The sequence below is a fragment of the uncultured Roseobacter sp. genome (genome assembly GCF_947499265.1).
Lineage (GTDB): Bacteria > Pseudomonadota > Alphaproteobacteria > Rhodobacterales > Rhodobacteraceae > Roseobacter.
In genome coordinates, this window is sequence record NZ_CANMNK010000001.1 from 648,535 (window position 1) to 704,780 (window position 56,246).

General features: G+C 57.4%; 55 protein-coding genes and 1 tRNA gene (2 of these 56 only partly in view). 30 read left to right on the plus strand and 26 right to left on the minus strand.

What is annotated here, in order from left to right; translation table 11 throughout:
• Positions 1–668, plus strand: partial view of a DMT family transporter gene (locus tag Q1A63_RS03145; protein WP_298969201.1) — the 3' portion only. The gene continues 202 nt to the left of window position 1, outside the view; the window shows 668 of its 870 coding nt (coding positions 203–870); its start codon lies beyond the left edge, outside the window; the stop codon is at positions 666–668.
• Positions 669–747: 79 nt separating this feature from the next.
• The gene (locus Q1A63_RS03150) at positions 748–1,731 is read left to right on the plus strand and encodes a GlxA family transcriptional regulator (protein ID WP_298969202.1); all 984 of its coding nucleotides are present in this window, start codon (positions 748–750) and stop codon (positions 1,729–1,731) included.
• 25 nt (positions 1,732–1,756) lie between these two features.
• Here the strand turns inward: Q1A63_RS03150 and Q1A63_RS03155 are convergent, their stop codons facing one another.
• Positions 1,757–2,278 (minus strand): glutathione peroxidase, encoded by a 522-nt coding sequence (locus Q1A63_RS03155; protein ID WP_298969203.1) that lies wholly within the window; start codon positions 2,276–2,278, stop codon positions 1,757–1,759.
• A gap of 136 nt (positions 2,279–2,414) precedes the next feature.
• On the opposite strand from Q1A63_RS03155, the gene msrB reads away from it, so the two are divergent.
• From msrB to Q1A63_RS03170, 3 genes are all read left to right on the plus strand, one after another.
• Complete coding sequence (gene msrB / locus Q1A63_RS03160) at positions 2,415–2,864, plus strand: peptide-methionine (R)-S-oxide reductase MsrB (RefSeq protein ID WP_298969204.1); 450 nt, start codon at positions 2,415–2,417, stop codon at positions 2,862–2,864.
• Positions 2,861–3,382 carry a peptide-methionine (S)-S-oxide reductase MsrA gene (gene msrA / locus Q1A63_RS03165; RefSeq protein ID WP_298969206.1) on the plus strand — a complete coding sequence of 174 codons (522 nt, stop codon included), beginning with the start codon at positions 2,861–2,863 and terminating at the stop codon, positions 3,380–3,382. Before msrB ends, msrA begins: the two co-directional genes overlap by 4 nt.
• Positions 3,383–3,543: 161 nt before the next feature.
• Positions 3,544–5,565: a methyl-accepting chemotaxis protein gene (locus Q1A63_RS03170; RefSeq protein ID WP_298969580.1), complete on the plus strand. Its 2,022-nt coding sequence runs from the start codon at positions 3,544–3,546 to the stop codon at positions 5,563–5,565.
• An 18-nt stretch (positions 5,566–5,583) separates the two neighbouring features.
• Here Q1A63_RS03170 and Q1A63_RS03175 read toward each other — a convergent pair whose 3' ends face one another.
• The 9 genes from Q1A63_RS03175 to Q1A63_RS03215 all read right to left on the minus strand — a co-directional run bounded on the left by Q1A63_RS03175 (position 5,584) and on the right by Q1A63_RS03215 (position 17,398).
• A complete protein-coding gene (locus tag Q1A63_RS03175) occupies positions 5,584–7,590 on the minus strand; it encodes a hydantoinase/oxoprolinase family protein (RefSeq protein WP_298969207.1) in 2,007 nt (668 codons plus the stop codon).
• A 64-nt stretch (positions 7,591–7,654) separates the two neighbouring features.
• Positions 7,655–8,695 carry a tRNA epoxyqueuosine(34) reductase QueG gene (gene queG / locus Q1A63_RS03180; protein ID WP_298969581.1) on the minus strand — a complete coding sequence of 347 codons (1,041 nt, stop codon included), beginning with the start codon at positions 8,693–8,695 and terminating at the stop codon, positions 7,655–7,657.
• 60 nt (positions 8,696–8,755) lie between these two features.
• Complete coding sequence (locus Q1A63_RS03185) at positions 8,756–9,421, minus strand: glutathione S-transferase family protein (RefSeq protein WP_298969209.1); 666 nt, start codon at positions 9,419–9,421, stop codon at positions 8,756–8,758.
• Between the two features lie 55 nt (positions 9,422–9,476).
• Positions 9,477–10,157 (minus strand): monofunctional biosynthetic peptidoglycan transglycosylase, encoded by a 681-nt coding sequence (gene mtgA / locus Q1A63_RS03190; RefSeq protein WP_298969211.1) that lies wholly within the window; start codon positions 10,155–10,157, stop codon positions 9,477–9,479.
• Between the two features lie 133 nt (positions 10,158–10,290).
• The gene (gene gltB / locus Q1A63_RS03195; RefSeq protein WP_299630622.1) at positions 10,291–14,823 is read right to left on the minus strand and encodes a glutamate synthase large subunit; all 4,533 of its coding nucleotides are present in this window, start codon (positions 14,821–14,823) and stop codon (positions 10,291–10,293) included.
• Entirely contained in the window at positions 14,823–15,302 is a 480-nt protein-coding gene (locus Q1A63_RS03200; protein WP_298969214.1) for a GFA family protein, read from the minus strand. Before Q1A63_RS03200 ends, gltB begins: the two co-directional genes overlap by 1 nt.
• Positions 15,299–15,724: a GFA family protein gene (locus Q1A63_RS03205; protein WP_298969215.1), complete on the minus strand. Its 426-nt coding sequence runs from the start codon at positions 15,722–15,724 to the stop codon at positions 15,299–15,301. The genes Q1A63_RS03200 and Q1A63_RS03205 overlap by 4 nt, the downstream gene beginning before the upstream one ends.
• On the minus strand, positions 15,717–15,872 hold the full coding sequence (locus Q1A63_RS03210; RefSeq protein WP_298969217.1) for a hypothetical protein: 156 nt from the start codon (positions 15,870–15,872) through the stop codon (positions 15,717–15,719). Before Q1A63_RS03210 ends, Q1A63_RS03205 begins: the two co-directional genes overlap by 8 nt.
• Positions 15,873–15,964: 92 nt before the next feature.
• Complete coding sequence (locus Q1A63_RS03215; protein WP_298969218.1) at positions 15,965–17,398, minus strand: NAD(P)-dependent oxidoreductase; 1,434 nt, start codon at positions 17,396–17,398, stop codon at positions 15,965–15,967.
• 220 nt (positions 17,399–17,618) lie between these two features.
• On the opposite strand from Q1A63_RS03215, the gene Q1A63_RS03220 reads away from it, so the two are divergent.
• Positions 17,619–18,422: an undecaprenyl-diphosphate phosphatase gene (locus Q1A63_RS03220; RefSeq protein WP_298969220.1), complete on the plus strand. Its 804-nt coding sequence runs from the start codon at positions 17,619–17,621 to the stop codon at positions 18,420–18,422.
• Here Q1A63_RS03220 and Q1A63_RS03225 read toward each other — a convergent pair.
• Complete coding sequence (locus Q1A63_RS03225) at positions 18,419–19,402, minus strand: complex I NDUFA9 subunit family protein (protein ID WP_299630626.1); 984 nt, start codon at positions 19,400–19,402, stop codon at positions 18,419–18,421. The two genes, Q1A63_RS03220 and Q1A63_RS03225, sit on opposite strands and share 4 nt — an antisense overlap.
• 218 nt (positions 19,403–19,620) lie before the next feature.
• On the opposite strand from Q1A63_RS03225, the gene Q1A63_RS03230 reads away from it, so the two are divergent.
• Positions 19,621–19,706 (plus strand) — tRNA-Leu (locus Q1A63_RS03230).
• 492 nt (positions 19,707–20,198) lie between these two features.
• On the opposite strand, the gene Q1A63_RS03235 is transcribed toward Q1A63_RS03230, so the two are convergent.
• Positions 20,199–20,636 (minus strand): response regulator, encoded by a 438-nt coding sequence (locus tag Q1A63_RS03235; RefSeq protein WP_298969223.1) that lies wholly within the window; start codon positions 20,634–20,636, stop codon positions 20,199–20,201.
• A gap of 10 nt (positions 20,637–20,646) precedes the next feature.
• Positions 20,647–22,449 (minus strand): CHASE domain-containing protein, encoded by a 1,803-nt coding sequence (locus Q1A63_RS03240; RefSeq protein ID WP_298969225.1) that lies wholly within the window; start codon positions 22,447–22,449, stop codon positions 20,647–20,649.
• A gap of 590 nt (positions 22,450–23,039) precedes the next feature.
• Between Q1A63_RS03240 and Q1A63_RS03245 the strand changes: the two genes are divergently transcribed.
• Positions 23,040–23,366 carry a hypothetical protein gene (locus Q1A63_RS03245; protein WP_298969226.1) on the plus strand — a complete coding sequence of 109 codons (327 nt, stop codon included), beginning with the start codon at positions 23,040–23,042 and terminating at the stop codon, positions 23,364–23,366.
• Between the two features lie 60 nt (positions 23,367–23,426).
• Here the strand turns inward: Q1A63_RS03245 and Q1A63_RS03250 are convergent, their stop codons facing one another.
• Complete coding sequence (locus tag Q1A63_RS03250) at positions 23,427–24,014, minus strand: TetR/AcrR family transcriptional regulator (protein WP_298969228.1); 588 nt, start codon at positions 24,012–24,014, stop codon at positions 23,427–23,429.
• A 68-nt stretch (positions 24,015–24,082) separates the two neighbouring features.
• Between Q1A63_RS03250 and Q1A63_RS03255 the strand changes: the two genes are divergently transcribed.
• Both Q1A63_RS03255 and Q1A63_RS03260 read left to right on the plus strand, forming a co-directional pair.
• On the plus strand, positions 24,083–24,592 hold the full coding sequence (locus Q1A63_RS03255; RefSeq protein WP_298969229.1) for an ester cyclase: 510 nt from the start codon (positions 24,083–24,085) through the stop codon (positions 24,590–24,592).
• Between the two features lie 451 nt (positions 24,593–25,043).
• Positions 25,044–25,751 (plus strand): hypothetical protein, encoded by a 708-nt coding sequence (locus Q1A63_RS03260; protein WP_298969231.1) that lies wholly within the window; start codon positions 25,044–25,046, stop codon positions 25,749–25,751.
• A gap of 517 nt (positions 25,752–26,268) precedes the next feature.
• Here Q1A63_RS03260 and nagA read toward each other — a convergent pair.
• Genes nagA through Q1A63_RS03280 form a run of 4 tightly spaced genes read right to left on the minus strand, consistent with a single transcriptional unit; the run spans position 26,269 to position 30,109 of the window.
• Entirely contained in the window at positions 26,269–27,420 is a 1,152-nt protein-coding gene (nagA, locus tag Q1A63_RS03265; protein WP_298969233.1) for an N-acetylglucosamine-6-phosphate deacetylase, read from the minus strand.
• Entirely contained in the window at positions 27,417–28,448 is a 1,032-nt protein-coding gene (locus tag Q1A63_RS03270) for an SIS domain-containing protein (RefSeq protein ID WP_298969234.1), read from the minus strand. Before Q1A63_RS03270 ends, nagA begins: the two co-directional genes overlap by 4 nt.
• Before the next feature lie 9 nt (positions 28,449–28,457).
• Complete coding sequence (locus tag Q1A63_RS03275) at positions 28,458–29,216, minus strand: GntR family transcriptional regulator (RefSeq protein ID WP_298969236.1); 759 nt, start codon at positions 29,214–29,216, stop codon at positions 28,458–28,460.
• Positions 29,213–30,109, minus strand: a complete 897-nt coding sequence (locus Q1A63_RS03280) for a BadF/BadG/BcrA/BcrD ATPase family protein (protein ID WP_298969237.1) — start codon at positions 30,107–30,109, stop codon at positions 29,213–29,215. Before Q1A63_RS03280 ends, Q1A63_RS03275 begins: the two co-directional genes overlap by 4 nt.
• 152 nt (positions 30,110–30,261) lie before the next feature.
• On the opposite strand from Q1A63_RS03280, the gene Q1A63_RS03285 reads away from it, so the two are divergent.
• The 8 genes from Q1A63_RS03285 (at position 30,262) to Q1A63_RS03320 (ending at position 38,865) form a co-directional block, all read left to right on the plus strand.
• Positions 30,262–31,158: an N-acetylmuramic acid 6-phosphate etherase gene (locus tag Q1A63_RS03285; RefSeq protein WP_299630630.1), complete on the plus strand. Its 897-nt coding sequence runs from the start codon at positions 30,262–30,264 to the stop codon at positions 31,156–31,158.
• 14 nt (positions 31,159–31,172) lie between these two features.
• Positions 31,173–32,426, plus strand: a complete 1,254-nt coding sequence (locus Q1A63_RS03290) for an ABC transporter substrate-binding protein (RefSeq protein WP_299630631.1) — start codon at positions 31,173–31,175, stop codon at positions 32,424–32,426.
• A gap of 196 nt (positions 32,427–32,622) precedes the next feature.
• Positions 32,623–33,549, plus strand: a complete 927-nt coding sequence (locus Q1A63_RS03295; RefSeq protein WP_298969243.1) for a sugar ABC transporter permease — start codon at positions 32,623–32,625, stop codon at positions 33,547–33,549.
• Positions 33,550–33,559: 10 nt separating this feature from the next.
• The gene (locus Q1A63_RS03300) at positions 33,560–34,399 is read left to right on the plus strand and encodes a carbohydrate ABC transporter permease (protein WP_298969246.1); all 840 of its coding nucleotides are present in this window, start codon (positions 33,560–33,562) and stop codon (positions 34,397–34,399) included.
• A complete protein-coding gene (locus Q1A63_RS03305; RefSeq protein ID WP_298969248.1) occupies positions 34,396–35,421 on the plus strand; it encodes a Gfo/Idh/MocA family oxidoreductase in 1,026 nt (341 codons plus the stop codon). The genes Q1A63_RS03300 and Q1A63_RS03305 overlap by 4 nt, the downstream gene beginning before the upstream one ends.
• Complete coding sequence (locus tag Q1A63_RS03310; protein ID WP_298969249.1) at positions 35,418–36,419, plus strand: ABC transporter ATP-binding protein; 1,002 nt, start codon at positions 35,418–35,420, stop codon at positions 36,417–36,419. Before Q1A63_RS03305 ends, Q1A63_RS03310 begins: the two co-directional genes overlap by 4 nt.
• A 597-nt stretch (positions 36,420–37,016) precedes the next feature.
• Positions 37,017–37,406 carry a c-type cytochrome gene (locus Q1A63_RS03315; protein ID WP_299630632.1) on the plus strand — a complete coding sequence of 130 codons (390 nt, stop codon included), beginning with the start codon at positions 37,017–37,019 and terminating at the stop codon, positions 37,404–37,406.
• A gap of 262 nt (positions 37,407–37,668) precedes the next feature.
• Positions 37,669–38,865: a PQQ-dependent sugar dehydrogenase gene (locus Q1A63_RS03320; protein WP_299630634.1), complete on the plus strand. Its 1,197-nt coding sequence runs from the start codon at positions 37,669–37,671 to the stop codon at positions 38,863–38,865.
• Positions 38,866–38,899: 34 nt separating this feature from the next.
• Here the strand turns inward: Q1A63_RS03320 and Q1A63_RS03325 are convergent, their stop codons facing one another.
• A complete protein-coding gene (locus tag Q1A63_RS03325) occupies positions 38,900–39,286 on the minus strand; it encodes a hypothetical protein (protein WP_299630636.1) in 387 nt (128 codons plus the stop codon).
• Between the two features lie 565 nt (positions 39,287–39,851).
• The gene (locus tag Q1A63_RS03330) at positions 39,852–40,763 is read right to left on the minus strand and encodes an AraC family transcriptional regulator (protein WP_298969256.1); all 912 of its coding nucleotides are present in this window, start codon (positions 40,761–40,763) and stop codon (positions 39,852–39,854) included.
• A gap of 202 nt (positions 40,764–40,965) precedes the next feature.
• Here Q1A63_RS03330 and Q1A63_RS03335 point away from each other — a divergent pair, with 202 nt between their 5' ends.
• The 4 genes from Q1A63_RS03335 (at position 40,966) to Q1A63_RS03350 (ending at position 43,330) form a co-directional block, all read left to right on the plus strand.
• Complete coding sequence (locus Q1A63_RS03335; RefSeq protein WP_298969257.1) at positions 40,966–41,820, plus strand: SDR family NAD(P)-dependent oxidoreductase; 855 nt, start codon at positions 40,966–40,968, stop codon at positions 41,818–41,820.
• Between the two features lie 73 nt (positions 41,821–41,893).
• On the plus strand, positions 41,894–42,391 hold the full coding sequence (locus tag Q1A63_RS03340) for a carboxymuconolactone decarboxylase family protein (protein ID WP_299630639.1): 498 nt from the start codon (positions 41,894–41,896) through the stop codon (positions 42,389–42,391).
• Between the two features lie 53 nt (positions 42,392–42,444).
• The gene (locus Q1A63_RS03345) at positions 42,445–42,762 is read left to right on the plus strand and encodes an Atu4866 domain-containing protein (protein ID WP_298969260.1); all 318 of its coding nucleotides are present in this window, start codon (positions 42,445–42,447) and stop codon (positions 42,760–42,762) included.
• Positions 42,763–42,811: 49 nt separating this feature from the next.
• Positions 42,812–43,330, plus strand: a complete 519-nt coding sequence (locus Q1A63_RS03350; RefSeq protein WP_298969261.1) for a nuclear transport factor 2 family protein — start codon at positions 42,812–42,814, stop codon at positions 43,328–43,330.
• Positions 43,331–43,357: 27 nt separating this feature from the next.
• Here Q1A63_RS03350 and Q1A63_RS03355 read toward each other — a convergent pair whose 3' ends face one another.
• Positions 43,358–43,795 carry an Rrf2 family transcriptional regulator gene (locus tag Q1A63_RS03355; protein WP_298969263.1) on the minus strand — a complete coding sequence of 146 codons (438 nt, stop codon included), beginning with the start codon at positions 43,793–43,795 and terminating at the stop codon, positions 43,358–43,360.
• An 80-nt stretch (positions 43,796–43,875) separates the two neighbouring features.
• Here Q1A63_RS03355 and Q1A63_RS03360 point away from each other — a divergent pair, with 80 nt between their 5' ends.
• Positions 43,876–45,339: an MFS transporter gene (locus Q1A63_RS03360; RefSeq protein WP_299630642.1), complete on the plus strand. Its 1,464-nt coding sequence runs from the start codon at positions 43,876–43,878 to the stop codon at positions 45,337–45,339.
• The gene (locus Q1A63_RS03365; RefSeq protein ID WP_298969267.1) at positions 45,336–45,968 is read left to right on the plus strand and encodes a class I SAM-dependent methyltransferase; all 633 of its coding nucleotides are present in this window, start codon (positions 45,336–45,338) and stop codon (positions 45,966–45,968) included. The genes Q1A63_RS03360 and Q1A63_RS03365 overlap by 4 nt, the downstream gene beginning before the upstream one ends.
• Before the next feature lie 336 nt (positions 45,969–46,304).
• Here the strand turns inward: Q1A63_RS03365 and Q1A63_RS03370 are convergent, their stop codons facing one another.
• On the minus strand, positions 46,305–47,222 hold the full coding sequence (locus Q1A63_RS03370; protein ID WP_298969269.1) for a LysR family transcriptional regulator: 918 nt from the start codon (positions 47,220–47,222) through the stop codon (positions 46,305–46,307).
• Between the two features lie 98 nt (positions 47,223–47,320).
• Between Q1A63_RS03370 and Q1A63_RS03375 the strand changes: the two genes are divergently transcribed.
• The 5 genes from Q1A63_RS03375 (at position 47,321) to Q1A63_RS03395 (ending at position 51,248) form a co-directional block, all read left to right on the plus strand.
• Positions 47,321–47,728, plus strand: a complete 408-nt coding sequence (locus tag Q1A63_RS03375) for a RidA family protein (RefSeq protein ID WP_298969271.1) — start codon at positions 47,321–47,323, stop codon at positions 47,726–47,728.
• A 153-nt stretch (positions 47,729–47,881) separates the two neighbouring features.
• Complete coding sequence (locus Q1A63_RS03380) at positions 47,882–48,712, plus strand: alpha/beta hydrolase (RefSeq protein ID WP_366524280.1); 831 nt, start codon at positions 47,882–47,884, stop codon at positions 48,710–48,712.
• A gap of 374 nt (positions 48,713–49,086) precedes the next feature.
• Positions 49,087–49,566, plus strand: coding sequence for a hypothetical protein (locus Q1A63_RS03385; protein ID WP_299630645.1), 480 nt, complete (start codon positions 49,087–49,089; stop codon positions 49,564–49,566).
• Positions 49,567–49,783: 217 nt separating this feature from the next.
• Positions 49,784–50,107: a hypothetical protein gene (locus Q1A63_RS03390; protein ID WP_298969276.1), complete on the plus strand. Its 324-nt coding sequence runs from the start codon at positions 49,784–49,786 to the stop codon at positions 50,105–50,107.
• A 370-nt stretch (positions 50,108–50,477) separates the two neighbouring features.
• The gene (locus Q1A63_RS03395) at positions 50,478–51,248 is read left to right on the plus strand and encodes a class I SAM-dependent methyltransferase (RefSeq protein ID WP_298969277.1); all 771 of its coding nucleotides are present in this window, start codon (positions 50,478–50,480) and stop codon (positions 51,246–51,248) included.
• Between the two features lie 587 nt (positions 51,249–51,835).
• Here the strand turns inward: Q1A63_RS03395 and Q1A63_RS03400 are convergent.
• From Q1A63_RS03400 to Q1A63_RS03415, 4 genes are all read right to left on the minus strand, one after another.
• The gene (locus tag Q1A63_RS03400) at positions 51,836–52,981 is read right to left on the minus strand and encodes an aldo/keto reductase (protein WP_298969278.1); all 1,146 of its coding nucleotides are present in this window, start codon (positions 52,979–52,981) and stop codon (positions 51,836–51,838) included.
• A 154-nt stretch (positions 52,982–53,135) separates the two neighbouring features.
• Positions 53,136–53,654 carry a nuclear transport factor 2 family protein gene (locus Q1A63_RS03405; protein ID WP_298969280.1) on the minus strand — a complete coding sequence of 173 codons (519 nt, stop codon included), beginning with the start codon at positions 53,652–53,654 and terminating at the stop codon, positions 53,136–53,138.
• A gap of 258 nt (positions 53,655–53,912) precedes the next feature.
• The gene (locus tag Q1A63_RS03410; protein WP_298969281.1) at positions 53,913–54,812 is read right to left on the minus strand and encodes a helix-turn-helix transcriptional regulator; all 900 of its coding nucleotides are present in this window, start codon (positions 54,810–54,812) and stop codon (positions 53,913–53,915) included.
• A gap of 249 nt (positions 54,813–55,061) precedes the next feature.
• Complete coding sequence (locus tag Q1A63_RS03415) at positions 55,062–55,967, minus strand: LysR family transcriptional regulator (protein ID WP_298969283.1); 906 nt, start codon at positions 55,965–55,967, stop codon at positions 55,062–55,064.
• A 124-nt stretch (positions 55,968–56,091) separates the two neighbouring features.
• Between Q1A63_RS03415 and Q1A63_RS03420 the strand changes: the two genes are divergently transcribed.
• Positions 56,092–56,246 carry the start of a tripartite tricarboxylate transporter substrate binding protein gene (locus tag Q1A63_RS03420; RefSeq protein ID WP_298969284.1) on the plus strand. 808 nt of this gene lie beyond the right edge of the window, so the window shows 155 of its 963 coding nt (coding positions 1–155); its start codon is at positions 56,092–56,094; the stop codon falls past the right edge of the window.

Consider the following 56,246-nt stretch of genomic DNA (forward strand, 5'->3'; position numbering starts at 1 on the left):
CCATCATTTTCGGCGTGCTGCAAAATGCGGTCTACCTGGGCCTGAATTTTGTGGCGATGCAGACAATCGAAGCCTCCGTCGCTGCCATCATCGCCTCCACCATGCCGCTGCTTGTCGCGCTCGCGGGCTGGGTTTTTCTGCAAGAGGGCCTGAAGCCGCTCAGCATCGCAGGCCTGGTTGCCGGTGTGATCGGCGTGGGGCTGATCATGGGCGCGCGGATCACCGGGGGTGTCGATCTCTTTGGTCTGATGCTTTGCGGCATTGGTGTCATTGCGCTGACGATTGCGACACTATCGGTCCGGGGTGCCACTTCCGGCGGTAACTATCTGATGATTGTCGGATTGCAGATGCTGGTGGGCTGCATCGCGCTGGCCATCGCCACAGCACTCTTTGAAACCCCCGCATTTACGCCAAGCTGGCCTCTGGCTGCGGCCTTTGCCTATACCACCCTTGTGCCGGGGCTGGCGGCAACCTTTGTTTGGTTCTGGCTGGTTAACCGCATCGGCGCCACCCGCGCCGCCACCTTTCATTTTCTCAACCCCTTCTTCGGGGTGGCCATTGCCGCTTTGCTTCTGGGCGAGAGCCTTGGGGCGCGCGACGTTTTGGGTGTTGCCATCATCACGCTTGGCATTCTGGCCGTCCAGCTCTCCCGGCAGTCCAAGGGCTGATTTCTTCTCTTCACGCGCAAGAGAATTTGGGTAGTGTATTTTTCAGCCCGCCCGGCGGCCAGTCTCGGACCCATGAAACATGACCCTTCAGGACGCTCCAAAACCATACGCATTTGTGCTGGTGCCGGGATATTCGCAACTGGGGTTCGCCTGCGCGCTGGAAGCCCTTAGCCTCGCCAACCGGCATCCCTCCGGCAAAACCTACTATCGCTGGCGGTTGTTGAGCGAGACCGGAGAGCCCGTGGCTGCCTATAACGGCATGACCACAAATGTCGATGGGCCGTTGGATGAGCTTGACCGCCATGAAACCATCGTGATTTGCGCGGGCGAAGACGTCAGCAACGGGGTCAGCAAGGCATTGCTGAACTGGCTGCGCCGCGAGGTGCGCCGTGGGATGGATTTCGGGGCGCTGTCCTCGGGCACCTATATTCTGGCGCTGGCTGGGTTGTTATCCGGCAAACGGGTGACAACCCATTGGGAATACCGCGCGGCACTCACCGAAGTGCTGCCCGACGTCATCATGGAAGATGCGATTTTCACCATCGACGGGCGGGTCTTCACAACTGCGGGCGGGGCGGCATCCATGGACATGATGCTGGAGCGGATCAGGGCGGACTATGGCGCTGATCTTGCGAAATGGGTGGCCGATCAGATGGTCTACACCGATCCGCGCCTGCCGGATCACGCGCAGCGCATGACACTGCAGGCGCGGACGCAGGTGCGCAACGGTAAGCTCGCCATGGCCATGCAGATCATGGACAACAACATCGAGGACCCGCTGACCCCGGATGAGATATCGCAGGTGATCGGTCTGTCGACGCGGCAGTTGGAGCGTCTGTTTGCCAAATATGTCGGCATATCGCCGAAGCGTCATTACCTGCGCCTGCGGCTGGAAAAGGCGCGCGATCTTTTACGGCAAACGGATTTTTCCGTCACAGACGTCTGTATCGCCTGCGGCTTTAAATCGCTTTCGCATTTTTCCAAAAGCTACCGCGCCGCCTATGGGATCAGCCCCGGTCTTGAGGGCGGTAGCAGCAAACTGGTGTGGCGCGGCGGGATCTAAAGCGGGCTGGATGGCCCAGATGCGCCTAGTTCAGCAGGCCCTCAATTGCGCTGGTGATCTTTGGCGATTGCGGCTTTGTGGCCGATCCCCAGGTCGCGACAATCACGCCATCCGGTCCGACCAGCACCTTGTTGAAATTCCAGCGCGGCGTAAATCCGGTTTCATCCGCCACCTCGCGGTAAAACGGGTGGGCATCAGACCCTTTGACCCGCGTGACATCCGTCATGGGCAGGTCCAGGCCAAAGGTCATCTCGCAGAACTCTTTCACTTCTGCGGCGCTGCCAAGTTCCTGGTTGAAATCGTCAGATGGGACCGCCAGCACCACCAACCCCTGATCGCGGTAGGTATCATAGAGCGCCTGCAATCCTTCGTATTGGCCGGTAAAGCCGCATTGCGACGCGGTATTGACCACCAGCACAGGCTGGCCCGTCCAGTCGGACGTGTTCAGCGTGCCGCCGTCAATCGATGCAAAGCTGTGCGCCGAGATGCCAGCCACCGCAGTTGTGCCGAATATCAGGCCTATGAGTAGTGCAAAAAGACGTGTCATCGAATGCTCCTCATCCTTACGTTTACACATATAGGGCGTCTGTCGGCCAAGACACGTCTGTGTGCACGAATGAGTTTCCCCTTTAATTCAGCCGCTTTTGACCCATTTACTAGGCAAAGGACAAAAGGAGTGTCTCATGCCCAAATATGAGAAAACCGACGCGGCGATATCGAAGCTGTCGCTGGAGGAATATCGCGTCACCCAGCAAAACGGGACAGAACGCCCCGGCACCGGCCCGTTGCTGAACAATAAGGAGCCAGGCATCTATGTGGATATCGTATCGGGCGAGCCGCTCTTCGCCTCTGCGGATAAATACGAAAGTGGCTGTGGCTGGCCCAGTTTTACCAAACCCATTGAGCCCGCCCATGTCACAGAATTGCGCGATGCGACCATGGGCATGATCCGCACCGAGGTCCGCTCAACCCATGGCGACAGCCATTTGGGCCACGTGTTTCCCGATGGCCCGCGTGACCGTGGGGGGCTGCGCTACTGCATCAACTCCGCCTCTTTGCGGTTCGTACATCGTGACGACATGGCGGCCGAAGGATACGGCGATTACATCGATCAAGTGGAGGACGTGGCATGAGCCATCAACGTGCAGTTCTGGCAGGGGGATGTTTCTGGGGCATGCAGGATCTGATCCGCAAGCGCGCAGGCGTGATTTCGACGCGGGTCGGCTACACCGGTGGCGATGTGCCGAATGCGACCTATCGCAACCACGGCACCCATGCCGAGGGGATCGAGATCATCTTCGACCCGGAGGTTGTCAGCTATCGTGACCTTCTGGCGCTCTTTTTTCAGATCCATGATCCGACGACACCGAACCGTCAGGGCAATGACATCGGCCTCAGCTATCGGTCTGCCATCTATTATGTCGACGAGGCGCAGCATCAGATGGCGCTGGAAACCATTGCGGATGTGGAGGCTTCCGGGCTTTGGCCGGGTAAGGTTGTCACCGAGGTTGAGCCTGTAGGAGCCTTCTGGGAGGCAGAGCCGGAACATCAGGACTACCTTGAGCGCATTCCAAACGGTTATACCTGCCACTTCCCGCGCGCCGATTGGGTGCTGCCCAAACGTGAACAGGGCACCCAGGCGGCCGAATAGTCCGGGCGATTACTCGGTCAAAAAAGGGCGGGCAGCGGGACCTGTAAAGAGGTTCTTAAGCCTACTTGTCCTACACCTTCTGACACGTGAATCAGGAGGCTCCCATGGCATCATTCTTCGGACTCAAAACCCGCAAACAAGAAGAAACCAACGAATCAAGGATGCTCTTGAGTGCACTGGAGACAAGCCACGCAATGCTGTGGCTTGACCCAGACGGCTTGATCAACGATGCCAACCCGGTTTTCTGTGATCTCATGGGATATGCGAAAGACGAGGTCATCGGCCAACGTGAGGCGATGTTTCTCGACCAGGATGACCCGTCACATCAGGATCACACGACGATTGCGGCGAGCCTGGCACGGGGAGAAGTGCATGCAGAAGCGGTGCGACATACTGCCAAAAGCGGCAAAGAAGTCTGGCTGGCGGCCACCTACCTGCCGATCGCGGACGCGCAGGGTGATCTCGTAAAAATCGTTAAAATCGCGAGAGACGTAACGGACAGCAGGGCGACCTCGTCACCGGAAACCGAACGAATGGTCAGCCAGATGGAGGCATTCACCCGCGTTCAAGGGAAGGTCGTCTACGATCTTGACGGCACAATTGTCGAAGCGAACCAGCAGTTTCTGGACACACTGGGGTATTCCGAGGCCGAACTGGTGGGGCAAAAACATCAGATCTTGCTGAATCCTATCCATGCAAAAACGGATGAGAGTGCGGAATTCTGGGCTGATGTCTCCGGCGGTAAGTTCGTCTCCGGTCGGTTCGAACGTCACACCAAAGATGGCCAGCAAAAATGGCTGCAATGCGGCTATGCGCCGATCCTTGACGCCGACGGGATACAAACCGGCATTGTCGAACTTGCCTTTGACGTTTCTGATCGTCGTCGGTCGAACGAAATGGTGGATGCAATCAGCCGGGTGCAGGCCTGTATCGAATTCACGCCAAGTGGCGAAATCATGACCGCGAACGAACTGTTTCTGAATACGGTCGGTTACACATTGGATGAAATCAAGGGCAAACATCACAACATTTTTATGCCGGATGATCAGGTCGACGGCGATGAATACGCGACGTTCTGGGATCGTCTGGCAGGCGGCGAAATCATTGCCGGCGAAATCAAGCGCAAATGCAAAGATGGCTCTGAGGCCTGGCTGGTGGCGTCGTATAACCCGATCTTGGGGCCTGACGGAAAGCCCTATAAGATCGTGAAATACGCGCAGAATATCTCAAACCGCAAATCGGCGATTGCCGCGTTGCAAAATGCGCTATCACGACTTTCAGAGGGGGATCTCAGTGCGGGGATTACCGAAGAATTCTCCGATGATTACGAAGAACTGCGCCAGGATTTCAACCGCACGCAATCGCGTCTCAAGGAGACGATTCAAAGCGTATTGCGCAGCAACGACGAGATCAGATCCGGCACGCAAGAGATCACAAACGCTTCCAAAGAGCTGAGCCGTCGCACCGAGGATCAGGCCGCCGCATTGGAGGAATCATCGGCTGCCATCACCGAAATGGCCGCATCCGTGAAATCGACGGCGGAAATTGCGGAGAACACTCGGACATTGGTCGATAAAACCAAATCCCGCGCTACCGCAGGCTCGGGTGTGATGAGCGAGGCGCGCAGTGCCATGGATGCGATCTCGAATAGCTCATCCGAAATCTCGAACATCACAACCGTCATTGACGACATCGCTTTCCAGACAAATCTCCTCGCGCTAAACGCAGGAGTGGAGGCCGCGCGGGCAGGCGAAGCCGGGCGGGGGTTTGCGGTGGTGGCCTCAGAAGTGCGCGCCCTGGCGCAACGCTCGTCCGAGGCGGCAACGCAGATTGCAAGCCTGATCGCCACATCAGCAAACCAGGTTGAAGAAGGTGTCGCGCTTGTGTCCAAAACCGGCGAAGCGCTCTCCGAAATCGATGGTTTTGTCTCTGACGTCGCCAAAATGGTGGGCGACATAGCATCCGCCGCAAAGGAACAATCAAGCGGCCTGGAAGAAATCACCACCTCCATCAGCAATCTGGACGATGTCACGCAAAAGAATGCGGCGATGTTCGAAGAAACAAATGCCGCAACACAATTGCTGGCAAACGAAGTGATGTCGTTGGGGCAAATCACATCATCTTTCAAAATTCTTCCGGGCGAAAAAGAATACGCAATGGATCACCAAAAACTGGCCTCCTGAGCACTTGATGCACCGGCGCTAGCCAGAAGCCACGCGCGGCCGACCCGCGGCCTCGACCGTCAGAACGGCTTCGACAAAAACACTGCGCGCTTCTACACCAGCGGTGCGTATATCTTTTGTGACGCTAAACTGGATATCAGCGGCACCTGCGGCAAGCGCATGATCACGCGCCTCGTTCCTTAACGTGTTTTCCAGCAGTTGCATCGCTGCATCCTGGGTGGTCAGATCCTGTGGCCCGGTCTCCAGATGCACACGGAACTTTCCTTCGCTGGGTGATGTTATTGTGCCGGTCCGACGCATTGTCACACGGCCCACTACTGCGCCGATGGCATTGGCCACATCAGCGTGGCGCGGCAAAATCATTTCCGTGCCAAGGACTGCCCCGGCAGCGGGGTAATAACTCCCCGCCGACGCACCCAAACCCACCACAGGCACGTTTAAACCTGTATTCAAACGAACCAGATCGGCACCCGCGGATAATCCGCGTTGCATCAATTCATGACGCGCCAACTCCTGCGGTTCAGATGCAAATGGCTCAACCTCCTCCGCGAAGGCAGCTTCCAGCAATGCCAATACCGTCTGCTGCGTGAGTTGATTGACAACCATCTCGGCCATTGATCTTGCATCAACGGCCAGCACATTTCCTGAACCCGTCCGCTTCCGCGCAAGCAGGCCCAGTGCTTTTTCAGCGGCAGCCTGATCCCAAACAGCGGTCTTTCCCAGAACATGGCTGGCATCAGAGGGGGTGACCCCCGACATCTGGATCAACCCACGCGCCACCAGACGCTGCAGAGCACCCTGTTCTATTCTGGCCCGCTGCACGTCTGCCAGCGGACGAACGCCAGTCCCGATCCGTTGCAGCAGGGCCATTTCGCGCGCGCCAAGACCTTCGTGACTGCCACCCGCGACCACCTGCACAAAGCGCGCATCGTGCTCTCCCGGTACGGAAGCCCGCATTTGTTGGTCAAGGGTAGCATGCACGATGTCGGGGGCTTGTGTCGCAAGCAGTGAGATCGGCAAAACCCGGCGCGGACCAAGGTTCAGGCCACCGCTGAGACCGTCAGTGACGACATGAACTTCGCTGTCGCCGCCCAGCCCGCTGGTGCGCATGGCGACGGCCTCAACCATCGTGCGGTAGGGACCGACACGCGCGCCCGCTGGATCAATCGAAGGCTTTCCATCTTTGAGCAGCGCAATATCCGTCGTCGTCCCGCCAATATCACTAACCAATGCGCGATCCGCCCCGGTCAGCCAACTTGCGCCAACGATCGAGGCCGCGGGACCGCTCAGGATTGTCTCAATGGGCCGCGCGCGCGCCTGATCCGCGGAGATCAACGCGCCATCTCCGCGCACCACCATCATCGGTGCTGTGATTTCCAGGTCTTTCAGGACCTGCTCCGCACGACCAATCAGCCGGTCAATCATGCCGATGAGCCGCGCATTCAAAACGGCGGTCATCGCGCGTTTTGGCCCATTCAACCGGGCAGACAGCTGATGCGATGCGGAAACCGGCCTGTCGGTGATCTCCGCCACCAGTTCAGCCGCACGCAATTCATGTGCCGGATTCCGGGTGGCAAATTGCGCAGCGACAGCAAACCCACTGACATCGTTTTTGTGATGAAGCAAAAACGCGGTGATTGCCGCCTCATCCAACGCGACGACCTCAGCGCCCGCATGATCATGCCCTCCGGCACAGACAAGACAGGGGTCGCCGTTCAGCGCATCGCTCAGCCCATGCGCCGCCAGGTCACGCTCGCGAAACCCGATGTAGATCAATGCCACGCGACCACCCTGTCCCTCGACAAGCGCATTCGTCGCCAGAGTGGTGGACAAAGACGCCATGGACACATCGGCAGCGGGTATTTTCGACGCTTTCAGGACGGCACCGACAGCCTCGCCCACGCCAATAGCAAGATCGTCTTTCGTGGTCAGCGCCTTGGCCGAGGCGATGACGGTCTTCTCATCTCTGACCAGCACCGCATCCGTATATGTGCCACCCGTGTCGACCCCCAGCAATATTGCCATGACGCGTCCTCCTATCGCGTTCCGGGGTGTAGGCGTGTCTGCCGAATTTGCCAGTCTTTTTGCGTCATTGTGTGTCCAGTTGCGCCACCGCCCATGTGGCGGCATCTGCAACCGCGGCATCCGGATCCCCAGCAAGGTCCGCCGCGGTGCTCCGCAATTCGGGCAGACCTGAATTCCCGATGGCGTAAAGCACGTTGCGCACAAAACGATCCCGCCCGATCCGCTTGATCGGGGAGCCAGAAAACAGTGCGCGAAAGGCTGCATCGTCCAGCTGGGCAAGGTCGGCCAAGGCAGGGGTCTTGAGATCGTCGCGCGCATGAAGCCGGACATCCCGCGCCGCGACTGCGAATTTGTTCCAGGGGCAAACGGCCAGGCAGTCATCGCACCCGTAGATGCGATTTCCCATAGGTTTACGCAGGTTTTCAGGCACCGGGCCGCTGTGCTCAATCGTCAGGTAAGAAATGCACTTCCGTGCATCCAGTTGATAAGGTGCCGGAAAGGCATCTGTGGGGCATACATCCAGGCACGCCCGACACGACCCGCAGTGATCGATCTCGGCTGGATCGTTTGGCAACTCCAGTGTTGTGAATATCGCGCCGAGAAAGACCCAATTGCCCCAGTTCCGACTTACAAGGTTGGTATGCTTGCCTTGCCACCCCAATCCGGATGCTGCACCGAGGGCTTTCTCGGGCACCGGCGCGGTGTCGACAAAGACCTTCACCTCGGCGGCATCCCCCGCTTCGGCGATCACCCAACGCGCCAATCGTTTCAGACGCTTTTTGACCACATCATGATAATCTCGTCCCTGCGCATAGACCGAAATCGCCCCGCGTTCAGGATGCGCCAGAATGGCCAGCGGATCCTGTTTTGGGGTATAGCTCTCTGCCAACATGATGACGGAACGCGCCTCCGGCCAGAGCGCCGCGGGATTGCCACGCCAGGCCATGCGATCAGCCATCCAGGTCATCTGCCCGTGAAACCCGGCGTCCACGAATGCCGCCAATCGCTTGGGCATCTCCGGCACAGCGTCGGGGCGACAAATCCGGCACGCCACGAAACCGATGGTATCGGCTTCTTTAATCAGACGCTCTTTCAGATCGCGCATCATTGCCTTTGACCGAACGCGCCCAACAACATTCCGGGCGCAGCACAGCGAACCATTCGATCAAAAATCGAGGTCATTGTAGTGTTTTGGCGGCGGAAATCCTGGCACCTGATCCGCCAAAATGGACCGAAACGCCGGACGGGATTTGATCTTAGCGTACCAATCCTTGACGACCTCGGAACGGTTCCAATCCACATCGGAGATATAGTCCAACGCGCTCAAGTGCGATGCCGCAGCGAAATCCGCTAGCGTCATCACATCGCCAGCCAGCCAACGCCGGTGATCAAGCAGCCATGTCATGTAGTCGAGATGATACTTGATCGCCTTCGCACCGGCTTTGACGTTGCCGCTGTCGGGGTAGCCTTTGCCCATCACCTTCTTGTTGACCCGTTCGTAGAGCAGTTTGGAGGTCACCTCGTGGTGAAACTTGTCATCGAACCAGTTCACCAGACGGCGCACTTCCAGCCGTGCCACCGGGTCCTTGGGCATCAACGCGGGCTCGGGACGCGTTTCTTCGATGTATTCACAAATCGCGCTGCTCTCGGCCATCATGATGCCGTCCAGCCGCAAAACGGGTACTTTGGCCGCCGGATTGCGGCGCAGGAAATCTGCATCCTCTTCCCAATACCGTTCCTCAACCAGTTCAACCTCCACCTTCTTTTCCGCGAGGCTCAGGCGAACCTTGCGACAGAATGGGGACAAAGGGACATGAAACAGGCGCGCCATGGGAAATTCCGGTTAGATGGTGATCGTTATTCAATGCCCGCAACGGCCTGCGGATTCAACTCTCGAAACAGGCGGATCGGCCATCTTTGCCGATTGTCGCTGCTCCGGACAGGATTGAACGCGTTCTTTTACGTACAAAATCTGAGGGGCGGCTGGCGGAGCGGCCCTTTGGATCCGGCAGGATCGCTGCAAGTCGCGCCGCCTGAACATCGGATAACTGATCTGGCGCGACGCCGAAATAATGCCGCGCGGCCGCCTTCACGCCAAACACGCCCTCGTCGAATTCGGCGACATTCAGGTAGACCTCGACAATCCGTTCCTTGGACCAGATCGCTTCCAACACAGGGGTGAGAAGCGCCTCAAGCGCCTTGCGGGTGTAATTTCGCCCGTGCCAGAGGTAGACATTTTTCACGGTTTGCTGGCTGATCGTAGAGGCGCCGCGATTGCCGCCATCCGCGATGGCTTTCTTGATCGCTGGCAGATCAAATCCCCAATGCTGGCAAAAATTCGCATCTTCTGCTGCCACAACAGCGCGCGCCATGGTTGGCGTCACATCGGACAGGCCCACCCATTCCTGAGAGACACCGCCCAGCCGCTGGGATTCGGAAAGCATGTAAGGCGTTGTGGGCGGGTTCAACACGCTGCCCAAGCCAATCAGGGCCAAGACAATCAATGCAAGAGCCAGAAGGCCACGAAACAGGTATCGCATCGCCCGTTTCAGAGGTGCCTGCCACATTGGCGAAGATTTTCGAGACCTCCTGGCCTTCTTTTTGCTGCGCGTTGCCATGGGCCAGCTATAGGCCGGCAATCAAGACTTGTGAACCGCAATAGATGGTATGGGCCAGGTCAGAAGCGACCCGGCCACACGATCATTCGGCAGGCATCGCGGCCCCCTCCAGGCTCAAGGGGGCGGGCAGATGCACCAGCATCTCCTTGGGGCAAATCTGCAGGAAGTGCTGCTTTTCGCTCTCCCAGTGCTGCAGAATATCGGCCGCGCGGCGGCTGCCGGTCTCCCGGAGGTGCGCTTCGAGCAGCTCTTCCAGCTCGCCCATCCAATGGTCCACGGTCACGGGACAAGTGACCAGCGTCTCCATGTTCATCAGCGCGGGCGCACGACCTTCGGGGTCATAAAGATAGGCCATGCCACCGGTCATACCGGCCCCGAAGTTGGCCCCGATATCGCCAAGGATCACGGCAACACCGCCGGTCATGTATTCACAGCCGTTGGATCCGCAGCCCTCAATCACGACCTTTGCGCCAGAGTTGCGCACCGCAAACCGCTCCCCCGCGCGCCCGGCAGCAAAGAGATATCCATCGGTCGCGCCATAAAGCACCGTGTTGCCGATGATGGTGTTCTTTGCCGCCTCAATGGGGGACGCCATCGGTGGGCGCACAACAATCATGCCACCCGACAGACCCTTACCGACGTAGTCATTGGCATCGCCCGAAACCTCGAGCTTCAGCCCCGGCGCTGCGAAGGCCCCCAGGGACTGACCAGCAGAGCCGCTCAGTTTCACGGTCAAATGATCAGGCTGCAACGTATTGCGCATCCCGAACTTCTTGACGATATGGCTCGACGTGCGCGTGCCCACGGTGCGGTGGGTGTTTTGCACGGCATAGCTCAGCTGCATCTTTTCACCGTCCTGCAGGAAGCGCGCCGCGTCGCGCACGATCTCCGCATCCAGCGTGTCGGGAACAGCGTTGCGGTCCTTGGCACGGTCATAGACGATATCCGCTGCGCCATCGACGGTGATCAGCAGCGGGTTGAGATCCAGATCGTCCAGATGCGCAGACCCGCGCGACACCTGCGCCAGCAAATCCGCCCGGCCAATCACATCGTCAAGACTGCGTGCACCGATCCGCGCGAGGATTTCGCGCACTTCGGTGGCATAGAAGGTGATCAGGTTCACCACTTTATCCGCATTGCCGGTGAATTTTTCACGCAGGGATTCGTCTTGCGTGCAAACGCCTACCGGGCAGGTGTTCGACTGGCACTGGCGCACCATGATGCAGCCCATGGCGATCAGCGCCGCGGTGCCGATGCCGTATTCCTCGGCCCCGAGCATTGCTGCCATCACAATATCGCGCCCGGTGCGCAATCCGCCATCGGTGCGCAGGGTCACGCGCTCGCGCAGATTGTTCATGCTCAGAACCTGGTGGGCCTCGGTCAGGCCCATCTCCCACGGTAGGCCCGCGTATTTGATCGAGGTTGCGGGCGAGGCGCCGGTGCCACCATTATGCCCTGAAATCAGAATGATATCGGCTTTGGCCTTGGCCACACCGGCGGCAATTGTGCCCACGCCGGAGGAAGCCACCAGTTTGACCGTCACCTTGCAGCGCGGGTTCACCTGCTTGAGGTCATAGATCAGCTGCGCCAGATCTTCGATGGAATAGATGTCATGGTGCGGCGGCGGTGAGATCAAGGTTACGCCTTTGGTCGAGTGCCGCAGTCGCGCGATCAGGTCGGTGACCTTCATGCCGGGCAGCTGCCCACCTTCGCCGGGCTTGGCCCCTTGCGCGACCTTGATCTCCAGCTCTTCGCATTGGTTGAGATATTCTGCCGTGACGCCAAAACGCCCTGAAGCGACCTGTTTGATCTTGGCCGAGGGGTTGTCGCCATTCGGTTCCGGCACAAAATGCGCCGGGTCTTCACCTCCCTCACCGCTGTCGGATTTCGCACCGATCCGGTTCATCGCCACGTTCAGCGTCTTGTGCGCCTCTGGGGAAAGCGCGCCCAGCGACATGCCCGGCGTTACAAAACGCTTGCGGATTGAGGTGATGCTTTCCACCTCTTCGATCGGCACCGGCGCGCCCAGCGGCTTGATATCCAGCAGGTCGCGCAGATGGATGGGAGGGTTGCTCTGCATCTTGGCCGAATATTGCTTCCACATCTCGTAGGACGCGCGGTTGCAGGCCATCTGCATCATGTGCATCGAGGTCGCTTCCCAAGCGTGGGTCTCGCCGGATTGGCGTGCTTTGTAAAACCCGCCGATGGGCAGAACCGAAGCGGGCCCGGACCACGCTTTGGCATGAACCTCTTCCGCTTTGCGCTGGATGCCACTCACCCCGATGCCGGAAATCCGGCTGGTCATGCCCGGGAAATACTCTGCCACCATCGCGCGCGAAAGGCCCACGGCTTCGAAGTTCAGACCGCCGCGATAGGAGGAAATCACGGAAATCCCCATCTTGGCCATAATCTTCAACAAGCCCTGATCAATCGCGATCCGGTAGCGGTCGATCGCTTGTGTCAGGGTCATATCCAGCAGCCCGCGCTCAATCCGCTCTGCCAGCGAATCCTCGGCCAGATAGGCGTTCACGATGGTCGCGCCAGCGCCGATGAGCACGGCAAAATAGTGCGGATCAACACATTCCGCAGACCGCACGCTGATTGAGGTGAAAGTCCGCAGCCCTTTGCGCACCAGATGGCTGTGCACCGCAGAGGTCGCCAGGATCATCGGCATCGCAACCTTATCGGTGTCGGATGTCTGATCGGTCAGCACGATGTGCCCGGCGCCAGAGCGTACGGCATCCTCGGCTTCGGCGCGGATGCGTTCGAGGCCAGCGCTCAGACTGCCCGCCCCGGTGGCAAAGGTGCAGTCGATGGTGACCACATCGGCATTGAAATGCCGGATCAGCTCGTCGAATTGCGCGTTGCCCATAAAGGGGCTGTCGAGGGTGAAAATTTCGGTCTGGCTGCTGTCTTCATCCAGCACGTTCTTGAGATTGCCGAACCGTGTTTTCAGGCTCATTACCCGGTATTCGCGCAAGCTGTCGATGGGAGGGTTGGTCACCTGGCTGAAATTCTGACGGAAGAAGTGGCTGAGTGGGCGGTATTTTCCCGACAATACCGCCGAGGGTGTATCATCCCCCATCGACGCCAAGGTTTCCTTGGCATCCTCGGCCATAGGCGCCAGGATTTGCTCCAGCTCCTCTACGGTATAGCCCGCCGCCACCTGCCGTTTCCGCAGTTCAGCGCCGGTGAAGAGGGGCCGTTCCGTGATGTGATCCAACGCTTTTTCGAGATCGTTGATCTTGCCGACCCATTCGCCAAACGGTTGGCTGGCGGCGAGCTTGTTTTTGATTTCCTTGTCGTGGAATAACTTACCCTCAGCCATGTCGACGGCAAGCAATTGCCCAGGTCCCAACGCACCTTTCTCTACCACGGTCGCCTCATCAAGCGGGACCATACCAGCCTCGGACCCGGCAATCAGCATGCCGTCGGAGGTCACCACATAACGCATCGGACGCAACCCGTTCCGGTCGAGACCTGCGCAGACCCACCGGCCATCGGTCATCGCCAGCGCCGCCGGGCCATCCCAAGGCTCCATCACCGAATTGCAGTAGGAGTACATGTCGCACCACGCTTGCGGCAGTTCCACCGCTTGCTTGGACCAGCTTTCAGGCACCAGCATGGTCTTGGCCATGGGGGCATTCCGCCCCGCGCGTACAAGCACCTCAAAGACCGCGTCCAGAGCCGCACTGTCACTGGACCCGGCGGCCACGATGGGCTTGATGTCTTCCGCCATCTCACCAAAGGCACCCGACGCCATGCGGATCTCGTGGCTCTTCATCCAGTTGAGATTGCCTTTGAGCGTGTTGATCTCGCCATTGTGCGCCAACATGCGGAAAGGTTGCGCGAGCCACCACTGCGGGAATGTGTTGGTCGAATAGCGCTGGTGATAGATCGCGAAGGCGCTCTCGAAACGTTCATCCATCAGATCGGGGTAGAATTCCGCCACCTGTTCGGCCAGCATCATGCCCTTGTAGATGATCGACCGGCAGGACATCGACGCGATGTAAAGCGTCGGCACTTGAGCCGCCAGAGCCGCCTTTTCAATACGGCGGCGGATCACATAGAGCTCGCGCTCGAAAGTATCCTCATCCACGCCCTTGGCGTTGGAAATCAGGATTTGTTCGATCTCGGGCCGGGTCGCATTGGCTTTTTCGCCCAAACAGGAAATGTCCACGGGCACATGTCGCCAGCCATAGATGTAATACCCCATCCGCAGCACTTCGGTCTCGACAATTGTGCGACACGTCTCCTGCGCGCCGAAATCCGTGCGGGGCAGGAACACCTGGCCCACCGCGATCATCTCGTCCGTGCGCGGGTCGTGCCCTGTGCGCTTCACCTGATCGTAGAAAAACTCCACGGGAATTTGCACGTGGATGCCCGCCCCGTCGCCGGTTTTGCCGTCCGCATCCACAGCGCCCCGGTGCCAGATCGCTTTGAGCGCCTTGATCCCGTTCTCAACCACGCCCCGGCTTTTTTTGCCATCGACCGACACCACAAGCCCCACACCGCAGGAGGAGTGCTCCTCCGAAGGATCGTAAAGCCCATTCTCGGCCATCATCGCCCGCTTCGCTTTCTCGCGAGCCATCCAGTTGTCGTCATAGATGGTCATCAGTTGTCTCCTTCAACGAATGGGTGTTTGGCCTGCACCTCGGCCCGTGTCTTGCGGCGATGCTCGCCCCTGAGGCACGCATAATTCGGCGCCAGGTCTGTGTAGATTTCTGACAGTAGCACAAAGTCCGCCGCCTCCTTGAAAAGCCCCGGAAAAAGCTCGATCTCCGGCTCATCCGGGTCGGTGGACCTCAGCCACACCGAACTTCCGCAGGTCTCGCAAAAGCCCCGCTCCGAAAAGGACGAGGACGCATAGTTCTTCACTGGCCCCGTGACCGCGACCGCCTTTGTCTCCGCAACAAAGGAGCCGAACAGCATCCCGTTCCACCGCTGGCACATCACGCAATGGCAGGCGCCAATGGCCGCAACATAGTTACCGTCGATCTCGATCTTGACCGCACCACAGAGGCACCGGCCCGACATCTGACCGGTCCGTCTGTGCGGTGCGATCAACGCTTCTCTTGCCGCCGCGTCCGTCATGCGTCGCCCTCGAACATCGCGATGGTCTCTTCGGTGCTTAACTTGCGGTGGTTTCCCTTCAGAGCGTAGCCCTGCGGGCACTCGTCGGCGAAGAATTCCAGCGTCATCTCACCCAGCGCCGCGCCATCAAACAGCCCCGCCGCAGGATGCCGCACGCCATCAGCCTGCGTGCCGTACCACAAGGTTGACCCGCAGGTGCCGCAAAAGCCGCGCTCTGCCCATTCCGACGACGCATAGCTCTGCGCCGGGCCTTCGACGGTCAATGTACCCGCCACGGTATCAACCGATATGAACATGCCAGAGGTATGTTGGCGGCACATGTCACAATGACAGGCTCGCAAGCGCGGCAGTTCCGTCTGCACAGTGACCGTAACCGCGCCACACAGGCACGAACCGCGCAGGGTTTGTGAAGCGTCACTCATATCCAAGCTCCGGTTTGGTCGCCCGAAACACACTACCCGCATCGCAATACCCAGAGGCCCGAAAATCGTCGGTTTTCATGCGCGCACCCGCTCTTGCGGCGCGCAGCGTGCTCCCGGTCCGATTTGCCCTGTAACCCTCTTGGGTCATGATTGCTGTCCTTAACGATTTCTGGTCGCGCACAACGTACTAACGTTTGACCGATGCGATATCGACGCCGCATCGAGGTTGATTTGAATGCTTTATTCCGCGGCCAACGCCGCACTGTCACCGAGGCTTTTCAGGATTGCATCCGCGCAATCGCGCCCGTCCCGGATGGCCCAGACCACCAGCGAGGCGCCCCGCACGATGTCCCCCACCGCATAAACGCCGTCGAGGTCGGTCGCGCCAGTTGTGAACGCCGCCTTGATCGTGCCCCAGCGGGTCACAGGCAATTCCGGCTGATCCCAAAGTGTCGGCAGTGCTTCTGGCTCAAACCCCAGCGCCATGATCACCAGATCAGCGTCTTCCACATAATCCGCGCCCTCGATCACTTCCGGCGCTTGCCGACCGGTGGCATCCGGCGCGCCGAGGCGCATCTTCTGCACCATCACACCCGTCACCGGGTCGCCGACAAAACCCTTGGGCGCAGAGAGCCATTCAAAGATCACGCCCTCTTCCTCGGCATTCTGCACCTCGCGCTGAGAGCCCGGCATATTCGTCCGGTCCCGCCGATAGAGGCATTTGACGCTTGTGGCGCCTTGCCGGACAGAGGTGCGCACACAATCCATCGCCGTGTCGCCGCCGCCAATCACCACAACGCGCTTGCCCTCAGCATTCAACGCCCCGGAATCGAATTCCGGCACCGCATCGCCAAAGCTCTTCCGGTTCGAAGCGGTCAGAAAATCAATCGCCCGCACAAGGCCCGTGGCACCCACGCCCGGCGCTTCGATTTCCCTTGATTTATAGACACCTGTGGCAATGATCACCGCGTCGTGCTTGGCGCGCAGATCGGCGAAGCTGATGTCCTCGCCCACGTTCGTATTCAGCTCAAACGTGACGCCGCCCTGCGCCAGCTGATCGTTGCGCCGCATCACCACGTCTTTTTCGAGTTTGAAGCCAGGAATGCCGTAGGTCAGCAGCCCGCCCGCGCGATCATACCGGTCATAGACGGTCACCTGCACACCGGCGCGGCGCAGCACGTCCGCGGCGGCCAACCCGCCCGGCCCGGCCCCTATGATCCCAACCGATTCCGCGCGTTCCCGTGTCGGCGAGATCGGCAGCACCCAGCCTTTGTCCCAGGCGGTGTCGGTGATGTATTTCTCAACTGCGCCGATGGTCACGGTGCCGTGGCCCGATTGTTCGATGACACAATTCCCTTCGCACAGACGATCTTGCGGGCAGATCCGGCCACAGATTTCGGGGAACGTATTTGTCGCCTGACTGACCTCATAGGCCTCCTGCAAGCGGCCTTCCGCAGTCAGGCGCAGCCAGTCGGGGATGTTGTTGTGAAGCGGGCAATGGCTCTGACAATAGGGCACGCCGCACTGGCTGCAACGACTCGATTGCTCTTGCGCTTTTGCTTCTGCGTACTCTGCGTAGATCTCATTGAAGTCCTCGCGGCGTGCGTCAGCAGCGCGCTTTTCGGGCATGTCCCGCTCAACGGTCACGAATTTCAACATCGGCTGTCCAGACATCACCCAATTCCTCCACCAAAGCTCAGAAGCGAACGCATACGCGAACTCAGACCGGAAATAAAGTCAGTTATACTTACCTATAATGAAAAAAAATGGTTCATCCAAGCTTTCGCTCGCAGGGATTCTCTAAAATAAGGTCCGAATCGGACTTTCTTTGGTGCTTTCCATTTGATTCCCTGACTTTATACCACAGTCACATACTGCCGGTATTGGACTAAACATGACGCTCTTTCAGCTCTTTGTCGTCGCAGCCCTTCAGGGTCTGACCGAATTCTTACCGGTCAGCTCTTCCGGACATCTGGTGCTGCTGCCGGCGCTGACCGGTGGGCCAGATCAAGGGCTGGCCATCGATGTGGCCGTTCATGTCGGAACACTCTTTGCCGTTGTATTGTATTTCTGGACGGACGTGAAAACTGCTCTCCTTGGCACCACTCGGCTGATGCGCGGTCGCGTTGACACCCAAGGCGCATTTCTCGCGCTTTGCCTGGCAGTTGCGACCGTGCCTGTCGTAGTTGCGGGGGCGGCGATCAAACTGGCAGGTCTGGACGAGATGCTACGATCGGTGGCCGTGATCGGATGGACCATGCTGGGCTTCGGTATCGTGCTCTATTGGGCAGATAAATCCGGTGGCACGGAACGCACCGCATCGGACTGGCGCCTGCAGGATGCGGTCACCATGGGCCTGGCGCAGATGCTTGCTCTGATCCCAGGCACCTCACGCTCCGGCATCACCATCACCGCAGCCCGCAAGCTCGGGTATGAGCGGGAGGGTGCTGCAAAACTCTCTATGTTGATGTCGATCCCGACAATTGCCGCCTCCGGCCTTTTGCTGGGCGTTGATGTGATACAGGAGGCAAATTGGGCCGTCGCCCGCGATGGGATGATCGCAGCGGTGTTTGCTTTTTTCGCAGCATTGTTCGCGCTGATCCTGATGATGCGATTGCTGCGCAGCGTCAGCTTCACACCCTATGTGATCTACCGCGTGATCCTTGGCATTGTACTATTGTTTTACGCTTATGCCTAAGTGCGCAGGTTCTTGGCCGATTCCTTGATCGCATCGTATTGGCCCGACGGTCTGAAACGCCACAGATAATCCGGCAGAACCGATGCCATGGAAACCGGCGTGATACCGAGATCAGCAAAGCTCTTTGCTTCATCGCTGACGACATTGTCCTTGGCCAGATTACGCACCTGATCCCGTGTGATCATCGAATTTGTGAAAAGACCGACCGTCAGTGTCTGCAGCATATCAAAGCCAAACGCCATGATCCGCGCAATGAAGAACGGGATGTTCAGCACCAGCCGACGGCGGTGAATAACAGCAAGCATTTGCTGCATCAACGCCCTGAAGCTTGCGACATCCGGCCCACCCAGCTCGTAAACTCCTGGAGCGGCTTTGCCGGTCACTGCAAGCTCCGCCGCTTTTGCGACATCATCTACGAAAACGGGCTGGAAACGCGTATCGGCGCCCACCACAGGGAGCACAGGCCCCAAGCGGCTCATGGATGCAAACCGATTGAAGAATTGGTCTTCGGGGCCAAAAATGATCGATGGACGCAAGATCACTGCCTGCGGCATATGCTCCAAAACACCCGCCTCGCCCTCGGCCTTGGTGCGGGCATAGTCGCTCTCGGACTCTGCATCAGCGCCAATGGCGGAGATATGGACAAGGCGCGCGACCTGCTCCTCGGCTGCGATGCGCGCCACTCGCGCAGCGCCCTCTACCTGCACACTGTCAAAACCGTTCTTGCCACTCTCCGCGAGAATACCAACGCAGTTCACCACGGCATCCGCACCCGCCATGACCGCACGCACAGATGCGTCATCACGAATGTTGCACAACACCGGCTCAACCTGACCTACGACACCATAGGGCTTGACGAAAATCGCCTCGTTTGGGCGTCGCACAGCCACTCGCACGCGCCAGCCCGCCTTGGCCATGCGTCGCGCAATATAACGCCCGACAAAGCCGGAACCCCCATAAATCGTGATCAGTTTCGACATGATAGGCCTCATTTAACGATGTCTTATTGGATGTACCTCTGCGCATCCCATGAGACAAGGCGCAAATCGGCGCAGGAGCAGTGACGAAATCGACCAAGTTTGCGCATTTCGCTGCTTGTTTCCGGCCTTTCGCGGTTGATCGAGATACGTCGGTCATTTCGACAATTTCCGTTTGACACCTACACGGCTTGGGCTTAAACGCGAGCTCCACGACACCTGCCCAGGTGGCGGAATGGTAGACGCGCTAGCTTCAGGTGCTAGTGTCCGTATGGACGTGGAGGTTCGAGTCCTCTCCTGGGCACCAATTCCCTGAAATATTTCTTTTTATATAAATATATTAGGAGATTTGGATTGATTTCGATCCACCTCGTCATCCACCTTTTGTTGTGAAAATCAGAGCTTTTCGATTTGGCGGGACATATGGGGGACAAAGCGCTAAGTTTTGACCTGATTTAGGGTAACATGAATTCACGTCCGCTGGTTGCCGTACACGCTGAGCCGTTACAGACGCTTCAATCGGTGGTCGGGCAGGTTAATGAGCTCAGAGATCAAATCGAGCGATTTTGTAAGGCGCCCGTAGTCGTCATGGGGCGGTCTTGGGGCGTGGCTCGGGTGTTTATTTGCAGCGCAAAACGAGACTTTGGTTCGCAAGCTCATCTTGGTAGGGAGCGGACCGTTCGAGGCGCGCTATGCCTTGGAAATCCGAACAACAAAGAATTCTCGTCTTTCGAACAAAGAGCGCGACGAATTGAAGACACCCTGTCTTAAGGATGGTGACCCGGTTGTTGTCGCGCGCTCATGGAGCTTGCAAAGCGATCGGTCGGACAGGATGTTCACAGATGTCCCAATACTGTTGCAGAGACTTGATGACCTCGGTCATTTCAGCAGATCCTCCAGGCTTGACAACATAACCACTCGCATAGTTGCCGTATGCCAGCTCAATGTCTCTCGGATCGTCAGATGTTGTCACAACGACAACTCTTGACGAAGCCAGATGCTCACTTGCCCGCAGTTCCTTCAGGAACTCATGGCCGTTCATGCGTGGCATGTTAATATCAAGGAGGATCACATATGGATCCTGAACTCGCCTGTCTGCATTTTGTTCGTTTAGGATTTCCAGTGCTTCAACGCCATCCTTTGCGCGAACGACCGAGCTGCTGGTTCCAGTAGTCCGCAGGGCGCGTTGAAACAACAAAACATCCACGTCATCATCTTCGACCAAGAGTATGTTCATTTTTTGCCCCTCACGCCGCGACCCTGGCGCCCTGGACCACATCGGATTTCGGGTCCTTTGGCCACTGGAAAAAGAACCTCGCGCCTGCACCAATATTCGAGATAAGCTTCACCTCGCCACCGTGTACCTCAACGGCTTTTTTGACGACGGCCAGCCCGACTCCAGTGCTCTCAGGCGCGTCTCCAGTTCGGAGGGTCTGAAACATTTCGAAAATGCGATCATGGTATTTTTGATCGATACCGGGGCCGTTGTCGGCGACTGAAAATTGCAAGAAATCTGATGTTTTTTGGCACGTGATGAAGATTCTTAAATCGGCCACCGCCTCGTGGTACTTCACTGCATTTCCCACAAGATTTTCGATAACCCGCCTTAGCCCGACTGGATCGACGCTGACCGCGTTCACAGAACTGTTGAGCTCAACCTGATGCGATGCAAGTCCGAAATCGGACGCCAGAGACGTTATCAATTCGCTCAGGTCGAGCGGGCTGCAGTCTTCCGATTGCGCGCCAACCCTTGAAAATTCAATAATGCCGTTTGTCAGGTCGGTCATGCGCTGCACTCGGTCCAGGATGAGGTCAAGGCTCATTGCGATTTCCGGGTTTGCGCCCGGTGAGGAAAGATAGTCTTCCAGATCCTCTTTCAGCATCTCCGTCAGTCCACCGATGCCGCGTATGGGCGTCTTCAGATCGTGAGATGCAGCATATGCGTACCGTTCCAGCTCCTCGTTGCTTCTCACCAGTTTCTGCTGCTCAATTCGCAAATCCTCTGTCACTTTATCGGCGTAGGCGACAGCATTGCGGTTTGCGCGCGCCATCATGATCAGAAGCGAGAGAATAAGCGCTTCGATGACAATTCCTCCAACCAGGATCACGGTTGGTTGCACGTAGCTGTTGTTCTCTCGAAAAGCGAGGTTTGACCGGATGTCCAGGGTCCAGGAGCGCCCGTAAAAATTGAGCTGTACCTCTTCGGTAAACATCGGCGCCGGATCGTGAAGGTCTTCGGCGGACGAGTGTTCATCATAAATTGTCTGACCTGCGTCGCTGATGCTTATGCTGGTATGGCGCAAATCCTTTGCCAGCAGCCCGTCCAGCAGTTTGCGGACCACAAATGGCGCGTAGACGACGCCGTCGATCCGGTTCTGCCGGTCGCCAAGTTCGGTGGGCACACCGCCTCTGTAGAAGGGCGCGTAGAACAGGAAACCTGGCATGGCACCGGCATCTTGCACAAGTACGATAGGTCCGGTGATCTGGGCATCACCCGTGTCGCGGCTCGCGAGGGCTGCAGTTCGTCTGTTCAGTTCATGTGCAACATCCAGACCCACGGCCGCCGCGTTGATTTCCTCTGGCTCAATAAACGAAATTGGCATGTACGTAGGATGATCGTGCGGCGGGAAGATATTGAAATTCGGCTGTTCGGAGCGACGCTGGTCGAGATATGTGTTGAGCGATTGATCTGAAAGAAAGTGGATCACACCAATACCGTTGATGCCAGGGTACTTCTCATCGATACGCAGATGTGTCGCAAAGGTTCGCCATTGCGCACGTGTCATGTCGCCGTCGTGAGACTCCATGGCGGCGACACCGGCCCAGAGAGCATCTTCGTACTTCAGCATCCTGTCCCGGAGCAGGCCGACAATGTGATCGCGAGAGGCATCAAATCTCTGCTCGATCCGGCTTTCAGCCTGCTTCTTTGAGAAGTGCCAGGCACTGAACGTCAGGGCCATCGACAATGCTACGACGAGGACGTGCAGGATCGAGATCCGACTGTTGACAAGGGGCGGTATCGTCATCTGCTGCCACTGTGTTCTTTTCATCGGACATTCATGATCGAAAACATATAATTTAAGATAAACGTCTGGTCAGAGAGTGGAACTTGTGTCGCCGTCGCCGAATTGTTTTCACAGGGTCGGTCTTTGCCCTAGCATTGAATGATCGGTCTGACGAAATGGGCTGTATCGCCGCAATGCGTTTGCTGCATCAGCGAATGGATGCTGCGTCAACAATAGCTGCAAACGCACAAATTCGGTTTGTCCAGCACAGCAGCCAATAACGCGTCGCCAATACTGGAGTTATCAAATTGTCCAAATGAATGTTTGGAAAGTCTGCATCCGTCCAGATCCGCAACTACCTGACAAGCGGCAAGGATACGTACGCGCTGATAGCAAGGCTGAAGCGCTGGCACTTATCGACATGGACCACGCCCATTTGTTCCCGAAGCAATGCATGTGGTCTTGAAGCGCAGATATGCGGGTTTGCTAGAGCAACTAGGCGGCACAGCAATGTTGATGTTGTGATTGTTGCTAATGTCTGTTTCGAGCCAACCCGCCACCGAAATCAAATCGCCTTGACCCAGAACTAAAGTATCTATCGGCTTGGCTTCGAAACTCTGTCGAGGGCTTGGAAGATGGTGAAAGAGAAGAAATCCTATGACCTGGTGGTGAGTATCACCGAAGAAGTGACAAAGGAAAAAGTCATGGGCGTGGTCGAACGCGCGGCTGTGGCGACCGGGCTCTACATCTCGCACACAGGGGGCTACTCGCGCGTAAAGTATCCCAATTCCTTGCATTGGCACTTCAAGAGGCACAAGAAGGAACCCGGTTTGATCGATGCCACGTTCTGGAAGGAAGGGACGAAATTCTGGCTTATTGTTAGAAACAATGAACCTCAGTGGGTTCATGATACCGCACCGCTGCTTCAGAAGGCGCTCGAAGGCGAGTTGGCAGAACTATAGCCAATGTCCGCTGCGAGCCCTTCTTGCTAGATTTCTACAGTATAACGAATGTCGTGTAGCTTATTTCGCCGTCACCATGTGCCAAAGGGTGTCCATGTTGGCCTGCCGCTGCTGGTGGGAGGTCGCAGTGGCATCTGAGTACGAACCGAGCCAAGCGAGATACGCGACACGACAACGCGGTTTTGCTACGTCAGAAGGCACGCCGGCGTCTTCTGCCAGGGATGTCATATATTCGATGCGGCTCTTGTCGATAAGCCGAATTTCATTTTGCGCACCCTTGTCCTGCGTGGCCCAATCCCGCATCCCAATCTCTAACCGCCCATCATCGGAACTGCATGTGTGTAAAAGCCGCAGAAGCCGTGTGCCAGCGTCACCGCCCGCCGCTTCATTTGCCGCGATCACGCGTTCGGTTTCTTCCTCCCGCCATCTTGTTAGAACAGCACGAAGTAGAGCCGCCCGATCCTTGAAGTGCCAGTAAAAGCTACCGCGGGTGATGTCCAAATATTTTGCAAGCGGATCGATTCTTACGGCACTTACACCACCCTCTTGGAACTGGGCATAAGCCGCGTCAATCCAGGCGTCAGGCCCCAACCGATCCGTATCGGATTTCGATTCTTGGCTGTCTTTATCCGATTTTATTGAGTCCATACAGTATGTATTGACTGCTGCCTCAAAATCGTCAAGAGTCACTCCATACATACTGTATGGAGGAGGATATGAAGAAAACCTTAACCACCACAGCAGCAGCCCTCACGATCACAAGCGCCGCCGCATCTAACGCCAATTCTCAGGATAGAACCTCGGTCGAAGCACAGAATGTGGAAACTGTGATGACACTCTTTAACGAGGGTTGGGGTGCATGTGAGGGATGGCGCGACGTGTGGAGAGCGACGATGGCGCCTGAGTTTCGGTCTATCTTCCATTCTCACCAAGCCGTTGAAGGCATCGAGGATTCAATCGCATTTAACACAGGCTTGTTCGAGGGCTTCCCTACGCTGGCCGTCGCCGTCGAGGATGTCGTGGCTGAAGGCAACACAGTCGTCGTACGCGCGCGTTTAACCGGCACACACGATGGACCATTTCTGGGGGTGCCGCCCTCTGGCCAGACGGTGAATGTCCCGGATGTGACACTGTTCAAGCTTGCTGACCAGAAGGTTGTTGAGATGCGCTACTTCACTGATTTAGTAGCGGTTATGACGGCAATTGGTGCGCTTCCCGATAGCTAGAGAAGCTCTTTCTGCCCAATCATAGCAAAGCGTAAAATGGTACTGAATTGTCCAATATCGGCTTCGCTCGCGCTGCTGCCTCCCAAAGCTCGTGTATGGTGTTCGCTAGGGGGCGTCTTTTCTAACTGGCGACCAATTCTTACGAGGCCATTCGTGACAGACGACGCAGGAATCTCAGGCACATCTCTTTCGACCCTAGCCAAGCGTGCGTTGGCTAAGAATGACATTCACACCATGACTGAGTTGCGACTGCTGTTAGACGAGCATGGGCGGGAGTACATAAGGACCAGGATGTTTGGCATTGGGGTGGTTATCGCACGCGAAATCCTGCGGTTTCTGGACGAATGCTGGGGCAACGTAAGGTCCGCGTTGAGGAAGGTTTCCGACTTTCTGGCACTGCAACACATTTTGAATTACGTGTTTCGGAGCGAATAACTGATCGGGTCTTACAATGGTGTTCAAAATCACAATCGGCGAGCACGCATCAAAAGCTGTCGCCGATGCGGATCTGCGCATTGATGGGAAGCTCATGCAGAGTTGGTCACCACCGGTCCGCAATGAGGCACAACTTCTTACAGAGGTGCAGTTTGATAAAAAGACACTCGACGCTCACCGTCTTGAAATGGAGCTTAAGAAAGTGGTGGTTTCAGACATTGAGGTCCACAGCTCGCTGCAAGGTACGTTTTCACTCTCTGCTGTTGGAACCGTGATCAACCACTTCAGGCACAGAGGAATACGGACCGCTCTAGTAATACACAGAGACCTCGGCGATATAGCTGGAAAACAGGGAAGTACGACTTCTATACGAGTTTTGGGGGATGACCTAGCTAATCTAAGCTGGCCCAACCCGACGAAATACCCGGACAGTTTCGACATCCTCAGGCAGTTAGAGGACGCAGTTGATCATCTTCGGCGCGAAATAAGGTCGATAAACGACCCGGCACTAGCAAATGCTCGTGTAAGATCAGCAAGGGCACACTTGGATTCACTCTCAGCTTTCTTGAATGACGACGCAGGAATGAGCCCTGACGAGGTGCCTGCAGAAGTTCCAAGGAATCTCAAAGACCGCCTTGCCGAGGTTAACTGGGCGAACATATCGACACATTCCCAAAAATGGGCTGATACAATTGTCAGATTAATCGACAAGCTCTTCTCATAGTGTTCGCGGGTTGAACGAACTAGGCAAATCCCACTGAGAAGCGAACGTACCAGGATTGGTGCGGACGCGTAATAGCGTGTTTCAATCTTTGTGCGCCAAACTATGGACATTCGCCAACCAACTCGAAAGCTGGGTAGAAGTCGCGTTCCGGCTGGCCATAGCGAAGCGTTGTAAGGGATGCTGGTTCAGGCTTCTCAAGGAAACCGACATGTGTCTGACTCTCGCGTCCTGGTCGGCGAGGTCAGTCAGAAAGCGAAACGTCAAATATGCTTCGAATTGCATTCCTCGCAGCCGCAACTGCTATGCCCCTGTCGGCACCAGCACACGCCCACCACAGTGGCCTCTACGAATACAGGGCCAAGATAGTCCGCGTCTATAATGGGGATACGGTCTGGACCAATATCGACCTTGGTTTCAATGTCACAGTGGACAACGAGCCGCTGCGCCTCCATCATGTCGATACGCCAGAGGTGATCCGCAATCACGCTGTCGACGCGGTTAGGATCAACTACGCCGCTTATAAGCCATTCCGCAGCTTCAATCGTTTGCTGGTTGCAAAGTTATCCTTGGAATAAATAGCTAAGCCTTCGGCGTGCTTTAACTGCCCAAGGGCTCCGGGATCCCGCAGCAACGAGGTGGGTGCTGATGTTGCCCGGCGAACCGCCTGTTCCTCGGACTCTCCCGCCTGAGCGATCATGACGGATATCGCGCGTGGCAGATCGAGGTCCGCGCCTGCCAAGGTCCCGTCTTCTAAGGTCAGGCGGTGATCCTTTCGGAAAACATCACGGCCATTGAGCGAGAACTTTTTGATATCGGACCCGGCTGTGGCCATTGCATCGCTCACAAGAAAAACGCCGTTTGAATTCTTGCTGGCGGCCAGCGCGATACGAATAGCTGCGGGATGCACGTGGATTCCATCGGCAATCAAACCCGCATATACGTCATCGCGCGACAGTGTGGCGCCGACCAGCCCCGGTTCGCGATTTCCGATCTGGCTCATTGCGTTAAACAGATGCGTCACACAGCGCGCGCCTGCATCGAAGGCATGCATGCACGTCGCATAATCAGCGTTTGTATGGCCGAGGGAAACGACTATTCCCGCATTCGACAGCTCTTTGATCTGGGCGCAGGATGTGCTTTCAGGCGCGACCGTCACCATCACATTGGCGAGCCGGTCTGCGGCATCTAACAGAAGGGACATATCTTCGTGCGTCATTGCGCGGATCAGATTTGGATCATGAGCCCCTTTTCGAGCGACAGACAAATGCGGGCCCTCAAGGTGAATGCCGATGATGCCCTTCACCTTCTGGGCGATGGATTGTTCCACAGCATCGATCGCTGCGGATGTGCGTTCTGGCGTGTCGGTGATCAGGGTCGGCAGCAAAGCGATGGCGCCGGTTGTCGAGTGGGCTTCCGCGATTGTGTTCAGAGCGTCGACGGTTTGGTGATCATTGAACATCACCCCGCCACCACCGTTGACCTGCAAGTCGACGAAACCAGGGGTTATGATCCCGCCCGACAAATGTTCGGTCGGGCAATCCTGCGGAAGACTGTCTCGGGGGCAGGTGCTCAGAGCGCCGCCTCTGTCAACCACCAGAGCGTGATTGTCATAAAGCGTCTGTCCGTCGTGGATCTTGGCGCCGACAAAGGCCTTGGCAATGCCGTTCATACCGTTTCGGTCACTTTCTTGAGGTGACGTGGTGCGTCCGGGTTGATCCCGCGCGCGGCGGCCGTCTGTTCTACCATAGCGTAGAAGCTGGCGATCAGCGCGATGGGGTCGGTCAATGCGTGACCGGTGCGTGTCGCGGGGAGGGCGGTGGCATCGCGCACCTTAGAGCTGGTTGCGAAGACATTTGCACCTTTGGCGGCGACTTCATCCGCGACCGAGGCAAGCGCATCTTCGGCCTCGTCATTCGATGCCAGGCCAATCACCGGGAAACCGCCATCGACGATAGAAACGGGGCCATGCAGCACCTCGGCGGAAGAATAGGACTCGGCGTGGATTTGACAGGTTTCCTTAAATTTCAAGGCCGCTTCGTTGGAAATGGCATAAGAGGGGCCACGCCCCAGACAATAGATCGAGCTGCGCCCCCCCAAGGCGGCCCGCACCTCTGGCCAGTCATTGTTGACCGCTTTTTCCAAGGCATCGGGGAGGTCCCGGATGGCGGAGCGCAAGGCGTCGTCTCCGGCCCATTCGGCGAGCAGCCAGATGCCTGCAACGGCAGAGTTTACAAAGGTTTTGGTGGCGGCCACGCTGAGTTCAGGGCCTGCGTGCAGGTTTAACGTATGATCGGCGACTTGTGCCAATGGGCTGTCCGGCTGATTGGTCATCGCGATAGACAAGGCCCCGCCCGCGCGCGCCATCTTTGCCATCTGTACAATGTCCGGGCTTTTGCCGGATTGCGATACCGACAAGCAAACAGAGCCATCAAGGGCCAGCTTACGATTGTAAATCGATGCGACGGAGGGTCCGATGGAGGCGATCGGTGTTCCCATAAGCAGCTCAGAGCAATATTTGAGATAGGTCGCCACATGGTCGGAAGAGCCTCGGGCAACGCTCACCATAAAGGCAGGCTTGCGGGCGCGCACTGCGTCTGCGGCGCGGGAAATGGCGTCCTCGCCGTTTCGCAGAAGTCGATCTACTGCCAGCGGGATTTCCAGGACTTCACGGCGCATTTGGGTCTGAGGGGTAGACATCTTGCTGTCCTACTCTTTTGCTAGTCGGAGCTCGGCCACAAAATTGTAGGCATCTCCGCGATAAATGGATTGGGTGAATTCAACGATGCGCCCATCCGAGAGGTAAGAGGTCCGCTCGATCCGCAGACCAGCCATGCCCGGTTCGACCTCAAGCAGCGTGGCGTTTTCTGCCTCCAGATTAATGGCCGAGATTTTTTGGAGCGCGCGCACAGGGCGTAACCCCATTTCTGCAAGAACTTCGTAGAGAGACGTCTTGACCAACACCGGGTTGGGCAGGATGTCGGTCGAGAGGGAGGCGCGTTCGATTGCCATGGGTTTATTGTCGGCGGTCCGAAGTCGCGCAATGCGAGACACAGATGCGTCGGGCGACAATGCGAGGGCCAGAACCTCGTCAGGAGAGGGCATAAAAACGCCCCGTTCAAGCCAAATGCTCGCCGATGCCATCCCGCGCCGGGACATGTCTTCGCTGAACGACGTCAGCCGGGATAGTGATTGTTCGATTTGCGGTGTGTCCGAAGCGACGAAAGATCCAGAGCCTTGTTTCTGGACGATAATGCCCTCCTCGGCGAGTTCGTGAATGGCCTTTCGAACCGTGACACGTGACAGCTCCGTGATGCTGGCGATCTCGCGCTCGGGCGGCAGTGAGTTGCCAGCTTTAAGCACGCCCTGATCCACGCCATCGCTGAGCCGCTGGCGCAATTGCACGTAACGCGGCCCGCCATCCGGGCGCAGCCAATTGCTCGGTGCGAGGAATTCGGCAATACTCATGTGGTGCTGCTCCGGGTTTCGGTGAGGGATGATTTGGCGAGATAATAGGCGCCGTCCAGCGCCGTGCCGCGTGACTTGATTTGTCCGCTCAGGGCGTCCGGCGGCAGGTAACGCGCATAACGGGGGCCGACGCCGCCGGTCAGGCATAAGGCGTTTCCGGGTTCAAAGCCGAGGGCCAACAACCCGTGCAACAGGTAGTCTGCACCACGCGCCATCAACTCCTGCGCCCATGTATCGCCTTGTTCCGCAGCGGTAACGATGGCAGGCGCCAAGGCGCCAAAATCGCCGGGCTTTGCGGACATGCTGAAGGAAACGATCGCATTCGGGTCATCATCGAACCTCGCAAACAACGCCCGGGTCAAGTCGCTGTGGTCTGCAAGCCCATCATGGCAAAGCAATACCTGCTCCAACCCGGCACGGCCCAGCCATGCACCCGATCCCTGGTCCGCCACGTGAAACCCCCAGCCGCCCACATACCCAAAGGTGCCGCCTTTGCTGGCTGCAACTATGGTGCCTGTTCCCACAGAGAGCAGAAACCCATCCTTGCCACCAAGCGCGCCGGTGACGGCCGTCGGGCGGTCATCTGTTACGACGCTGCTTTTGTAGGGTAAAGCAGAGGCAATCCGCCGGCTATCGTCGGCGGTCATGACGCCAGCCAGTCCCAGATGAGCGACTGCATTCTCCAATGCGCTTTCATCAAGGTTTGCTTTTGCGGCGGCGGCTTTGACTGTCATGACAATATTCTTGACCGCCAAGTCCGGGTCAGAGGCAGCATTTGCGCGCCCGCCCTCAGCCCGCGCGGCAATGCCGCCCGACAGGGTACCAATGGCGGCCCGGCACCCCGTACCACCCCCGTCAACGCCTATGAGAAGCATTTGTGCTGAATCGGACATGAGATACCTTTATAATACCTATTTGGCAAAAGAAAGACCTATTGTGTGATTTTAGGCCTTAATTGGCCTTACTTTTGCGCACGTGGCCAAAGAAAAAATAAATGGTAGACAAAAGGTATTTAAAAGGTATTAGATTAGTTAAGGAGATTCGGATGCTGCTGCCAACAACTGAACAACTGCCTCAAAGCGACGCAATTGACGCGCTCTCACCGCATGTGGCTGCCGAGGCGATGCTGGACGGGCATCAGGCAGCCCTCGACGCGATCAGGGCGGCCTTGCCGGCCATTGTGGGGGGCGCCAAGGCGATGGCAGCCGCCATTCGGGCGGAACGCTCGCTTGTATATATCGCAGCAGGAAGCTCAGGCTTGATGGCGCTTGCCGATGCATGCGAGTTGCCCGGTACTTTCGGCATCCCGGCGGGACGCATTCAGATCCACATGGCAGGGGGCATCCCAACGGATGGCGCCATGCCGGGCAACACAGAAGATGACACCGAGGCCGCAGAGGCCGCCGCCCAAAATGTCCGCAAAGGCGACGCGGCCATCGTGCTGAGCGCAAGTGGATCAACGCCCTACGCGGTGGCCGCGGCCCTGTCCGCAAAGGCCAAAGGGGCCAGCATCATCGCGATTGCCAACAATCCGAACACGGAACTGCTCAATCTGGCCGACATTGCGATTTGTCTGCAAACACCGCCGGAAGTCATCGCCGGGTCTACGCGTCTGGGGGCGGGGTCTGCGCAGAAGGTTGCCCTGAATATGATGTCGTCGCTGATGGGCATCGCCCTGGGCCATGTGTACAAAGGTCAGATGGTCAACGTCGTCGCAGATAACGCGAAATTGCAAAAGCGCGCTGCGGGCATGATCAAGAGCATAACGGGCGCGTCGGACAATGTGGCCGAGGCTGCTTTGGCGCAATCCGGCGGAGAAATCAAATCTGCAATTCTGGTGGCCTTAGGCTGCCCGATCAACGCTGCGACCGACTTGCTCGCGGCGCATGACGGGCATCTGGGGCCCTGCATCAACTCATTAAACCAAGACGTAAATGTCTGACTAGGGAGACGACCATGAAAAAATCACATCTGATCGGTGCCATGCTGGCCTCGACGTTCATCGCGGGGGCTGCTGCGGCGCAGGACGTGACGCTGACGATCGAAAGCTGGCGCAACGATGACCTGGCGATTTGGCAGGACAAAATCATACCGGCCTTCGAGGCTGAGCATCCCGGGATTAAGCTGAACTTCACGCCCTCTGCACCGGCAGAGTATAATGCGGTGCTCAATTCCAAGCTCGACGCAGGTTCTGCCGGTGACATCATCACGTGCCGCCCCTTTGACGCGTCTCTCGCGCTCTATGAAGCAGGCCACTTGGCCGATATCAGTGACCTTGAGGGCATGGCGAACTTCTCGCCCGTGGCCAAGTCGGGCTGGAGCACGGATGACGCATCCGTTCAGTTCTGTGTGCCGATGGCTTCGGTCATCCACGGCTTTATCTACAACAAGGACGCGTTTGCTGAATTGGGTATTGAAGAGCCAACAACCGAGGCTGAATTTTTTGCGGCGCTCGACACGATCAAGGAAGACGGCAGCTATATTCCGATGGCGATGGGCACCAATGACCAGTGGGAAGCCGCGACCATGGGCTACAACAACATTGGCCCGAACTACTGGAAAGGCGAAGACGGCCGTCTTGCGCTGCTGGCGGGCGACCAGAAACTGACCGACGAAGCCTGGGTCGCTCCTTATCGCCAATTGGCGAAATGGGGTGACTATCTGGGCGACGGATACGAGGCGCAAACCTACCCGGACAGCCAGAACATCTTTACGCTGGGGCGTGCCGCGATTTATCCAACCGGGTCTTGGGAAATTTCTGGTTTCAACGGTCTGGCTGATTTCGAAATGGGGGCCTTTTACCCCCCCGTCCAGAACGCGGGCGACACCTGCTATATTTCGGATCACACGGATATCGGCATCGGCATGAACGCGGCCACGCCCAACAAGGAAGCGGCTCAAACCTTCCTGAACTGGGTCGGCTCTTCTGAATTCGCGATGATCTTTGCGAATGCATTGCCGGGTTTTTTCCCGCTGTCTTCGGCGCCCGTCACGCTGGAAGACCCACTGGCGCAAGAGTTTATCTCCTGGCGCGGCGAGTGTGAAAGCACGATCCGGTCGACCTATCAGGTGTTGTCCCGTGGCACACCAAACCTTGAGAACGAAACCTGGAACGCATCTGTGGCCGTGATCAAGGGAGAGGAAAGCCCCGAAGACGCAGGCAAGCGTCTGCAGGAGGGTCTGGCCAGCTGGTACGAGCCGCAAAAGTAGAGATCAAACCAAGTTGCTGCCTTGCCCCGACGCCCTGCCAGTCGGGGCAAGGCCCACCCAACAGGCCGACCATGAGACCGCAACCGCCGAAAGCGGCGTGATGTCTGACCGGGCGCCAGCATTTTCTGGCGCAGGCCGTTGCGACACACCCTGCGGTTCCATAATCCCACCACCGACATTGTGTCCGGAGAAAGCCATGTCAGATCAACATACACGCCCCAAGACGCGCTGGCACATCGCGGTGTTTCTCGCGCCTGCGGTGCTGGTTTACACCGCTGTGATGGTCTACCCGCTGTTTAACACACTGCGGCTGTCGCTCTTTACCGAGATCGATCAGGAACGTGTCTATGTTGGCCTCCAGAACTTCAAAACGCTATTCAATGAGAGTGTCTGGTCAACCCAATTCTGGAACGCGCTGGGCAATAATTTCTGGTTCTTCATCATCCATATGCTCGTGCAAAACCCCATCGGCATTGCACTGGCGGCCATCCTGAGCCATCCGAAGTTGCGCTTTGCAAGCTTCTACCGCTCCGCCATTTTCATTCCCACGATCCTGAGCTTTGTGATCGTCGGTTTTGCCTGGAAGCTGATCCTGTCGCCCATTTGGGGCATCGCGCCCGGAATGCTGGATGCGATCGGCCTGAAATCGCTTTATGCCCCCTGGCTTGGCAAAGAGGCCTATGCGCTGACGACGTTATCGCTGGTTTCAGTCTGGCAGTTCGTCGGCATCCCGATGATGCTGATTTACGCGGCACTTCTATCGATACCCGATGAAATTCTCGAAGCCGCAGAGGTCGAGGGCATCACTGGCCTGTCCGCTTTCTGGAAGATCAAGCTGCCGCTGATCCTGCCCTCCATCGGGATCATCTCGATCCTGACCTTCGTGGCCAATTTCAACGCCTTCGACTTGATCTATGCCGCCCAAGGTGCGTTGGCTGGGCCTGACTTCTCGACCGATATCCTCGGTACCTTCATGTATCGCACGTTCTTCGGCTTCCAGCTGCAACTGGGCGATCCACATATGGGATCGACCATCGCGTCGGCGATGTTCGCCATCATCCTGGTCGGTGTGTGCCTGTACCTCTTCGGTATCCAGTCCCGCATGCGCCGCTACCAGTTCTGAGGAGACAGCCATGAGTGCCGCCCGCCAGAACCGCTTTAACCTCTTCGCCGCACATGCTGCGCTGATCCTCTACACGCTGATCGCACTGTTCCCGGTCTTCGTGATTGTCATCAACAGCTTCAAAACGCGAAAAGCGATCTTTCGCGAACCTTTGGCCTTGCCGGATGCGGAGAGCTTTTCGATGATCGGGTATCAAACGGTGCTCAAGCAGGGGGATTTCTTTCTCTACTTCCAGAACTCGATGATCGTCACTGTCGGATCGCTTTTCTTTATCCTGCTTTTTGGCGCCATGGCCGCCTTCGCGCTGGCCGAGTACCGCTTTAAGGGCAACACGCTGATGGGGCTCTATCTGGCGCTTGGCATCATGATCCCGATCCGTATCGGGACCGTCGCCATTCTGGAAATGATGGTCCAAACCGGCCTGGTGAACACACTCTGGGCCCTGATCCTTGTGTATACCGCGCAGGGGCTGCCCCTGGCCGTGTTCATCCTGTCTGAATTCATGCGACAGGTCAGCGACGATCTGAAGAATGCGGGTCGCATCGACGGCTTGTCAGAATATCGCATCTTTTTCCGCCTTGTCCTGCCGCTGGTGCGCCCCGCGATGGCGACGGTCGCGGTCTTCAACATGATCCCGATCTGGAACGATTTGTGGTTTCCGCTGATCCTTGCTCCGGCAGAGGAGGTCAAAACCCTTACTCTCGGCAGCCAGGTCTTCATCGGTCAGTTTGTCACCGACTGGAACGCCGTGCTGTCGGCGCTGTCCCTGGCGATCTTGCCCGTCATGGCGCTCTATGTGATCTTCTCGCGCCAGCTCATTCGCGGCATCACCTCGGGTGCTGTCAAATGAGGGTCATCGTCGCAGGCTTGGGCAATATGGGGCGCAGCCATGCGCTGGCCTATCATGCCCATCCGGATGCCCAGATCGTCGGGCTGGTAAACCGATCCACCACCAAACTGCCAGATGCACTGGCCGACTACCCAACCTTCAAGACCTTTGAGGAAGGGCTCGGCTTGAACCCCGATCTGGTCTGCATCGCGACCTATTCCGACAGCCATGCCGACTATGCCATCGCGGCAATGGAAGCAGGTGCGGATGTCTTCATCGAAAAGCCACTCGCCACGACGTTCGAGGACGCCAGACGCGTTGTCGCTACCGCCACACGCCTGAACCGCAAGCTGGTCGTAGGCTACATCCTGCGCCACCATCCAAGCTGGCAGCGCCTCATCGTCGAAGCGCGCGCTTTGGGCGGGCCTTACGTATTTCGGATGAACCTGAACCAGCAATCCGATGGCCCGACATGGGACACCCACAAAGCATTAATGCAAACCACCAGCCCGATTGTAGATTGCGGGGTGCATTATGTGGACGTCATGTGCCAGATCACCGACGCCAAGCCGGTCCGCGTCAGCGGCATGGGCCTGCGCCTGTCGGACGAAATCGCGACCGACATGTACAATTATGGTCAGTTGCAGGTTTGGTTCGACGACGGATCAATCGGCTGGTACGAGGCAGGCTGGGGGCCGATGATGTCGGAAACTGCGTTCTTCGTAAAAGATGTGGTCTCCCCAAACGGGGCGGTGTCGATCACCGATGGCAATAAAGGTGCTTCTGACAATGTGGATGGCCACACTAAGGTGGGCGGTCTTCTGGTGCATCGTCCATCTGGCGACAAGCTGATCGACCTGCCCGATGAGCCCGACCATCAAGCCCTTTGCAACGCCGAGCAAGCCTTTGTGATCGATGCAATCTCAAACAATTCAGACCTCTCGCGGCACATGAATGATGCCGTGCAATCTTTGGCGATCTGCCTCGCCGCTGATGAAAGCATCCGCATGGGCCACCCCATCGACCTAGGAGACCAGCAATGACCGCTCTCACCCTGACCAATGTCTGCAAGTCCTTTGGCGCTGTCGAGGTCTTGAAAGACATCAACCTTACCGTTGAAGACGGCGAGTTTGTCGTCTTTGTTGGCCCCTCGGGCTGCGGTAAATCCACTTTGCTGCGTGTCATCGCCGGGCTGGAGGATGCCACCAGCGGAACCGTCGAAATTGGGGGTGATGTGGTCAACACCATCCCACCCGCCAAGCGCGGCATTGCCATGGTGTTCCAATCCTATGCGCTCTATCCGCATCTGACGGTGCGCGACAACATGGCGCTAGGGCTCAAGCAGGAAAAGCAGCCCAGATCGGTGATCGATGAGCGCGTGAACAAAGCTGTGAGCATGCTCGACCTTGGCGCTTATGTTGATCGCCGACCATCTGATCTGTCAGGGGGCCAGCGCCAGCGCGTGGCCATCGGTCGCGCCATTGTGCGCGAGCCAAAGCTGTTCTTGTTTGACGAGCCCTTGTCCAATCTGGATGCGGCCTTGCGCATGAACACCCGCATCGAAATCGCTGAACTACACCGCACTCTCAGCGCTTCGATGATCTATGTCACGCATGATCAGACCGAAGCGATGACCTTGGCCGACAAAATCGTTGTGCTGCGCGACGGGCGCGTTGAGCAGGTGGGCTCGCCGATGGAGCTATATAACAATCCTGCAAACCAGTTCGTTGCAGGTTTTCTGGGTTCTCCGGCCATGAATTTCCTCAAAAAGGCTCCGCTTACAATTCCCAAAGGTGGGGCATTGGGCATTCGCCCCGAACACCTGCGCCCGGCCAAAGGCGGGCGGATCAAAGGTACGGTAACCCATGTCGAACGACTTGGCGGGGACACCAACCTTCTTGTCTCGACCGCCGAGCAGGAACCTCTGACGGTTCGCATATTCGGTCAGGATGATACCCAGGTCGGCGCAGCGATCGAACTTGATTTCAACGACACCCAGTCGTTCGCCTTTGACAAGAGCCTGCAAAGAGTTGCGATCTAGCTACACGTGATGGTTTCCGCGCATTTATGACCAACACCTTTGCATTCGTCCGCCCTTTGAATGCGCGTTCACCAACCAGATCATTTGCGCTTCGGTTGAAAATTACGGCAGCTTTATTTTTATGAGGTGTGACCGAGCGTACAAAGAGCAGAATCGTATCATTCACTTGATGGCGGGCGAGACTTTACAGCCTGGATTGGCCTCGTGCCAAGGTAATACAGTACGGGCGGCCGGAAGGTTTGGGGCGCATGTCTAACTGCGGAAACTGACATCTGCGGATACATTTCGTTCAGGCTGCGAACAGTGGCCGGTCCATACAGTCGGGACGTGGGTGACAACGGTTTTTTCGGGGGAGGCGCATACATGCTGCACTGCATACGACGGCAGGAATCAGCCCCGGCGCAGCTTTTGTACCGCAAGCAAACGCTGTTGATCACTACGCCCAGCATGATCTTTATGTTCGAGTTCGTTTTCAACATTCACAGTTGCTTGCTCTGCGAAGCGGCGAGTTGCAATTAAAACGATCTGGTACCTGATCTTTGCGAAACATTGGACTTGTCGTGAAGACCGCTTAGAACGGTTTGAGCTGATCGAGCAATGGAGACTGTCCTTATGTTGAAAAACTGCATTCTAACAATGCTAATGATCACTTGTGGTTTTGCAGCCAGGGCAGATAATCATACAACTAACGCCACAAAGGCAGAAGACATCGAAACGTCACCAATAGAACATGTGGTGGATTTGGAAGCGGCAGAGAAAATCTTTCGCAAATCCTGCCGGGCCTGTCACGGAAACAAGGCGCAGGGTGCGGCCAGCTATCCAAAGCTCTCCGACAAGACGCCGGAATACATTGCAGAGAAACTGAAAATCTACAGATCCGGTGAGAAGATTGGCCCGAACTCCATTCTTATGATCAGTCACGCCAAAAAGCTCTCTGACGAGGATATCGTCAATATATCGGCTTACGTCGCAACAGCCTTCGACTGATAAGTAATCAGAAAGCACCGCTGCGCCAAGGGACTCTCGTCAAACGAGAAATTCGTTGACCGCTCGATGGCGCGAGACCTATGGTTAACGTCTTGGTCGGCGGGGGCAGACGATAAGCCGGAAGGCCTTCCCGGTCGACTTTTGAAGCGACTTCTGGGAGGAAAACATGTTTCACGTTACGTCTTTTTCTGCGCTGCCGATCGGTGCCGCGCTTCTGGCTGGCACGGCTGTATTGTCATCGCCAGCTTTTGCACAAAATGGGATGAACACCACCAGCCTGCAGCATGAGGTTGTGCTCGACGGTTTGGAAAACCCGTGGGACATGGCCTTTCTGGAGGATGGCACAATGCTGTTCACCGAGAAGTGCTCAGGCCTTTCTGTGCGTATGCCAGACGGTACGGTGAACGCCCTCTATGGCGTCGGTGAGATGGCGGGTTACGCCTCGAATGGTTCGGATTTGTTTTGCGAAGGTCAGGCGGGCATGATGGGTGTCGCGTTTGATCCAGACTTTGCGAGCAATCGCCGCATCTATGTTTATTCGACCTCTAACATGTCGGACCCGCACACCAACCGGTTGATGCGTTTCACGCTGAGTGAGGACTTTACCGGGGTTTCTGACAGGACCGATATTGTCGATGATGTGCCCTACAAGATGGCGGCATCGAACCACCCCTTCGGCGGCCCCGGTGCGCACAATGGCGGACGCGTGCGTTTTGACGCAAACGGTCACCTTTTTCTGACCACGGGAGACACGCACAATGGCGAGGTGCCGCAGAGCCCGACGATGATGGGGTCCAAGGTTCTGCGCATTGATACCGATGGCAACGCCATTGCTGAAAATAGCCCGCCTGAGGGTTTCGACACCAGAACCTACACCTATGGCCACCGCAACGTCCAAGGGATTGCCTTCCACCCGGAAACAGGTGCTGCAATCACGGCGGAACATGGACCCTGGCACTCTGATGAAATCACGATTCTGCAAAATGGTGGCAACGCCGGATGGGATCCTCGTCCGAACATGGCAGGGCGGGGCGATTGCCCGGACGACTACTGTGGATACAGTCCCAACCAGGAAGACGGCATGAACCGATATGAGCGGGCGGCCTTCATGTCGATGACGGACTTCGACACCTATCCCGACGCGATGCCACCGATCTGGAACAACAACGGCTGGTCGCAGGGCACTTCATCAGCGGCATTCCTTGAAGGTGACGCCTGGGGTGACTGGAATGGCGCGATGGTCGTCGGGATCATGGGCATTGGCTTTGGCGGAACCCCGATCGGCCAACGGATCGACGTGATACAGTTCAATGACGACAATACGGACGTCGAAGACGTGACGGAGATGACCCTTCCCATGGAGTCCGGACGCTTCCGCTCTGTGGTCATGGGCCCGGATGGTAGTCTTTACACATCCATCGACGAAGGCACGATCTACAAGCTGACCCCCGGCGGTTGATTGGCTTTGTGGCCGCGCGCTGATATCGCGCGGTCTAGTCTCCGATGACCAGCGCATAGGGTACTTCGAAGCGCTGGTCATCAACCCGCACGTGGTAGACGCCGTCGGATAGTCGCCAGTCCATGTCGGTGCCCACACCGGACATGGTCGCATTGCCGCGCAGAAACTGTCCTTCCGAGAACAGCAGAGTCCGTGCAAAGCCGTTTGTGAAGGTTACGACCACCGCCGCTGATTTAGCAGCTCGGGCGACAGCGGCGCTGCATACACCCAGCGATTGCCCGACCTCCTGAGCGCAGCGGATCTCGCCCGTCGCGTCAAAACTGCCCGATCTGGCGCGATCTTTTGCCGCCACGGTGTCTCCAATAACCGTGCCCGGCAAAGCCACTGTAAAGATCAATGCGAGAGGTCGTGTTATGCGCATCGCGATGCTCCTCGGTTCGAACTGTAGTATCGCTATCGATCAATCCTGCGGCAAGACCTTGAACCCAGGCCCTAAAGACCGTTGAATTCGCATCTGAGACATTTGACACCCGCGTCGCGCGTGGCTGGTCTGGTATGCTGCCATTTGCCGTTGATGAATGACCGATCCGGGGAAGGACGTGCCGAGCCGTCGCGAAGCGTTCGCAATCTGGAATGAGCTGTTGTGCCGGCACTCGCAGCACCTACATCAGGTGGCGTGGTCCCAGTAGTGTGAGTTCCCGAAGTCCGTTGCTCTCAGGCACTGGGAATGTCTTCCATGAAGGTCGCGCCGAAGCATCGCAACACCTATTTCAACGGTGGCTAAGGGCAGCCTAAAACAGCCAGATGTTGGCATAAGAGGCATTTCTGTGGTGCTATTGATGATCGGTAAGCGCCCACTCTGACCGGTGCATTGGTTGAGATTAACGGCAGCTTTGCTTGCTTGGTGTCTTTCTAAGTGCCGTCAGGTCAGAGATGGTAGAATTTGGTTCTCAATGCGCCGCTACCGAAATTACGGTGCTGCCGGCTCACTCCACTGCCTGAGGTTCGGTTGCCAGGATCGAACCTGTCAGCGCCTCAACGTCTTTCATGGGGGGCTGCCCGAATTGCCTGCGGTACTCGCGGCTGAACTGTGACGGGCTTTCGTAGCCGACAGAAAAGGCTGCCTGCGCGGCAGATCTGGCCTCAAAAAGCATCAGTCGCCGCGCCTCCTGCAGGCGCAATCGCTTGTGATACTGCAAGGGCGACATCAAGGTCACAGATTTGAAGTGATGGTGCAGAGCGGAAGGCTGCAGGTGCGCTTCTTCGGCAAGACGGGCCAGCTCAAACCGCTCGCGGTAGTTTTTCTTGATCAGGGCGATGGCCCGCGCGATCTGTCGCCCTTGCCCTGGTCCATATACGCTGCGCAGAACGGTCTGTCCTCCTGGCGCTCTGATGACCCGATACAGTAGCTCGCGCTCATATAGCTTTGCCAAAGCCGGGATGTCATCCGGGCTTTCCACCAACGCCACAAGACGTGTCGCAGCATCCACGATGCTCGATGTGGTTTCTCCCAGAAAAAGCCCCGGACCGGTCGCTGGAGCCACTTGGTCCAATGGCATATCGACGGCAAGATCGGAGAGGACCGCGGGGTCAATGCCGAAGCGAATGCAAAGATATGGTGCCGCCGGTGTTGCTTGTGTGATCTGCCCAATGATCGGCAAATCGAATGACACAACGAGGTATTTGGCCGCGTCATAATCATATATGTGATCTGCAACCATGACCCGTTTTGCGCCCTGCACCACGATACAAAGCGCCGGTTCGTGAACCGCGTGAAGGTCCTGAGTTTGCTTTGTGCTGCGGATAAGGTCCAGCCTGGGCACAGGCGTTGCGTGAATGCCATCCTTTTCGACTAATCGGGCAATCATATGTGCAAGGCTGTCAACGGAACCTTCCATGCGCATTCCCTCTCATTCTGGTGAATTGTGGAGAGCTTTCTTAGGAGTGATATCTAGATGTGAGCAACGGTTTTTTGTAGTCCCGCGGAGAAATAGGCAATCATTCCGGGAGATTGTTCTACCGCCAGCAACATCGACATTCACATATCAACTGCAGAAGGCGCGCCAAGGATTTGGGCGTGCCAGATGTCAGGAGGTTGATATGGCGAATGATCGTAAAGTGTGGTTCATAACCGGCGCGTCACGCGGCATTGGACTGGAAATCGCAAAAGCCGCGCTGAGCGCTGGTGACCGGGTTGTGGCGACAGGGCGTGACGCCGGCGCGGTCAAAACAGCGTTGTCGGACACGGATGATGCCTTGGCGCTGCAACTGGATGTGACTGATCCTATGCAGGCCACGACAGCGGTTGCAGAGGCCGTGGCGCAGTTTGGGCGGATCGATGTCCTGGTCAACAACGCCGGATATGGCCAGCTCGGGGTGTTCGAGGAGATCGGGCACGACGCCATTCTTCGGCAGTTTGACACCAATGTGCACGGCACCTTGCACGTCACCCGCGCCGTGCTGCCGGTGATGCGCCGCAACACATCGGGTCATATCTTCAACCTTTCGTCCATTGGCGGTGCACTGGGGTTCGACATCGCGTCGATCTATTGCGCGACCAAATTCGCGGTCGAAGGCTTTTCGGAATGCCTCGCGCTTGAGGTGAAGCCGTTCAATATCGGTGTAACCATCGTGCAGCCTGGCTTCTTCCGTACTGATTTTCTCGATAACAGCTCGATACGGTTTTCGGACAACGCGATCGGCGATTATGTCGGTTATGCCAAGGCGACGCAGGGATTCTATACCTCGCAGAACCATGTCCAGGCGGGGGATCCGGCAAAGCTTGGCGCCGCGCTTGTGCGGCTCTCCCGCGAAAAGACGCCGCCGCTCCGCTATGCTGCCGGGTCAGACGCTCACGATTATCTGAGCGGGGCCTATGACGCGCGAATGGCCGAGTTGTCGGAGTGGCAAGAGCTGTCCAAATCGACGGATGGCAAGGCTGCATCCGCCGCCTGATCGCGGAGATCCCAACGTTTCTATGCCCACTGACCGGGCAGAATCCCCTCACCGCACTCAAGAAGGACGGACCATGACCATTAAGAACACCACGTTTTCGGCTGTCGCCCTCACGATTGGACTGACCATGTCACCCGCGACCGCGCAGACTGACGAAGAACGCACAATGCCTGACACGACACAAGAACGTCTTCAGCAGGGGGCAGATGTCATCCTGAAACTGAACAACGGCGTGCCCCAGACAACGCTGGAAAACATGCGGCAGGAGTTCCCTTTCCTCGCAGACGCGACCCAGGCCTACGCGCTTGGTGATGTCTGGACGCGGCCCGGTCTCGATGATCGCACGCGCCAGCTCGCAGCTGTCGCCGCCTTTGCCGCCATGGGGGAACGCGGCCTGATGAAGATCCATGCGGGCTATGCCCTCAACGTCGGCGTCACGGAAGATGAGTTGAAGGAAATCGTCTACATGATCACCGTGCCCGCGGGCTTCCCGAAAGCAATTCTGGCCTCGCAAACCATGGCGGACCTCTTCGAAGAGCGGCGCGCGACTGGCGGCGGAGCGGATCGGTGAGGAGGTTGGAACGTGGGTTGCACGCACGCATTCTCGCAACCTTGGCTGTCGCCATGACCGGATCCGTCGCGCAAGGACAATTCGTCACCACCGACTTCCCGCAATCTCCCCCACCGGAGGCTGCGACGGAGCCGCAGACCCACGCGTTCGTCGGCATGTGGGTGACGGAAGACGGACATATCTGCCACGATCTTTTGCCGAACGGACGCTACGACGAAGCGCGGGGCAGCCGGGAGAGCGCCTATCAGGGGCGGTACCATGTCACCGGCGATATCATCCAATACTGGGATGACACCGGGTTCTACGCGGACGGACAGTTCCGCGACGGGGTCCTATATCATGGTGGCTACATCTTCTACCGCAAGGAGTGATGGCGCGTCCCAGCTGCAACATCCTCTGAAGCCATTCAAGGAAGCGATCATGCCTTTGAAGAATTTCCGCCTTATCGCTCTGAGCCTAGGCCTCGCTGTCTGCTTACCGGCGCTGACCAATCGTCCGGCCAACGCAGCAGACCCGTTGGTCGAAGAGACCAACCGCCAGGTTGTCGGTGACGCCTTCGAAGGATGGGAAGCGGGGACATTCAACGTCTTCGACTTACTTGATGCGGATGTCGTCTGGACCATCACGGGCTTTGATCCGGTTGTCTCTAGCACGTATCGCGGCAAGGAAGACCTCCTGTCGCGCACGGTGGCGCCATTCAACGCACGCATGAGCGAAGGGCTCAGTCCGACGCTGCACGCGGTCTGGGCGGATGGCGACGATGTTCTGGTGCGTTTCGATGGCCAAGGGCGCACGGCGGCCGGAGACATCTACAGGAACCACTATCTTTGGATATTCACGATGGAAGAAGGTGTCGTAACCGAAGTCACCGCGTTTCTCGATACCGCAGCCTTTGCCGCGCTTCTGTCACGTGATCCGCGCATGGATGCGATTGAATAGCGCGACCGCGGTGCTCCGCGCGCTCGGTCAGGTATCGTTGTGGCTCTCCGCTTGGCTTCGCCACCCATCTGCGAGCTGTGCAACGGTGATCCCGTCCAGTGATTTTTCAAACTGCCGCCGGGCTGCTGCGAGTGCTTCGTTGGTGGCCGCGTAGGCAGACTTCGCCAGCAGGCAGCTCGGATCGTCGTCATCGTTGCCAATGGCAAAGAGCTGCGGGGATCCAAGCGCCTGATAGATGACCAGAAGCGTGATCTGGTCCAGAGGCTTTGCCAGAGACCAGCCGCCACCATGCCCCTTTACCGATGTAACAATGCCCGCATCGCGCAAACCCGACATGGTTCGCCGTACCACAGCGGCGTTTGTCTGAAGCATCTGAGCGATCTGCGCAGAGGTGGCAGGGGCGTCCATCCCGTCCAGATGGAGGAGGGCGTGAAGCACGCGGGAAAGTCGATTGTCCTGTCGCATGAGGTTTTTTATCAGCCCCACGCAACATTTGAAAGCACAAGAGATTGACTCTTACTCCATCATGATACATACGAAGTTACATGAGTATCGCATCCAAAACTGATCACAGCCCCGACCGCGCGGCCACGAACCGATGGGCGGCACTGTCGGTTCTACTCATCGCGAGTTTCATGAACCTGATCGACGTCAGCATCGTGAACGTGGCCCTCCCGCAGATACAAGCCGATACCGGTGCCACCCCGACACAGCTTGAATGGGTCGCGGCGATCTATGTGCTGGCTCTGGCGGTCGGTCTGCTGCCTTGTGGCCGCTTTGGAGATGTCTTCGGGCGGCGGCGCATGTTCATCTGGGGGTTGATCGGGTTTACGGTGTCGTCTGCCGTTTGTGGTCTTGCACCGGATGTGGTCGATCTGATCATCGCGCGGGCGGCCAAGGGCATCGCGGCGGCGATGATGGTGCCTCAGGTACTTGCGATCGCGCATGTGATCTTTCCACCCGAGGAAAAGTCTCGCGTCTTTGGCCTGTTCGGCACCGTGTCTAGTCTCGCCGTTGTGGCGGGCCCCATCATCGGTGGGGCGCTGATTTCGGCGGACATTGCGGGTCTTGGCTGGCGCTTGGCTTTTCTGATCAATATACCGCTTGGCATTGCGGCACTCATCGGCACACGCACGTTCGTTCCTGCTTTGGAAGCGGAAACAGATAGCCGACCCGACTGGATTGGTACGACGCTGTTCACGGTTGCGGCCATTCTGCTTGTCTTGCCGCTGATCGAAGGCCGTGCCCTCGGCTGGCCGTGGTGGACCTTTGCCGCGATCACTGCGTCTATCCCCGTTACCCTCGTCTTCATGGCATATGAACAGAAACACAGTGCGGCAGGCCATTCGGCTCTGATGCCGCCGAGTCTTCTGGCGAACATGCCTTATCTGCGACGACTGGGGCTGGTGATACTCTTCTTCAGTGGCGTGCCGGGTCTGTTCCTCGTCCTGGCCATTTTCCTGCAATCTGGCTTTGGCCTGACGGCGCTGCAAAGCGGCCTCGTGACAACGCCGTTCCCTGTCGGCGTCATGCTGGCCTCAATGACAACGGAACGGTTTGCGAACCGTTATCTGTCACTGCGCATTGCGATTGGTGCAGCGCTGCTTTTGATCGGCATGATCAGTCTGCGGAGCGTCATTCTATCCACGGGCGCAGAGCTGAACCCTTATGCGTTCACACCGCCGCTGCTGATCTGTGGCTTTGGCATGGGCACGGCAATCATGTCGCTCTTCCAGGTGACCATGTCGAGCGTCGAGACACAGGATGCCGGCGCAGGCTCCGGGGCCATGCAGGCCTTTCAACAGATCGGTGCGGCGCTTGGTATTGCCATTGCCGGGTCCATCTTCTTCGGGTCGCTCGGTGAAGGCGGAATGGAGGCAGAGGCCGACATCGCCCCGCGTTTCGTGGACGCTGCTGCGACAGCCACGCTTTACTCAATCGCCGTGTTCGGAACGCTGACGCTGCTTGTGGGCGCGTCCGCATGGAAAAAGGGAGAAACTACCGCATGACACGCGCCCAACCTCAAGACGACCCCGCGGCCTTCTGGGAAGGTCACTATGCGAAAATGACCAAACCCTCCGGCGGGCGTCCATCTGCCGTCTTAGTGCGCTTCACAGAGGGCCGCGCACTCGGTCGCGCGCTCGATCTTGGTTGCGCGCGGGGTGACGATGCGATTTGGCTTGCCAAGCAGGGATGGACCGTCACGGGCGTTGATGTTGCGGAGGTTGCGCTGAACGCAGCGCGGCGGGCGGCGGAAAACGCCGGCGTCGCAGGCGAAACTCGATTTGAGCGGCACGATCTTGGCGTATCAATCCCGGACGGAGAATTTGACCTCGTGACGGCCATGTTCCTGCATTCACCAGGCAGGTTCGACCGGGTGTCGGCGCTGCAACGCGCCGCAAACGCTGTGGCGCCGGGTGGTTTGCTGCTGATCGGCGCGCACGGCTCACGTGCACCCTGGTCATGGGCCGATCCGGATATGGTCTACCCAACCGCTGCCGACGAGTTGACCGATCTCGATCTCAATCCGTCCGAATGGGATGAGGTGTTTGTCGGCCCCATTGAGCGGACTGCAAACGGACCAGATGGGCAGACAGCCGTGGTTACTGATACTGTGATTGCGGTGGAGCGACGGTAGAGTCGACATAGGCTTTGATGAACCGGAGAGCGGGCTTGCCCGCGATGTGAGAGCTCGATCCATCATAGATTTTGCGTGTGCGGCGAAAGTCGGAAAGGCTGTCGCACGCGGAGCATTAAAGTGTCGCATCGAATCGCGGGAATGCGTCGCAATCGTCAGGAGGGATGTCAGCCAGCCAATGGCCTCAATCCAATTCATATCTGCCAGGTTATGCACCTTTATCTCTTCCAGCACGCGCCGGATGCCAAAGCGTATTCGCCAGGTGTCGCACGTCTGGACCGATCGTGGTGATCAAGCGCGGCGAATGTCTGCTCTGACGAACCGCACCGCAGGTGGTCAAATTACTTTGCTGGAACGAAGTTTTCTGAGGTCTTCACTTAACATGTCGATGAAGCGGCGGACCCGCGGCTCGAGCAGACGCTTGTGGGGGTAGAGCGCAAGGATCGGGACCTGCCCATGGTTGAGCCGGGGGAGAACCCGTTCCAGGCGGCCCTCGTCAATGTCGGCGCCGACCAGAAGTTGCGGCAACAGGGCGATGCCGAGCCCTTCCAAAGCGGTTGCGCGCAAAGCTTCGGCGCTGTCGAGCCGCAGGCGGACCTGACCCTGGGCGCGGACCCAAGTACCGTCTTCCTCTTGCAGATGCCAGCCCTGCCGTTCGCTGCGGCTTGCGAACTGGAGCAGATCGTGGCGCGTGAGCTGTTCGATGTTCAGGGGTCTGTCGCGCCGCTCAAAATACGCCGGGGCTGCACACAACACCGCTTCATTCCGCAGAAGTGTCCGCGCGATGAAACCCTGATCGGGTGGGGTCACGCCGACACGGATCGAAAGGTCGAAGCCCTTCTCGATGATGTTGTCAACGCGGTCTGACAGCGACAGCTCGATCTGTGTCTCAGGCCAGGTTTCCAGATATCGGCGCACGGTCGGCAGCAGTAACCTGCGTCCCAGGGCGTCTGGTGCAGTGATACGCAAGACGCCACGCGGGACGCCGCTGTCACTGGCGATACTGTCATCAGCAGCCTCGATTGCCTGACGAATGGCCTGCCCGTATTCGAAAAGGCGTTTTCCCTCCTGCGTCAGATCCAGAGCACGTGTGGTCCTGTTCAAAAGTCGCGCTCCATAGCCGTCCTCCAGCCGTGCGATGGCCTTCCCGGCGGTTGAGCGCGACAGCCCGAACATCTTGCCAGCAGCAACGAAGCTCCCGGTCTCAACGACTGAGAGAAACAACAGGATATCGTTCACCTTCGACCCGATCATGTGCATTTGTAGCATGTAGATCGAGACTGCAGCGAATATAATTCGCCATCTGATGCGTCTAAGTCTTTCGGCGTGACAGTCAATAAAAGGAGAAAGACATGTCCGCTTCAATTGATCGAATGAACCCTCCAGCTCTGCCGGATGCCGGCAAGGTCGGTTATGCGCAAATCTCGATTGCGCACCCGGGCCCGTTGGCTTTTGTGTCCGGCCAGGTGGCATGGCGCCCCGATGGCGCCGCCGCACCCGGATCGCTGGCCGAACAGACCGCGATTGTGGTCATGAACCTGCAAGGCGCCCTCGATGCGCTTCAGGCGTCGACAGATGACATCGTTCAGATGCGCATCTACATGACCGATCTGCGGCCTGAGACGCAGGAGATCGCCATGGCCAAACTCATGCGCTTCCTCGATGGCGCGCAGCCGAGCCTCACCGGCATCGGCGTGGCCGCCCTCGCGGGCCCGGACCTTCAGATCGAGGTGGAAATGGTGGTGCAAGTCGCCGCCTGATGAAAACCAAGGAAACGCACACCCATGATCCCCTACCAACCCGGGCCGAACCGGCGCGCGGTATTGCTGGCGGCTGCAGCCACTTCCGCCGTTGCCCTGTTGCCGCGCGTCGCGTCCGCCCAAGCACAATCCGAATTCAAAGGACCAAAAGAAATGTCTACTTTCACAACTTCAGACGGGACCGAGATCTTTTATAAAGACTGGGGCCCAAAAAACGCACAACCCATCGTGTTCCATCACGGCTGGCCGCTGTCCGGCGATGACTGGGACAACCAGATGCTCTTCTTCGCCTCCAAGGGCTTTCGCGTCATCGCTCATGATCGTCGCGGGCATGGTCGTTCTGAACAGACCGACGTTGGTCATAACATGAACACCTACGCCGCGGATGTTGCTGAACTGGTCGAAGAACTGGATCTGACAAATGCGGTCCATATCGGCCACTCCACGGGTGGCGGCGAAGCGGCACGCTATGTCGCGCGCGCTGAACCCGGACGGGTTGCCAAGGCAGCATTACTTGCGGCAATTCCACCCCTGATGGTGCAGACGGATGCAAACCCCGATGGCATTCCGATGGAGGTTTTCGACGGGTTCCGTTCCGCCTTGGCGGCCAATCGGGCGCAGTTCTATCTTGATGTCCCCTCTGGCCCCTTCTTTGGTTTCAACCGCGAGGGTGCCGAGATCAGCCAAGGTCAGATCCGGAATTGGTGGCGGCAAGGCATGATGGGCAGCGCATCGGCGCACTACCAGTGTATCAAGGTCTTTTCAGAGACCGATCAGACCGAAGACCTCAAGGCCATTGATGTCCCCGTGCTCATCATGCATGGCGCTGACGACCAGGTGGTGCCGATTGCCAACTCGGCGGAGAAAGCAGTGAAACTTCTCAAGAACGGGACTCTGAAAGTCTACGAGGGCCTCTCCCACGGTTTCTTCGCGACGCATCCCGATCTCGTGAATGCCGATCTTCTGGCGTTCATCGATGCGTGATGAATACACGCGACGGGGGTCAGCAGGCCGCCGTCGCTATCAAGACTCCCTTGGCTGCCTGTCATCCGGACCGGCTAGCACCTTCTTCTGAAAGGCTGCAAATTCGTCGCGCGGTCGCTCTATGAGGTCGGCAACACTTTGACCGGCCAGGGGGTCCAAGAACGGGTCCCGCGCCGTATCAAGCGCGCCTTAACAGAACTCAATTTAGAAGGGTATATCTCGGCGTAAGAGGGCACGCGCTATTGCGGTTGCCGATCAGCGGTATTTGACTGAAACGAGGATGGCTTCCAGAGCATCCCTTGACACATCAAGAGACACCCTGCGACGCTTCTGATCGAAGATCGTCAATTGTCCAAATGATGGAACCATTCTCTATGCGATTTCTCCTTTTTCTTCCCCTTGTCAGCCTATTCCCACTCTCGGCTTTTGCTGATGAAATCGTGCCTCAAGACGGTGCTTGGACAACACAGATGACAGAGGTGACACTCACCGAAGCCTGTCCCGCCGAGACCACGGCGGCGGTGCTGCCTCAGTTTGAGCAAAGCCTGGAGCAGCCAAGTACAAGAGAGGTTGAGTTCGGCGATCGTTTTGACCCCAATCTTCTGGAAGAGGGAGAGAGGCCGTACGGCTGGGCTCAGACGGGCGACAACACCTGGGAAGGTGCGATGTTGAGCGATGGTGATCAGAAAATAGGCATCGCGACCCTCACAGTTCAGAGCGATGCACTGATTTCTGTCCTGGGTGAAGTTGAGTTGGCCCCGATGCTGAATCCCGCGGAAGATCCCGATTTCACCGCCATGTTTCCGCCTGGCTGCTCAGCCCAGATGACTTTTCAAATAAACCATGACGGTTAGCCAATTTCTTGTTGGTCACGGTGATTAGAGCAAGCACGCAAATCTCGCGCGTCTCTTTGTTCGATCAGTTTCGGCGGTGTCACCGCCTGCCAATAGCGCGACCGTCAGGTAGGGGTCAGAGAACATTTGCGATACCCTGTGCATCCTGCCGTAAATGGTCAATTTCTTGAGGCGTTCCGCTGTTACTGTTTCATTTGCAACTAAAAGAGGAGCCAAAATGAAGTTCAAATTTCCTGTCTTAGCAGTGGTCTTTTGTCTTTTCGCCTCCAGCGCATTGGCAGAAATGATTGTAATCAATGGCAGATATATCGTCCCAAAAGACTCAATTCGCGGGTATTTCTACCGCCAAAGCGATCAACAGACAGTATTTGATATCCGTTGGAGCGATTGGTCTACGCAGTACAGGTGCCAAGATCTATACGACAGGACCAGAGTTCAGGCAGCATCCCTCAATTTCGTTCTCCAGATAAGCGAGGCCAGCGCGCTGGACTTCGAAGACTTTCTGGACAGCGAAGGTTTTGTAGAGTGCTCAAAATTCTAAAGCGCGGCGATGCCTGGCGAAGCAGTTATGATATCGAAATAGCCATGTATTGATCTTCCCATCAGGATATTCGCGAGCAATCATAGAAAGTCGAATGGTCTGCGTCGTCGTCCTTCATGAAATAAATTGCTGCGCGCTGAACGAGCGCTTGGTCTAGGGATGGGGCGAGATTTTTTGTGACGTGAACGGCGGTTTTAGGCCGTGAACTACCCGGGATTTTCGGGAAACTGGGCCAAATGCTGCATGACCTTATGGCAGCCTCGGGCCCACAACAGACCTGCATTGCACCGTGGGTCCAACGTGTCTTGGCAGTGCATTACAGCGGGTTTTTATGATAAAGCAAATCTCACGGAAAACGGAGATGGCATCGATGACGCGCGATTACCTTTCGATCAACAAAGATATCTGGAATGCCGATGCCACCAATTGGGTGGAATTTGCCAAAAGTCGTTGGAGCCTTGAAGTACCGGCATGGGGCAATTGGGGCAACTCCGATGCGGGTTTGCAACTGCTGCCCATGGACATGACAGATATGGATGCAATCGAACTCGGATGTGGCACGGGATACGTTGCGGGTTGGATGAACCGACGAGGTGCGCGCGTCACGGCGATCGACCTCTCCACCGAGCAATTGAGCACAGCGCGGCAAATGTCGGAAAAACACGGCGCAGATATCACTTTCATCAAGGGGAACGCCGAAAAAACTGGCCTTCCGGATGCGTCCTTCGACTTCGCGATCTCGGAATATGGCGCATCGATCTGGTGTCCACCTGACAAATGGCTTCGGGAGGCATGGCGATTGTTGCGCCCGGGTGGGCGGTTGGTTTTCCTAGGAAACCATCCGCTATCGCTGATCTGCTCACCCCTTGATGGCGCGCCTGCCGACCGGACGCTGCATCGACCTTACCGAGAGATGTGGGGGGCGGATTGGACAGAGGTCGAATACGAGCCAACCGGTGTATGCTTCAATCTGACGATTTCGTCTTGGATCGACCTTTTCACGGACATCGGTTTTGCCGTCTCGAAGTATCAGGAGCTTTACGCTCCCGAAAGCGCGATGGGCACACGTGCAGCGATCCCGGCAGACTGGGCAAAGAGCTACCCTGTGGAACAAGTCTGGCATTTACTGAAGCATGAATGACCGTTTGGTCACGCTATGGGCGTGCCAAAGCAATGCAGGGATATTTGTCAACGTCGCGATAAGCCGTAGCCGAGAACAAGAGAAAAATAACAAGCCGCAACAGTTTTCCGCGTGAGGAGGTTGGGAGGACAACTGGCCTAGACTGTGATCCACGTGTTTTACCCGGTCTGTGTTGACACCAATTTGCACGGGCGTCGCCGCGTAGTTTAGATCACTCAGGTGGCTGGAATGCTGGGCACATCTTTGCCTGCGCCTTTGTCACGACCACACCGATACCACGACTTGTAAAGGAACGGGGTGGCAAACGATCAAGCGTCGTAACGTGTTCGGCGGCTATCGAGATATCAATGGCTGCATCGGCGATCATTACGGCAGTCGGAGTGGTGTGGAAACGGTATTGATTGCGAGACAGCACTCAAAGTGACGTCGGCGCTCAAAAGGACACGGCGAGGTGGGTCAGATGAGTTTGTCGTGGAATTACTCTATGAAATCTAAAGTTGTGCTCAGGTGTTACGGCTAAATGAGAACGGCTGATGTCAAAGTGGCATGACCCCGACATCAGCGAAGTTCTTTGTTCCCCTGGTGTTTCAGGCCCTGGATGGTGCCTCCACATCTGACCAGGCTTCGACCATTGGTGGCATGCGCGCGCCCTGAACATCAATCGCGGCAACCTGGCTGTTCAGTTCGCCCAGCTCGTCGGGCGTGAAGTTAATGGCTGCGGCTCCGGCATTTTCCAGCATGTGCGGCATCTGGGTTGTGCCAGGGATGGGAACGATGGACGGCCCCTGGGCGAGCAGCCATGCCAGGGCGATCTGACCGGGGGCTGCGTTCTTGCGATCCGCCCAGGATTTGACCAGATCGACCAAAGCGAGGTTCGCTTGTCTGTTTTCGGTATCCATACGGGAAGTACCAGCGCGGAAGTCGCCCGGCGCAAAGCTCGTTCCCATATCGATGGCCCCGGTGAGAAAGCCATATCCCAAGGGGCTGAACGGTACGAAGCCGATGCCAAGCTCGGCACAGAGGACCAGTAAACCGTCTTCCGGTCCCCGCCACAGCATCGAATACTCGTTCTGTACGGCGCTGACGGGCAGCGCAGCATGCGCCCGGCGCAGGGTATTTGGTCCCATCTCGGAAAGCCCCCAATGCAGGACCTTGCCCTCATCCATCAGGTCCTTGACCGCGCCCGCGACGTCCTCGATGGGCACCTCTGGGTCGACGCGGTGTTGGTAAAGCAGGTCGATCCGGTCCGTACCCAGCCGTTGCAATGACCCCTCCACAGCTTGTTTGATATGGGACGGTCGGCTGATCAGGCCCGGGGCCCATGCGCCGGTTTCAAGATCGACATTGAAGCCGAACTTGGTCGCGATCTGGATCTGGTCACGAAACGCGCCGGAGGCTTCGCCCAAGATACGTTCAGATTCGTGGGGGCCATAGACCTCGGCGGTGTCGAAGAAGGTGATACCCTGATCAAACGCGGTCCTGATAATGTTATGCATCTCGGATCTGTTGGGGATGGTCGTCTGAAACGTCCGACTGTGGTTCTGCACGCCAAGGCCGATCGCGGACACCTCAAGCGCGCCCAGCATGCGCCTGCCTTGCGGCGCCGTTGAATTGCCCGCGGGCGCGTTTGCTGACTGGGCGGCCCCGCGCGTCGCTGCGAAACTGCCCAAAGCGACGGCGGCAGCACCTGCGGTGAGGATGGAACGGCGGGTAGGGTCAGTTGGGGTGGTCATGGGGTAACTCCTTGTGTTTATTGATAGGGTCTGGGTACTTTTCCGAACGGTCAGGCTTAGGCGGTGAACCGAGCTTTCGCATCAGTGGCGACCTTGATGGCCCCGACCATGCCGAGGCCCCCTGGTTTCCCAGAGAGGGGCCGGACATGAACGTCTACGAGAGTGGGGTTTCTGGTGCAGTTTCAGAAAGCAGATCCGTCAGGGCACCGTTTTCCCATGCCGGCACTGTTTCAAGGGCCGTGACCTGCCACCCCTCTTCGGTCAGTTTCAGGACATAGTTGAGCCGACCGGTCTGCTCCCAACGCATGGAATTCAGATGGTAGGTCGCGTGATAGCGGGCCGTGACGCGCGCGATCAGGGAAGAGGATGCCAGCACTTCGATGTCGGTAACGGCGTGATGGGTTTCATCAAACTTTGGCAAAAGCGCGGCCCAGGTTGCGATCAAAGTCTGTTCTTCGACCCGGGCACCGGATTGAGTGGCGAGAGACAGTTGGTTCAGAATGATGTGGTCCGTGAATTTCAGGTTCAGCCTGTCCCAGGCGTGATCATCGGCGGCTTTTGCGATACCTTCCAGCAGGGTTGTGATCTCGGTTTCCAAGGTCGTTTCGGCTTGAGCGATCGCTGAGGTTGAAACCATCAAGATCGCAGCGGTTGCGATAGCTGCCATTTTCATTGGTCATTCTCCTGTCAAATCCGTCGAGCGTCTTGCCCGATGACACAGAAGATACGGTGGCGGGGACCCAATGAATTGAAGAGACTGCCAGAGTTTTTGAATATTCTTGCTCTGGAATGGATGGGCGTCAGAAGCGCCAATGGCCCAAATTAGAGTTCCGCGCGGTTAATCGGCGCGCGCCCTTGGTCTGGTCAATCCGCTGCGAGAAGCGGTTTGCTGCGCTATCGAAAGATTTTGTCCGTTGCGTTGGAAAACGGTTTAGTTTGGCGCGGCAGGCTGACGTGTCGAGCGGTGCGCAGACGGTGTTTGACCGGTCAGTTGCTTGAAGGTGCGCGTAAAATGCGCTTGATCCGCAAAGCCGCAGTCAAGCGCGATCTCTCCCAGGGAGAGCGTCTGATCTTCCATGCGGCGCATGGCTTGCTCGACGCGATATGACAGGACGAACTGCATGGGCGACTTACCCATCACTTCTTTGAACACCCGGCTGAAATGCGACGTCGACATGCCAACTTCTGATGCAAGGTCATCAAGCACGACCGTGCGGTCGATGTTTGTGCGCACGTACCCAAGCACCCTTTGATAATGCGCGGACGTAAAGCGTGAGGACAGGGCTATTTCTTCTGGTCGACGCTGACCGTATTTCTGCAAGAGTTTGACCAGAAAGACGCGGGCCATCGCTTCGAACATGACGGCGGAGGACATGTCGTTCGCTGCGATGCTGTCGCGGAGCATCACACCCGCAGCACATAGATCCGCATCCGAGAACTGTGGGAGATCCTCGAATTGCTTGTCAGAAAGCAGCATCCCCAACTCACGTTCGGCAAAGTGCTGGACGGCCACGGGTTCCAATGTGACGACGATGACATCCGATTGTTCAAACCAGCGCCAGCCCGACCGGACCCCCGCAGGTGTAAAGATGATCTCATCTTTGCGGAACTGGAAATCCCGTATTACGCCGTTGCGACGGTTCTGCACTCGATGAGGTTCTTCCTTGAGATTGAGCAAAAGATGATGCTCTGAGAAAATATCTTCTGGCATTGAATCAGGCGGGGCCTGAAAATACTGCACCGACATCAGACGCGCCGCGGAGACATGCTCGATCCCTTCGCTATCGATCAGCGGTAGCGATGGATAGATTTCTCTGTAGCGCCGCGGCATTCGAACCCCTCTCCTTGGCAATATCCCTTCAATACTAGCCTCTTCGGGCATCGCGGCTATGCAATATCCGATCATTTTTCGAGGAAATATCGATCATTCTTGGGATGTCTGACCGGCAGACGTGTGTTTGAAAATACCCTGCGTATAGGATGGTAGCGCAGCATGGGTCGTATCGCTGAAGCGATACACCGCGTTTGATACTGCCCAAGTGCCGTTATCAGAAACGATCCACGGCCCGTATGTCGGAGCCTATGCGCCTGGCTTTCGCGCGCAACGTTCCAAGTATATGAGGCGTAGCGCGTCCTCGAAAGCGCGTATCAACTCTGTTTTTCGCTCCGGGTTTGGGATGAAATAGCCAAATTCGATGTCCATGCGCGGCTCCCAATCGATCAGCCTGACCTCTTTTTCCAATTCGGGGTCCAGCGCGATTGGGTCAGCAAAGGTGAAGCCCAGACCGCGTTGAACAAGCCGGTAAGCAGCCGAGCCGAGCGAGACCTCATGTGCAACGTCAAGCTTTGCACCAATCGTCGCCATTTCCTGATCCGCGATACGCCGAATGACCGTTGTTTCGTCCAGCGCGATGTAGGGAATCCCGGTCATATCGCCCGGCCGCAACACCGCGCGATCTGCCAACGGGTGGTCCTTGCGAATAGCAACCTTCAGAGGCGCCGCGCCAAGGCGGACCGGCGTCGGCTGGTCGATGGGCAACGGCAGTGCCGAGACGCCAATGTCATAGCGGTCGTTCATCATGCGCCGCCCCAGATCGCGGCGCAGGTGAATTTCCAGCTTGATCGGTTGGTCGGCAAATACGTCCCTGAGGCGTTCGATTGCGGGAACGATAAGGCCATTCACGATCCGCGTTTGCGCGATGATCCGAAAGGGGTCTTGCGTGCCGGTCTGGATTTGCTGGACGAATTGCGGCAGGGCCTCGATCTGAGACAGGATGCGCAGCGCTTCGGGCAGGAAGCGTTCCGCCTCTGCTGTGGGGATCAGGCGACGCTTGTCGCGCCGGAAGAGCTCTATCGCGAATTCTTCTTCCAGCAGGTGCAGCAGTCGGCTGGCCGCGGATTGGCTGAGGTTCATGGCGTCGGACGCACGGGCCAGCGTGCCCTCTTGCATCACAAGGGTGAAAACCTTCAGGCTGCGCAAATTCACTGTTCGAATTTCTCGATTTATAGTTCTGATAATTGCGTTTTTTATACATGATCGATTAGGCTACCGTCTAGCCTTGATTGCAGTGGCGCCGCCTGAACGCGTCAACGCCTAAAGGGAGGACATCATGAAACGACGTGACTTCATCACCACCGGTCTAACCGCAACCGCAGTACTTACGGCGGGCCGGGGGCTGGCCGAATGGGCACCGCGACGGCCGATCAATGCTATTCTGCCCTACTCGGCAGGCGGGGGCACGGATGCGCTTGCGCGGGCGGCGGC

Bases quoted from the DNA above. Each gene is read 5' to 3' on its own strand.
- Q1A63_RS03150 (WP_298969202.1), top strand. From the start codon at position 748: ATGACCCTTCAGGACGCTCCAAAACCATACGCATTTGTGCTGGTGCCG.
- Q1A63_RS03155 (WP_298969203.1), bottom strand. From the start codon at position 2,278: ATGACACGTCTTTTTGCACTACTCATAGGCCTGATATTCGGCACAACT.
- msrB (WP_298969204.1), top strand. From the start codon at position 2,415: ATGCCCAAATATGAGAAAACCGACGCGGCGATATCGAAGCTGTCGCTG.
- msrA (WP_298969206.1), top strand. From the start codon at position 2,861: ATGAGCCATCAACGTGCAGTTCTGGCAGGGGGATGTTTCTGGGGCATG.
- Q1A63_RS03170 (WP_298969580.1), top strand. From the start codon at position 3,544: ATGCTCTTGAGTGCACTGGAGACAAGCCACGCAATGCTGTGGCTTGAC.
- Q1A63_RS03175 (WP_298969207.1), bottom strand. From the start codon at position 7,590: ATGGCAATATTGCTGGGGGTCGACACGGGTGGCACATATACGGATGCG.
- queG (WP_298969581.1), bottom strand. From the start codon at position 8,695: ATGCGCGATCTGAAAGAGCGTCTGATTAAAGAAGCCGATACCATCGGT.
- Q1A63_RS03185 (WP_298969209.1), bottom strand. From the start codon at position 9,421: ATGGCGCGCCTGTTTCATGTCCCTTTGTCCCCATTCTGTCGCAAGGTT.
- mtgA (WP_298969211.1), bottom strand. From the start codon at position 10,157: ATGTGGCAGGCACCTCTGAAACGGGCGATGCGATACCTGTTTCGTGGC.
- gltB (WP_299630622.1), bottom strand. From the start codon at position 14,823: ATGACCATCTATGACGACAACTGGATGGCTCGCGAGAAAGCGAAGCGG.
- Q1A63_RS03200 (WP_298969214.1), bottom strand. From the start codon at position 15,302: ATGACGGACGCGGCGGCAAGAGAAGCGTTGATCGCACCGCACAGACGG.
- Q1A63_RS03205 (WP_298969215.1), bottom strand. From the start codon at position 15,724: ATGAGTGACGCTTCACAAACCCTGCGCGGTTCGTGCCTGTGTGGCGCG.
- Q1A63_RS03210 (WP_298969217.1), bottom strand. From the start codon at position 15,872: ATGACCCAAGAGGGTTACAGGGCAAATCGGACCGGGAGCACGCTGCGC.
- Q1A63_RS03215 (WP_298969218.1), bottom strand. From the start codon at position 17,398: ATGTCTGGACAGCCGATGTTGAAATTCGTGACCGTTGAGCGGGACATG.
- Q1A63_RS03220 (WP_298969220.1), top strand. From the start codon at position 17,619: ATGACGCTCTTTCAGCTCTTTGTCGTCGCAGCCCTTCAGGGTCTGACC.
- Q1A63_RS03225 (WP_299630626.1), bottom strand. From the start codon at position 19,402: ATGTCGAAACTGATCACGATTTATGGGGGTTCCGGCTTTGTCGGGCGT.
- Q1A63_RS03235 (WP_298969223.1), bottom strand. From the start codon at position 20,636: ATGAACATACTCTTGGTCGAAGATGATGACGTGGATGTTTTGTTGTTT.
- Q1A63_RS03240 (WP_298969225.1), bottom strand. From the start codon at position 22,449: ATGAAAAGAACACAGTGGCAGCAGATGACGATACCGCCCCTTGTCAAC.
- Q1A63_RS03245 (WP_298969226.1), top strand. From the start codon at position 23,040: ATGGTGAAAGAGAAGAAATCCTATGACCTGGTGGTGAGTATCACCGAA.
- Q1A63_RS03250 (WP_298969228.1), bottom strand. From the start codon at position 24,014: ATGGACTCAATAAAATCGGATAAAGACAGCCAAGAATCGAAATCCGAT.
- Q1A63_RS03255 (WP_298969229.1), top strand. From the start codon at position 24,083: ATGAAGAAAACCTTAACCACCACAGCAGCAGCCCTCACGATCACAAGC.
- Q1A63_RS03260 (WP_298969231.1), top strand. From the start codon at position 25,044: ATGGTGTTCAAAATCACAATCGGCGAGCACGCATCAAAAGCTGTCGCC.
- nagA (WP_298969233.1), bottom strand. From the start codon at position 27,420: ATGAACGGCATTGCCAAGGCCTTTGTCGGCGCCAAGATCCACGACGGA.
- Q1A63_RS03270 (WP_298969234.1), bottom strand. From the start codon at position 28,448: ATGTCTACCCCTCAGACCCAAATGCGCCGTGAAGTCCTGGAAATCCCG.
- Q1A63_RS03275 (WP_298969236.1), bottom strand. From the start codon at position 29,216: ATGAGTATTGCCGAATTCCTCGCACCGAGCAATTGGCTGCGCCCGGAT.
- Q1A63_RS03280 (WP_298969237.1), bottom strand. From the start codon at position 30,109: ATGTCCGATTCAGCACAAATGCTTCTCATAGGCGTTGACGGGGGTGGT.
- Q1A63_RS03285 (WP_299630630.1), top strand. From the start codon at position 30,262: ATGCTGCTGCCAACAACTGAACAACTGCCTCAAAGCGACGCAATTGAC.
- Q1A63_RS03290 (WP_299630631.1), top strand. From the start codon at position 31,173: ATGAAAAAATCACATCTGATCGGTGCCATGCTGGCCTCGACGTTCATC.
- Q1A63_RS03295 (WP_298969243.1), top strand. From the start codon at position 32,623: ATGTCAGATCAACATACACGCCCCAAGACGCGCTGGCACATCGCGGTG.
- Q1A63_RS03300 (WP_298969246.1), top strand. From the start codon at position 33,560: ATGAGTGCCGCCCGCCAGAACCGCTTTAACCTCTTCGCCGCACATGCT.
- Q1A63_RS03305 (WP_298969248.1), top strand. From the start codon at position 34,396: ATGAGGGTCATCGTCGCAGGCTTGGGCAATATGGGGCGCAGCCATGCG.
- Q1A63_RS03310 (WP_298969249.1), top strand. From the start codon at position 35,418: ATGACCGCTCTCACCCTGACCAATGTCTGCAAGTCCTTTGGCGCTGTC.
- Q1A63_RS03315 (WP_299630632.1), top strand. From the start codon at position 37,017: ATGGAGACTGTCCTTATGTTGAAAAACTGCATTCTAACAATGCTAATG.
- Q1A63_RS03320 (WP_299630634.1), top strand. From the start codon at position 37,669: ATGAACACCACCAGCCTGCAGCATGAGGTTGTGCTCGACGGTTTGGAA.
- Q1A63_RS03325 (WP_299630636.1), bottom strand. From the start codon at position 39,286: ATGCGCATAACACGACCTCTCGCATTGATCTTTACAGTGGCTTTGCCG.
- Q1A63_RS03330 (WP_298969256.1), bottom strand. From the start codon at position 40,763: ATGGAAGGTTCCGTTGACAGCCTTGCACATATGATTGCCCGATTAGTC.
- Q1A63_RS03335 (WP_298969257.1), top strand. From the start codon at position 40,966: ATGGCGAATGATCGTAAAGTGTGGTTCATAACCGGCGCGTCACGCGGC.
- Q1A63_RS03340 (WP_299630639.1), top strand. From the start codon at position 41,894: ATGACCATTAAGAACACCACGTTTTCGGCTGTCGCCCTCACGATTGGA.
- Q1A63_RS03345 (WP_298969260.1), top strand. From the start codon at position 42,445: ATGACCGGATCCGTCGCGCAAGGACAATTCGTCACCACCGACTTCCCG.
- Q1A63_RS03350 (WP_298969261.1), top strand. From the start codon at position 42,812: ATGCCTTTGAAGAATTTCCGCCTTATCGCTCTGAGCCTAGGCCTCGCT.
- Q1A63_RS03355 (WP_298969263.1), bottom strand. From the start codon at position 43,795: ATGCGACAGGACAATCGACTTTCCCGCGTGCTTCACGCCCTCCTCCAT.
- Q1A63_RS03360 (WP_299630642.1), top strand. From the start codon at position 43,876: ATGAGTATCGCATCCAAAACTGATCACAGCCCCGACCGCGCGGCCACG.
- Q1A63_RS03365 (WP_298969267.1), top strand. From the start codon at position 45,336: ATGACACGCGCCCAACCTCAAGACGACCCCGCGGCCTTCTGGGAAGGT.
- Q1A63_RS03370 (WP_298969269.1), bottom strand. From the start codon at position 47,222: ATGATCGGGTCGAAGGTGAACGATATCCTGTTGTTTCTCTCAGTCGTT.
- Q1A63_RS03375 (WP_298969271.1), top strand. From the start codon at position 47,321: ATGTCCGCTTCAATTGATCGAATGAACCCTCCAGCTCTGCCGGATGCC.
- Q1A63_RS03380 (WP_366524280.1), top strand. From the start codon at position 47,882: ATGTCTACTTTCACAACTTCAGACGGGACCGAGATCTTTTATAAAGAC.
- Q1A63_RS03385 (WP_299630645.1), top strand. From the start codon at position 49,087: ATGCGATTTCTCCTTTTTCTTCCCCTTGTCAGCCTATTCCCACTCTCG.
- Q1A63_RS03390 (WP_298969276.1), top strand. From the start codon at position 49,784: ATGAAGTTCAAATTTCCTGTCTTAGCAGTGGTCTTTTGTCTTTTCGCC.
- Q1A63_RS03395 (WP_298969277.1), top strand. From the start codon at position 50,478: ATGACGCGCGATTACCTTTCGATCAACAAAGATATCTGGAATGCCGAT.
- Q1A63_RS03400 (WP_298969278.1), bottom strand. From the start codon at position 52,981: ATGACCACCCCAACTGACCCTACCCGCCGTTCCATCCTCACCGCAGGT.
- Q1A63_RS03405 (WP_298969280.1), bottom strand. From the start codon at position 53,654: ATGAAAATGGCAGCTATCGCAACCGCTGCGATCTTGATGGTTTCAACC.
- Q1A63_RS03410 (WP_298969281.1), bottom strand. From the start codon at position 54,812: ATGCCGCGGCGCTACAGAGAAATCTATCCATCGCTACCGCTGATCGAT.